Source organism: Marinomonas hwangdonensis, from assembly GCF_003721245.1.
In the GTDB taxonomy this organism is placed as follows: Bacteria; Pseudomonadota; Gammaproteobacteria; order Pseudomonadales; family Marinomonadaceae; genus Marinomonas; species Marinomonas hwangdonensis.
The window spans coordinates 461,374-519,044 of the sequence record NZ_RIZG01000003.1 but is presented as its reverse complement, the minus strand read 5'-3'; the positions used below and the strand labels follow the sequence as shown (position 1 = coordinate 519,044).

Annotated in this window: 51 protein-coding genes and 1 pseudogene (1 of these 52 running past the window's edge); 28 read left to right on the top strand and 24 right to left on the bottom strand. The window is 45.4% G+C overall.

Annotation, left to right across the window (positions count from 1 at the left end; translation table 11 throughout):
- Window positions 1-195 precede the first annotated feature (195 nt).
- From metK to EBI00_RS07870, 5 genes are all read left to right on the top strand, one after another.
- Window positions 196-1,359: a methionine adenosyltransferase gene (gene metK, locus EBI00_RS07890; RefSeq protein ID WP_123095366.1), complete on the top strand. Its 1,164-nt coding sequence runs from the start codon at window positions 196-198 to the stop codon at window positions 1,357-1,359.
- 111 nt (window positions 1,360-1,470) lie between these two features.
- The gene (locus EBI00_RS07885; protein ID WP_123095365.1) at window positions 1,471-2,217 is read left to right on the top strand and encodes a 16S rRNA (uracil(1498)-N(3))-methyltransferase; all 747 of its coding nucleotides are present in this window, start codon (window positions 1,471-1,473) and stop codon (window positions 2,215-2,217) included.
- Between the two features lie 131 nt (window positions 2,218-2,348).
- On the top strand, window positions 2,349-3,875 hold the full coding sequence (locus EBI00_RS07880; protein WP_123095364.1) for a TolC family outer membrane protein: 1,527 nt from the start codon (window positions 2,349-2,351) through the stop codon (window positions 3,873-3,875).
- A 150-nt stretch (window positions 3,876-4,025) separates the two neighbouring features.
- Window positions 4,026-4,973 (top strand): glutathione synthase, encoded by a 948-nt coding sequence (gene gshB, locus EBI00_RS07875; protein ID WP_123095363.1) that lies wholly within the window; start codon window positions 4,026-4,028, stop codon window positions 4,971-4,973.
- A gap of 6 nt (window positions 4,974-4,979) precedes the next feature.
- Window positions 4,980-5,840, top strand: coding sequence for an energy transducer TonB (locus EBI00_RS07870; protein ID WP_123095362.1), 861 nt, complete (start codon window positions 4,980-4,982; stop codon window positions 5,838-5,840).
- Between the two features lie 52 nt (window positions 5,841-5,892).
- Here EBI00_RS07870 and rpoH read toward each other — a convergent pair whose 3' ends face one another.
- The 4 genes from rpoH to ftsY form a co-directional block, all read right to left on the bottom strand.
- Window positions 5,893-6,759 carry an RNA polymerase sigma factor RpoH gene (gene rpoH / locus EBI00_RS07865; protein WP_123095361.1) on the bottom strand — a complete coding sequence of 289 codons (867 nt, stop codon included), beginning with the start codon at window positions 6,757-6,759 and terminating at the stop codon, window positions 5,893-5,895.
- A 129-nt stretch (window positions 6,760-6,888) separates the two neighbouring features.
- Window positions 6,889-7,896 carry a permease-like cell division protein FtsX gene (ftsX, locus tag EBI00_RS07860; RefSeq protein ID WP_123095360.1) on the bottom strand — a complete coding sequence of 336 codons (1,008 nt, stop codon included), beginning with the start codon at window positions 7,894-7,896 and terminating at the stop codon, window positions 6,889-6,891.
- On the bottom strand, window positions 7,897-8,568 hold the full coding sequence (gene ftsE, locus EBI00_RS07855) for a cell division ATP-binding protein FtsE (protein WP_123095359.1): 672 nt from the start codon (window positions 8,566-8,568) through the stop codon (window positions 7,897-7,899).
- Window positions 8,569-8,619: 51 nt separating this feature from the next.
- Window positions 8,620-9,837: a signal recognition particle-docking protein FtsY gene (gene ftsY / locus EBI00_RS07850; protein ID WP_123095358.1), complete on the bottom strand. Its 1,218-nt coding sequence runs from the start codon at window positions 9,835-9,837 to the stop codon at window positions 8,620-8,622.
- Window positions 9,838-10,048: 211 nt separating this feature from the next.
- Between ftsY and EBI00_RS07845 the strand changes: the two genes are divergently transcribed.
- The 11 genes from EBI00_RS07845 (at window position 10,049) to EBI00_RS07795 (ending at window position 23,398) form a co-directional block, all read left to right on the top strand.
- Complete coding sequence (locus EBI00_RS07845; protein ID WP_123095357.1) at window positions 10,049-11,362, top strand: insulinase family protein; 1,314 nt, start codon at window positions 10,049-10,051, stop codon at window positions 11,360-11,362.
- On the top strand, window positions 11,359-11,958 hold the full coding sequence (gene rsmD, locus EBI00_RS07840) for a 16S rRNA (guanine(966)-N(2))-methyltransferase RsmD (protein ID WP_123095356.1): 600 nt from the start codon (window positions 11,359-11,361) through the stop codon (window positions 11,956-11,958). Before EBI00_RS07845 ends, rsmD begins: the two co-directional genes overlap by 4 nt.
- Window positions 11,959-12,265: 307 nt before the next feature.
- A complete protein-coding gene (locus EBI00_RS07835; RefSeq protein WP_123095355.1) occupies window positions 12,266-14,152 on the top strand; it encodes a methyl-accepting chemotaxis protein in 1,887 nt (628 codons plus the stop codon).
- Between the two features lie 210 nt (window positions 14,153-14,362).
- Window positions 14,363-15,520: a homoserine O-succinyltransferase MetX gene (gene metX / locus EBI00_RS07830; protein ID WP_123095354.1), complete on the top strand. Its 1,158-nt coding sequence runs from the start codon at window positions 14,363-14,365 to the stop codon at window positions 15,518-15,520.
- Window positions 15,520-16,110, top strand: coding sequence for a methionine biosynthesis protein MetW (metW, locus tag EBI00_RS07825; protein ID WP_123095353.1), 591 nt, complete (start codon window positions 15,520-15,522; stop codon window positions 16,108-16,110). The genes metX and metW overlap by 1 nt, the downstream gene beginning before the upstream one ends.
- Before the next feature lie 81 nt (window positions 16,111-16,191).
- On the top strand, window positions 16,192-16,812 hold the full coding sequence (gene rdgB / locus EBI00_RS07820; protein WP_123095352.1) for an RdgB/HAM1 family non-canonical purine NTP pyrophosphatase: 621 nt from the start codon (window positions 16,192-16,194) through the stop codon (window positions 16,810-16,812).
- Window positions 16,809-17,978 carry a radical SAM family heme chaperone HemW gene (hemW, locus tag EBI00_RS07815; RefSeq protein WP_123095351.1) on the top strand — a complete coding sequence of 390 codons (1,170 nt, stop codon included), beginning with the start codon at window positions 16,809-16,811 and terminating at the stop codon, window positions 17,976-17,978. The genes rdgB and hemW overlap by 4 nt, the downstream gene beginning before the upstream one ends.
- A 368-nt stretch (window positions 17,979-18,346) precedes the next feature.
- Window positions 18,347-19,930, top strand: coding sequence for a BCCT family transporter (locus EBI00_RS07810; RefSeq protein ID WP_123095350.1), 1,584 nt, complete (start codon window positions 18,347-18,349; stop codon window positions 19,928-19,930).
- A 311-nt stretch (window positions 19,931-20,241) separates the two neighbouring features.
- Window positions 20,242-20,808: a TMEM165/GDT1 family protein gene (locus EBI00_RS07805; protein WP_123095349.1), complete on the top strand. Its 567-nt coding sequence runs from the start codon at window positions 20,242-20,244 to the stop codon at window positions 20,806-20,808.
- Between the two features lie 26 nt (window positions 20,809-20,834).
- Window positions 20,835-22,691, top strand: a complete 1,857-nt coding sequence (locus EBI00_RS07800) for a DUF294 nucleotidyltransferase-like domain-containing protein (protein ID WP_123095348.1) — start codon at window positions 20,835-20,837, stop codon at window positions 22,689-22,691.
- The gene (locus EBI00_RS07795) at window positions 22,691-23,398 is read left to right on the top strand and encodes a 3'-5' exonuclease (protein ID WP_123095347.1); all 708 of its coding nucleotides are present in this window, start codon (window positions 22,691-22,693) and stop codon (window positions 23,396-23,398) included. The genes EBI00_RS07800 and EBI00_RS07795 overlap by 1 nt, the downstream gene beginning before the upstream one ends.
- A gap of 35 nt (window positions 23,399-23,433) precedes the next feature.
- Here the strand turns inward: EBI00_RS07795 and EBI00_RS07790 are convergent, their stop codons facing one another.
- The 7 genes from EBI00_RS07790 to EBI00_RS07760 all read right to left on the bottom strand — a co-directional run bounded on the left by EBI00_RS07790 (window position 23,434) and on the right by EBI00_RS07760 (window position 32,501).
- A complete protein-coding gene (locus EBI00_RS07790) occupies window positions 23,434-24,504 on the bottom strand; it encodes a LacI family DNA-binding transcriptional regulator (RefSeq protein WP_123095346.1) in 1,071 nt (356 codons plus the stop codon).
- 118 nt (window positions 24,505-24,622) lie between these two features.
- Window positions 24,623-26,239, bottom strand: a complete 1,617-nt coding sequence (locus EBI00_RS07785; protein WP_123095345.1) for an alpha-glucosidase — start codon at window positions 26,237-26,239, stop codon at window positions 24,623-24,625.
- Between the two features lie 71 nt (window positions 26,240-26,310).
- Window positions 26,311-27,411, bottom strand: coding sequence for an ABC transporter ATP-binding protein (locus tag EBI00_RS07780; protein ID WP_123095344.1), 1,101 nt, complete (start codon window positions 27,409-27,411; stop codon window positions 26,311-26,313).
- A gap of 71 nt (window positions 27,412-27,482) precedes the next feature.
- Window positions 27,483-28,625 (bottom strand): carbohydrate ABC transporter permease, encoded by a 1,143-nt coding sequence (locus EBI00_RS07775; RefSeq protein ID WP_123095343.1) that lies wholly within the window; start codon window positions 28,623-28,625, stop codon window positions 27,483-27,485.
- 2 nt (window positions 28,626-28,627) lie between these two features.
- Window positions 28,628-29,635 carry a carbohydrate ABC transporter permease gene (locus EBI00_RS07770; RefSeq protein ID WP_123095412.1) on the bottom strand — a complete coding sequence of 336 codons (1,008 nt, stop codon included), beginning with the start codon at window positions 29,633-29,635 and terminating at the stop codon, window positions 28,628-28,630.
- Window positions 29,636-29,742: 107 nt separating this feature from the next.
- Window positions 29,743-31,095: an ABC transporter substrate-binding protein gene (locus EBI00_RS07765; RefSeq protein WP_123095342.1), complete on the bottom strand. Its 1,353-nt coding sequence runs from the start codon at window positions 31,093-31,095 to the stop codon at window positions 29,743-29,745.
- Between the two features lie 434 nt (window positions 31,096-31,529).
- Complete coding sequence (locus tag EBI00_RS07760; RefSeq protein ID WP_123095341.1) at window positions 31,530-32,501, bottom strand: carbohydrate kinase family protein; 972 nt, start codon at window positions 32,499-32,501, stop codon at window positions 31,530-31,532.
- Between the two features lie 212 nt (window positions 32,502-32,713).
- Here EBI00_RS07760 and EBI00_RS07755 point away from each other — a divergent pair, with 212 nt between their 5' ends.
- The 7 genes from EBI00_RS07755 (at window position 32,714) to ushA (ending at window position 41,373) form a co-directional block, all read left to right on the top strand.
- On the top strand, window positions 32,714-33,463 hold the full coding sequence (locus EBI00_RS07755) for a response regulator (protein ID WP_123095340.1): 750 nt from the start codon (window positions 32,714-32,716) through the stop codon (window positions 33,461-33,463).
- Window positions 33,453-34,922 (top strand): ATP-binding protein, encoded by a 1,470-nt coding sequence (locus EBI00_RS07750; RefSeq protein WP_123095339.1) that lies wholly within the window; start codon window positions 33,453-33,455, stop codon window positions 34,920-34,922. Before EBI00_RS07755 ends, EBI00_RS07750 begins: the two co-directional genes overlap by 11 nt.
- A 204-nt stretch (window positions 34,923-35,126) precedes the next feature.
- Window positions 35,127-36,374 (top strand): ABC transporter substrate-binding protein, encoded by a 1,248-nt coding sequence (locus EBI00_RS07745; protein ID WP_123095338.1) that lies wholly within the window; start codon window positions 35,127-35,129, stop codon window positions 36,372-36,374.
- Between the two features lie 90 nt (window positions 36,375-36,464).
- Window positions 36,465-37,394 (top strand): carbohydrate ABC transporter permease, encoded by a 930-nt coding sequence (locus tag EBI00_RS07740; protein WP_123095337.1) that lies wholly within the window; start codon window positions 36,465-36,467, stop codon window positions 37,392-37,394.
- Window positions 37,387-38,271 carry a carbohydrate ABC transporter permease gene (locus EBI00_RS07735; protein ID WP_123095336.1) on the top strand — a complete coding sequence of 295 codons (885 nt, stop codon included), beginning with the start codon at window positions 37,387-37,389 and terminating at the stop codon, window positions 38,269-38,271. Before EBI00_RS07740 ends, EBI00_RS07735 begins: the two co-directional genes overlap by 8 nt.
- 77 nt (window positions 38,272-38,348) lie before the next feature.
- Complete coding sequence (locus EBI00_RS07730; protein ID WP_123095335.1) at window positions 38,349-39,458, top strand: ABC transporter ATP-binding protein; 1,110 nt, start codon at window positions 38,349-38,351, stop codon at window positions 39,456-39,458.
- Window positions 39,459-39,765: 307 nt separating this feature from the next.
- Window positions 39,766-41,373 carry a bifunctional UDP-sugar hydrolase/5'-nucleotidase UshA gene (gene ushA, locus EBI00_RS07725; protein WP_123095334.1) on the top strand — a complete coding sequence of 536 codons (1,608 nt, stop codon included), beginning with the start codon at window positions 39,766-39,768 and terminating at the stop codon, window positions 41,371-41,373.
- A gap of 134 nt (window positions 41,374-41,507) precedes the next feature.
- Here the strand turns inward: ushA and EBI00_RS07720 are convergent, their stop codons facing one another.
- Window positions 41,508-42,011 (bottom strand): hypothetical protein, encoded by a 504-nt coding sequence (locus tag EBI00_RS07720; RefSeq protein WP_123095333.1) that lies wholly within the window; start codon window positions 42,009-42,011, stop codon window positions 41,508-41,510.
- Window positions 42,012-42,294: 283 nt separating this feature from the next.
- Window positions 42,295-43,014, bottom strand: coding sequence for a ribonuclease PH (gene rph, locus EBI00_RS07715; RefSeq protein WP_123095332.1), 720 nt, complete (start codon window positions 43,012-43,014; stop codon window positions 42,295-42,297).
- Between the two features lie 158 nt (window positions 43,015-43,172).
- Here rph and EBI00_RS07710 point away from each other — a divergent pair, with 158 nt between their 5' ends.
- Window positions 43,173-44,039 carry a YicC/YloC family endoribonuclease gene (locus EBI00_RS07710; protein WP_123095331.1) on the top strand — a complete coding sequence of 289 codons (867 nt, stop codon included), beginning with the start codon at window positions 43,173-43,175 and terminating at the stop codon, window positions 44,037-44,039.
- A gap of 300 nt (window positions 44,040-44,339) precedes the next feature.
- On the opposite strand, the gene EBI00_RS07700 is transcribed toward EBI00_RS07710, so the two are convergent.
- Window positions 44,340-45,173, bottom strand: a complete 834-nt coding sequence (locus EBI00_RS07700; protein WP_123095330.1) for an ion transporter — start codon at window positions 45,171-45,173, stop codon at window positions 44,340-44,342.
- A 313-nt stretch (window positions 45,174-45,486) separates the two neighbouring features.
- Between EBI00_RS07700 and EBI00_RS07695 the strand changes: the two genes are divergently transcribed.
- Complete coding sequence (locus tag EBI00_RS07695) at window positions 45,487-46,800, top strand: ATP-binding protein (protein ID WP_123095329.1); 1,314 nt, start codon at window positions 45,487-45,489, stop codon at window positions 46,798-46,800.
- 22 nt (window positions 46,801-46,822) lie between these two features.
- Here EBI00_RS07695 and EBI00_RS16155 read toward each other — a convergent pair.
- Window positions 46,823-47,263 (bottom strand): annotated as a pseudogene (locus EBI00_RS16155) (Fic family protein); the annotation flags it as partial.
- A gap of 21 nt (window positions 47,264-47,284) precedes the next feature.
- Window positions 47,285-47,509, bottom strand: coding sequence for a type II toxin-antitoxin system Phd/YefM family antitoxin (locus EBI00_RS07685; RefSeq protein WP_123095327.1), 225 nt, complete (start codon window positions 47,507-47,509; stop codon window positions 47,285-47,287).
- A 281-nt stretch (window positions 47,510-47,790) separates the two neighbouring features.
- Here EBI00_RS07685 and EBI00_RS07680 point away from each other — a divergent pair, with 281 nt between their 5' ends.
- Window positions 47,791-48,480: an NYN domain-containing protein gene (locus EBI00_RS07680; RefSeq protein WP_123095326.1), complete on the top strand. Its 690-nt coding sequence runs from the start codon at window positions 47,791-47,793 to the stop codon at window positions 48,478-48,480.
- A gap of 369 nt (window positions 48,481-48,849) precedes the next feature.
- Here EBI00_RS07680 and EBI00_RS07675 read toward each other — a convergent pair whose 3' ends face one another.
- The 8 genes from EBI00_RS07675 to EBI00_RS07640 form a co-directional block, all read right to left on the bottom strand.
- A complete protein-coding gene (locus tag EBI00_RS07675) occupies window positions 48,850-50,709 on the bottom strand; it encodes an ATP-binding protein (RefSeq protein ID WP_123095325.1) in 1,860 nt (619 codons plus the stop codon).
- 51 nt (window positions 50,710-50,760) lie between these two features.
- Complete coding sequence (locus tag EBI00_RS07670) at window positions 50,761-52,290, bottom strand: DNA cytosine methyltransferase (RefSeq protein ID WP_123095324.1); 1,530 nt, start codon at window positions 52,288-52,290, stop codon at window positions 50,761-50,763.
- 160 nt (window positions 52,291-52,450) lie between these two features.
- Window positions 52,451-52,750, bottom strand: coding sequence for a hypothetical protein (locus tag EBI00_RS07665; RefSeq protein WP_123095323.1), 300 nt, complete (start codon window positions 52,748-52,750; stop codon window positions 52,451-52,453).
- A 91-nt stretch (window positions 52,751-52,841) separates the two neighbouring features.
- Window positions 52,842-54,080: a type II toxin-antitoxin system HipA family toxin gene (locus tag EBI00_RS07660; protein WP_123095322.1), complete on the bottom strand. Its 1,239-nt coding sequence runs from the start codon at window positions 54,078-54,080 to the stop codon at window positions 52,842-52,844.
- Window positions 54,077-54,403 carry a helix-turn-helix domain-containing protein gene (locus EBI00_RS07655; RefSeq protein ID WP_123095321.1) on the bottom strand — a complete coding sequence of 109 codons (327 nt, stop codon included), beginning with the start codon at window positions 54,401-54,403 and terminating at the stop codon, window positions 54,077-54,079. Before EBI00_RS07655 ends, EBI00_RS07660 begins: the two co-directional genes overlap by 4 nt.
- 109 nt (window positions 54,404-54,512) lie before the next feature.
- The gene (locus tag EBI00_RS07650; protein ID WP_123095320.1) at window positions 54,513-55,802 is read right to left on the bottom strand and encodes a type II toxin-antitoxin system HipA family toxin; all 1,290 of its coding nucleotides are present in this window, start codon (window positions 55,800-55,802) and stop codon (window positions 54,513-54,515) included.
- On the bottom strand, window positions 55,792-56,088 hold the full coding sequence (locus EBI00_RS07645; protein ID WP_123095319.1) for a helix-turn-helix domain-containing protein: 297 nt from the start codon (window positions 56,086-56,088) through the stop codon (window positions 55,792-55,794). Before EBI00_RS07645 ends, EBI00_RS07650 begins: the two co-directional genes overlap by 11 nt.
- A 111-nt stretch (window positions 56,089-56,199) precedes the next feature.
- Window positions 56,200-57,087: a LysR family transcriptional regulator gene (locus tag EBI00_RS07640; RefSeq protein ID WP_123095318.1), complete on the bottom strand. Its 888-nt coding sequence runs from the start codon at window positions 57,085-57,087 to the stop codon at window positions 56,200-56,202.
- A gap of 96 nt (window positions 57,088-57,183) precedes the next feature.
- Here EBI00_RS07640 and EBI00_RS07635 point away from each other — a divergent pair, with 96 nt between their 5' ends.
- Both EBI00_RS07635 and EBI00_RS07630 read left to right on the top strand, forming a co-directional pair.
- Window positions 57,184-57,501, top strand: a complete 318-nt coding sequence (locus tag EBI00_RS07635; RefSeq protein WP_123095317.1) for a DMT family transporter — start codon at window positions 57,184-57,186, stop codon at window positions 57,499-57,501.
- An 80-nt stretch (window positions 57,502-57,581) separates the two neighbouring features.
- Window positions 57,582-57,671, top strand: partial view of a LysR family transcriptional regulator gene (locus EBI00_RS07630; protein ID WP_174714903.1) — the 5' end (the start) only. It continues 840 nt past the right edge of the window; only the first 90 of its 930 coding nucleotides appear in the window; its start codon is at window positions 57,582-57,584; the stop codon falls past the right edge of the window.

The window sequence follows — 57,671 nt, the reverse complement described above, 5'->3', positions numbered from 1 at the left end:
GATATTTAAACAGCTCTAGTTCATTATTCTCGCCACTAACAGCGTCGATTTGTTTCGGCTTGCGGACGCTATATAAATTCAGCTAAACAGAAGCAATATGACCTGTTTAGCTTTTTTTGAAATACAAACATTGCTAAGCGGGTTTTTTTATACCTATTTAGCGCTTATCCATCATTTTTGATAGAGGCACTAAACATGTCAGAATATTCTTTATTTACGTCAGAATCCGTTTCTGAAGGTCATCCAGATAAAATAGCGGACCAAGTTTCCGACGCCATCCTTGATGCCATCTTGGCAGAAGACCCAGAAGCACGTGTTGCCTGCGAAACCCTAGTAAAAACAGGTATGGTTTTAGTTGCTGGTGAAGTTCGTACTAACGCATGGGTCGACATTGAAGAAATCGCTCGTGGCGTTATTCGTGAAATCGGCTATAACAGCTCAGACATGGGTTTCGACTGGGAATCTTGCGCCGTAATGAACGCCATCGGTAAACAGTCTGCTGATATCGCTGTAGGTGTTGATGAAGCGGGCGAGCACGAACAAGGGGCTGGCGACCAAGGCTTGATGTTTGGTTTTGCGACTAACGAAACAGACGTATTAATGCCTGCGCCAATCACTTACGCACACCGTTTGGTTCAACGCCAAGCGGAAGTCCGTAAAAACGGCACGCTTGATTTTCTTCGTCCAGACGCAAAAAGCCAAGTTACCTTCCGCTACGACGACAACGGCAAGCCCTGTGCTATCGATGCCGTGGTTCTTTCAACACAACATAGCGCGTCGGTAAAACAAGCGGACCTTCGTGAAGCCGTTATGGAAGAGATTATCAAGCCAGTTCTTCCTGCTGAATGGTTATCGAAAGACACTAAATACTTCATCAACCCAACAGGCCAGTTCATCATTGGCGGCCCGGTTGGCGATTGTGGTCTAACTGGCCGTAAAATAATCGTTGATACTTACGGTGGCATGGCACGTCACGGCGGTGGTGCTTTCTCTGGTAAAGATCCATCCAAAGTTGACCGTTCTGCCGCTTACGCGGGTCGTTATGTCGCGAAAAACATCGTTGCCGCAGGCCTTGCTGATAAATGTGAGATTCAAATCTCTTACGCCATCGGTGTGGCTGAGCCAACCTCTATCAGTATCAATACCTTCGGTACCGGTAAAGTAAGCGACGCGGTGATTTCACAACTCGTTCGTGAACACTTTGAATTGCGTCCAGCCGGCTTAATCAAAATGCTCGATCTGAAGCGCCCAATTTATCTACCAACCGCGGCATACGGCCACTTCGGCCGTGAAGGGGAAAACTTCACTTGGGAAAAAACCGACAAAGCCGACGCATTACGCAAAGCCGCTGGTTTATAATTTTCTGATTTTCCGTTATAAAAGCCTTCTTATGTATTACTTTTCTAAAGAGACATACAAAGAAGGCTTTTTTTATGTCTCTTTTTAAACATTAGGAACCAAAAGACACGCATGCGTATTCCACGAATTTTTATCGACACAGAACTCAATGAGAATACCACTCTTACCTTGCCAGACTCAGCATTCCAGCATTTATGCAAGGTGCTGCGTCTAAAGTCAGAGCATCCTATTCGTGTGTTTAATGGCCGAGCGCTTAACGGTCAAGTCGGTCAATTTAACGCCACTCTGTGTGATGTCGAAAAACGTTCTGCTACCGTCCAGATTACCGACTTTGAAGCGTTAGATAATGAATCCCCGATTCAAGTCACCATAGGCCAAACCTTGTCCCGCGGCGAGCGCATGGACTATGCGATTCAAAAATCCGTCGAAACGGGGGTTTATGCCATACAGCCGCTTTTCAGTGAGCGCTGCGAGGTCAAATTACACGACAGCCGTGCAGAAAAACGTCAACAGCATTGGCAACAAGTAGCTATCAGCGCCGCAGAACAATGTGGACGTGCCGTAGTTCCAATCGTCTATCCTCCTCTGGAGTTAAAAGATTGGGTGGTGAATTGTAACGAAATGTTAAAATTCACCTTACACCACCACAGTGCAAAGCCCATTGGTCAGTTTGAACAACCAACCCATAACCGTATTGCCTTGTTAATCGGGCCAGAAGGCGGACTCGCAGAAAAAGAAGTGCAACTTGCTGAAAAATCAGGATTTAATGCGATTACATTAGGGCCTAGAGTACTGCGTACGGAAACCGCTCCGGTGGTCGCACTGAGCGTGATTAACGCATTATGGGGTGACATATAGCCATGCTAAGCTGGTAATCTGTCACCTTTAGAATTTGCCGATAAAAGGCTGATTTCTCACAGAAAGACAACATATCCAGTGATCTATTCGCTGTAATATTTAGACGTCGCATTTAAAGGAAAGTGGAACGCATGTTTTATCGAAAAAGTATGGTTTTCCTGCTTTGTACAGGAATATCTCTTCTCTCAACAGCGGTGCAAGCCATCACGCTGGAAGAAGCCACTTACATCGCCATCGAAAATAGTCCCACCGTTCGGCAGGCGATTGGACAATATCGAGAAAACAAAGAGAACACAGAGCTGGCGCGCCGCACTGGTTATTATCCTAGCGTCGACCTGTCTGCAGGACTTGGCCAAGAAACCACATACGGAGACAGTTCAGCCGACACCACCCTTGCTCGCCGTGAATTAACACTCTCTCTGACACAGCCTATTTTTAGAGGCTTTGCCAATGAAAGCGAAGTGGAACGTTTATACAGCGAGACAGAAGCAAGTCGCTGGAATGCACTTATCTCCGTTGAAAATACCGCTCTTGACGTGGCCCAAGTATTCGCTAACGTCTTAAGATACCGTGAGCTGGTGGGTTTAGCCGAACGCAATTTAGATACTCACGAGCGTATTTACGGGCAAATTAAATTAAAAACAGACTCGGGGCTTGGGGCGCAATCTGATCTTAGTCAAATATCGGCTCGGCTTGCAAAGGCAAACGCCAATCATTTGGCGGCGGTAAACAACTTAAGAGACGCAGAAAGTAACTTTCTTAATATCGTGGGCGAACTACCACCTAAGAACATGATTTATCCGGTTCCCGATAGAGCCCTTTTGCCTCAAAACCTAGAAATGGCCATTCGTGAATCATTAGAAAAAAACCCTGCCATCGAGGGCGCGTACTGGGATGTGTCTGCCACTAAAAGTCTTGAAAAAATCGCTGACTCAGGCAAATACCCAACCGTTAACTTCACTCTTGAACGTACTTGGAACAACAATTTAGACGGCACAGAAGGTCCGAGTGAAGATCTTTTGGCCATGGTTCGCCTCAACTACAATCTATACAGCGGTGGCTCTCAGCAGCGTCAAAAAGCTGTCGCAGTCCAACAAAGCGTTCAAGCTTCAGAAATACGTCGTAAGACCATTCGAGATACTGAGCTCACTGTTCGTCTAGCTTGGGCAGCTTTTGAAGCCACAACAGGTCAAAAGAACTACATTCGACAACATGTTATCGCTACAAAAGAGTCTCAAGTCGCTTACGAAAAACAGTTTCGACTTGGCCGCCGTACCCTACTCGACGTCTTGGACAGTGAGAATGAACTCTTCCAAGCTCGCCAAGACTACGTCAATGCAGACTATGACGGTTTGTTCTCAGAGTTTCGCTTGTTCAACGCGAAGGGTGAGTTAATGCGAGCTTTTCGTATTTATCGACCACAACTGCTGGGGTTCAATGATGAGTTCGAAACTCCAGTCACCGCACCTGAAACGAGCCCAAGTGCGACGCAAGAACTAGAAAACGCGGAGCGCGCTCTGGAAAATACCTTGCAACCTCCCCAAGGCAATACGTTAGACTCGTCTACATCGGCTCCTACCACTCCGGCAAACGGTCGCTCTACTATACAGGAAGACGAACTCTTCCTAGAAGCGGATGAAAGTACGGGGAGTTGGTAATTACTGGCACCTTGTGGGTATGTCGTCGTACTTTTTTGTACGATGACATACCAAGCACCACTGTTTTTTCTTCTCAGCGCCCCCATATTTCTATAGCATCAACAAGAATAATTGACGACTAACGCGCTTACTTTCGCTTCAGGATTACCTATGACCATCAAACTCGGCATTGTTATGGACCCCATCGCCTCCATAAATTACAAAAAAGACACGTCTTTAGCTATGTTGTGGGCTGCGGCCGATAAAGGCTGGCAACTTATCTACATGGAACAAAAAGATTTATTTTTAGACAATGGTAAAGCCTATGCCATGGTTCGACCGCTAACCGTCTATAAAGACCCTAGTCATTTTTATGATTTAGGCGAAGAATTCAAAATGGCATTGGGTGAATTAGATGTGATTCTAATGCGTAAAGACCCACCATTTGACAGTGAGTTCGTATACAGCACCATGATCCTTGAACAAGCGCAAAAAGAAGGCGCTCTCGTGGTGAATGATCCAAAAAGTCTGCGTGACTGCAACGAAAAACTGTTTGCGACTCAGTTTCCACAATGTTGCCCGCCTGTTTTAGTTACCCGACGTGCCGATTTATTGAAACGCTTCCACAAAGAACATGGTGATGTGATCTTTAAACCTCTGGACGGCATGGGCGGAAGCTCGATTTTCCGCATCAAACCGGATGACTCCAACATCAGTGTGATTATTGAAACGCTTACCAACATGGGGGTGGAACAAATAATGGCACAAAAATACATCCCTGAAATCAAAGATGGTGACAAACGCATACTGGTGGTCAATGGTGAACCCATCCCCTTCGCATTAGCGCGTATCCCCTCATCAGGGGAAACACGAGGTAACTTGGCGGCAGGTGGACGCGGAGAAGGTAGACCATTAACAGAGCGTGATTATTGGATTTGTGAGCAAGTCATTCCCTCCCTCAAAGAAAAAGGCCTCATGTTTGTCGGCTTGGATGTCATCGGTGATTATCTCACTGAAATCAATGTTACCAGCCCTACGTGTGTGCGTGAGCTGGACACTCAATTTGATCTTAATATCGCCATGACACTGATTGAAGCCATCGAAAAGCGTCTTCAGTAACATCACATGCGAGTAATCGATAAATTTTCCGTCGCGCTTTTCATCGCCATTAGCTTTCATGTGCTAATGGTGATGGTGATCGGCTTTGATTTTGAATTAGCCTCCCCCAAGCCCAACACGCTTGAAGTGACCTTAGTTCAGCATACCTCACAAGCTCCTGACGAAGCCGATTTTATTGCGCAGGCAAACCAAGAAGCCAGTGGCACAGAGCTGCGTAAGCAAAAGCTCACCACGACGGAAAATGCTCGCTTCCTGTCAGACACCATTCAAGACATTTCTCCACCGGTTCAGCCTCAACTCGCGTCCGCTGAACCGATTGACGAACCCAGTTTATTGGCTACCAAAAATCAACAAGCCGTATTTGAAATCCTCGACGAATCGGAACAAGAGCCAAAAACGTTGGAAGAGCAGTTTAGGGGGGAAACGCAAATTCCCAGTCATCTTTCGAATGATATAGCGACTCTAGAAGCGCTGTTGGACCAGCAGCGTCAAGCCTATGCGAAGCGCCCAAGAATTCGTCGCCTTACCTCAGTGTCAGCAAAAGCCGCCATTGATGCACAATACCTAGACGATTGGCGACGCAGAGTAGAGCGTATCGGTAATGTACATTATCCAGAAGAAGCAAAACGAAACCAACTCTACGGACAACTGCGCTTAGCCGTCAGTATCCTACCCAATGGCCAAGTCGACGATATTGAAGTGTTGCAGTCTTCTGGAGTTAGAGTTTTAGATGATGCGGCAATGCGAATCGTGCGCTTAGCAGAGCCTTTTCAGGCTTTCCCCGTAGAGCTCAAGAAGGAAGTGGACAAATTGGAAATCATTCGGACTTGGAGATTCGTGCCGGGCAATCAGCTACAAAGCCAATAAAAAGCCCTCACTAAGGAGGGCTGGTTATGTGTTCAGTGATTCAATACTCTGGTCAGTCAAATTGACCATCGCCCATCGCCAAACGTATTTTTTTCATCGCGTTCTTTTCAAGCTGTCGAATACGCTCTGCAGAAACGCCGTATTCGTCTGCCAATTCGTGTAAGGTCGACTTGGCATCAGACAACCAACGTTGAACCAGAATGTTTCGGCTACGTTCATCCAAATCAGACATGGCCATCTCAAGACGCTGATTGGAGTCTTCTTCCCAATTACCATTCTCAAGCAAGGTAGCAGGGTCTGAACGATGATCTTCTAAATACTGTGAAGGGGCTTGGAAGGCACTGTCATCATCGTCATCTGCAGACGCATCAAATGCCATATCAGAAGAACTCAAACGACCTTCCATCTGACGAACCACATCGGGCGTTACCCCTAAATCACTCGCTACTGACTCAACTTCAGAGTGACTGAACCAAGACAGAGATTTCTTAGCACTGCGTAAATTAAAGAACATTTTACGCTGCGCTTTTGTTGTCGCGATTTTCACAATGCGCCAGTTTTTCAATATAAATTCGTGAATCTCGGCTTTGATCCAATGCACAGCAAATGACACCAGACGAACGCCAACTTCCGGATTGAAGCGTTTAACCGCCTTCATCAGGCCCACGTTACCTTCTTGAATCAAGTCGCCTTGTGCTAATCCGTAGCCGGAATAACTTTTTGCAATATGCACAACAAATCTTAGGTGCGACATAACCAAGGTTCGCGCTGCCTCAAGATCTTCTTGATAATAAAGACGCTCAGCCAAGGCTTTTTCTTCGTCGGCTGTTAAAATTGGAATTCTGCTAACGGTTTGTATGTATGTTTCTAGGTTTTGACCTGGAATCATCATGTCCGTCGGCTGGAGAGCTTTACCCATCTCTATTTCCACCTTTTTAGTTGTTCATACCCTGTATGACAAAATATTACCAAGTAAATTCTGCATGTGTGTGACAAGATTGTGAATAAATCATGGCATCATCTTAGTATTGATGTTTGCCTTTCTTTGTCACTGCAGTTCAATGTTTGCAATATGTCGGTTAACCGCAATCCACGCGCCAACAACACCAACAAATGCGCTAATAGTTAAACATAAAACAATCTCATCTGCATTAAAAGTCTGCAGCTGAAAACCGCTTTGATAAAGCTCAATCAAGCGTTCAGCGGGAGCACTTACCCACCAGCTCAACAGCAAAATACACAGGCTAGCAAAAAGCCCTCCTAAAACGCCAAACCAAAAGCCCATGTATAAAAACGGCCGACGTATGTAGGCATCCGTTGCTCCCACCAACTTCATTACTAACACTTCATTACGACGACTCTCAACGGCCATGCGTATGGTATTACCGACAATCAGAAAAACCGCAATCACCAACAAGACCGATAAGGCATACACAAAGCGTTGACCAAAGCTCAGTATATTGGCCAGTCGTTGCAACCACTGTGCATCAAGTTCAGCGTATTCCACTTCTTCTTGGGTCGCCAGTTGATCACGCAATGTTTGCAAACTTGGCAGTGTTGCCACGTCAACAGACTGCGTGGGTATCACACGCAACACAATAGGCAAGGGGTTTTCCAATAAAGATGACATGATTTGTTCGTAACCGCTAGAACGCTCAAAATACCTCAGCCCTTCTTCTTTAGAGATATACTCAACTGAGGCCACGTCGGCCAGCGCAGATAAACGATGGGACAATGCCAACGCTTGCGTATCTTCTAATTGAGGAAAAAGGTACAGGGTAATGACCGACTGCTGTTCCCATTGATCTGTTACCGACTGCACATTTTTCAGTAGTACATACAAACCACCGGGTAAAGACAAGGCAATCGCGATCACCATAATCGTCATCATACTGGCCAATGGGTAGCCCAATAGCCGCAAAAAGCTTTCGGTCAAGGTCGCTTGGTGCTGTCGAAAATACTGGCTTAAATTAAAAGACGAGCGCGACGACCAAGCGTTTTGCGTCGCTTTAATCGATTCTCTTGTCGCACCACGACGGTTTGGCTTCTGTGCCATTTAGCCAAACCCTCCATCGTTCACCATGCGCCCTTGGCTTAATGTCAATACACGATGACGCATGCGGGCCACCAGCCCCAAATCATGGCTCGCTACTAATACGGTGACACCAACTCGATTAAACTCTTGGAAAAGGTTCATGATTTCTGCGGATAGTTTCGGGTCTAAATTGCCCGTTGGCTCATCGGCTAACAGCAGTTGCGGCTTATTTACTACCGCTCTTGCAATGCCCACACGCTGCTGCTCACCACCTGACAATGCCATGGGGTAGTATTTTTCTTTGTCTAGCAAACCGACTTTATCCAAGGCAGCACGCACTCGTTTAGCGATCTGCAAAGGGTCCGCTCCGCTTACTTGCAGCGGTAAAGCCACGTTATGAAAGACGCTGCGGTCTAATAATAGTTGGTGGTTTTGAAATACCACGCCCACTCGACGCCGGTGAAAAGGAATAGCGCGACGCCCCATGGTACGAAGATCCACACCATCAATCAAAATTTGTCCCGAGGTCTGACGCTCAATCATCATCATCAGCTTCATCAGGGTACTTTTTCCTGCACCTGAGTGCCCAGTTAAAAAAGCCATCTCGCCTCTGCGCAAGTGAAAGCTCACCTGCGATAAAGCGTCTTGACCGCTTTCATACTTTTTCCCCACGCGCTGAAATTCGATATCCACGTTAAGCTACTATCCTTAAATTAAAAAGAAGACCTCGTCATCTTATTCTTGTTATTCTTGATCAAACAGTGCATCCACAAATTCTTTTGCAATGAAAGGACGCAAGTCTTCCGCTTGCTCCCCCACACCAATGTAGCGGATGGGCAACCCAAACTGTTTCGCAATCGCAAAAATAATACCGCCTTTTGCCGTACCATCAAGCTTAGTTAACGTAATGCCACTCACACCCACCGCTTCTGAAAACAGTTTCGCTTGGCTGATGGCATTTTGTCCCGTGCCTGCATCCAGCACCAACATAACCTCATGAGGCGCATTCTCGTCGAGTTTTTTCATCACTCGAACCACTTTGGCCAATTCATTCATCAGGTTTGCTTTATTTTGTAGGCGCCCTGCCGTATCTGCGATGACAATATCGATGCCTTTCGCCTTTGCCGACTCTATCGCATCGTAAATAACCGAGGCGGAATCGGCTCCCGTATGCTGGGCCACCACAGGAACATTGTTTCGTTCACCCCATACTTGCAACTGCTCAACCGCCGCGGCACGGAAGGTATCGCCTGCTGCCAACATAACACTTTTCCCTTCGGCCTGATATTTTTTCGCTAACTTGCCAATGGTCGTTGTTTTGCCCACGCCATTGACACCAACCATTAAGATAACAAAAGGACCATCCTGACTGACGGGTTCCAACACACGCTGCGACTGTTCTAGAATCGCTTCCATGTCTGCTTTTAAATGCGTAAGTAATGCCGTTGAGTCTTTTAATTCTTTGCGATTAAGCCTCTCAGTCAACCCGTTAATTAAGGTCTGAGTTGCGTCAATACCTACGTCAGCCATTAGAAGCTGCGTTTCTAATTCTTCTAATAAGTCACCGTCAACCTTTTTCTGCCCACCAATAACTGCGGACAAACCACCACCTAAGCCACTTCGTGTGCGAGATAAACCGGATTTAATACGCTGCGTCCAAGACAAGGCCGCTGGTTTCGATTCCAACACACTGTCTTTCTCTTTTGTTTCGGCCGCTGGTGCAAGATCAAGCTGCGACCTTGACTGAAGAGGTGCATCATCGCTGGTATCGAGTGTTTCTCGGTTCGCTTCTGTGTCTCGTTGTTTGGCCGCAGCGATGTCCGCGTTCATTTTATTAACAAAGCGACGACGTATCACAAACGCGATGACAGCCAACAGTGTACCTATAATAACGGGCACGTAACGAGCAAACTCACCAAGATACGGTGTAAAAAAAACAACTATTTGGTTCACAACTTCCATTAAATCGGTCTCTTTATTTTGACAGCTGAAAATAGCAGCAGTAAACAACCCTTCGCAACAGTAAAATACTGTTCGCAACCAGTGAAATACCACGCCGAAACACAACGCCCCGTAGATGGACACTTGTACCAGATTATTTTACCATCATTCTCGTTGACAAACAGGCTTACATTTCTCTAAACATCTCACCTAACACAGCCCAAGGTTCATTATGCCGGATGCCAGTAAACCCCTTTTTAGTCGACCGGCTTTAGCCGCTGTGATGTTGTTGTCAACGTTGGCTATTTGGTTGTTGAATTTAACCGCGCCCAGCACTAAATTGCCCACGCCAATCATCAAGACCTGGTCTACCGAATCCGGTATCCCAGTGACTTGGCTCTCTCAATCGCAATGGGAAAACAGCAACAAACTGGAAATACGTCTTGTATTTAATGCAGAGTATTCAAACCCTGCGATCATTCGAGCCACATTGGATATGTTATTGGGTGACTCTTTGCCGCTGAGCACAGCCTCAATTAATCAAAGATTTTCTCCCCTAGCCGCCCGTGCGCTCAGTCATTACGATACGGATAATCAGATTATCGGCGTTACTATGAACAGCGAACCCGATTACCTCATACCCAGTTTGTCCCTCATGACTCGCTGGCTGCAGACGCCCGACTTTAAACCTCGCTCGTTTGATCAATGGCAGCGACAACAGCAAACCGCCCTCTCGGCCCCACAGTCATCGTGGCAGCCTTTTTCTGCCAAACCGGTGGCCGATTTTTCTGACCTGTCACTTGATCAAATGAAAGACTATTACCAAAGTTTAAAAAACGCGGCTGCGAGCATCATTATTATTGGCCATATGACATCCGAATCAGAAGAGAGAATAACCCGCGCGCTCAATACCATTAGCCAGGATTATCGTCGGTCGCCACCAAATCCCCCTATCATGCAAAGCGAGACGATGAACCCAAACAATCAGATCGTCAGACCAGCCTCTACCATGGGCGCGCCTTGGCAAAGTCAAAGCGCTGTTGAGCTTAAGCCCATCTCTTCCGTCGAGGAATGGTTAAGCCTACAGATTTGGGGAACCGACTTAGTCGCCACGCTAAATCAACAAGCTCATATTGACTTTGTGCAACTGGCGCTGAACCTTTCTGTGCAACCGCCTTGGGTCTGGTGGCAAACGCAATATCGCAATACGCTCACTTTAGAGCCAAACACCATTCAAGAAGCGAACTCAGAAGCAAGCATGAAGTCACTTGCGTTACTGGAACCACTGCCTTCAACACGAGATCCAGAGCATTTTCAAGCGCTCATGGATGCGTTTAAAGCGCAGTTAGAACAACAAACACTTTCACCCACTTGGTGGAGCGACATAGCCACTCAAGTGACCCATGAAGGCGGCGCACTCACACTGGAAAACTTCGCGGCCGACTATCAAGACGCCATCACTCGCTTTACTATCGAGGACTATCAGAGCGCCCTAGAAACGCTACTAAAGCCCTCTTCCTATCAAGAGATTCAGGTCTACCAATGAAGAAAAATGCCCAACATACCCCTTTGAAAAACAGCAAGCCAAAAGCGTCTAAAGTACGCATCATTGCGGGAGAGTGGCGCTCCCGTCAATTGCCTATTCCCAATGTAGAGGGCCTGCGCCCGACCCCAGACAGAGTCAGAGAAACGCTGTTCAACTGGATTAATCATCATATTCCAGGTGCTCGATGTGGCGATTTCTTTTGCGGTTCTGGCGCGCTCGGCTTAGAAGCACTCTCTCGAGGAGCGGAACACGTTACCTTTGTTGATAATTCCCGAGTCGTGTCGCAACAAATGACAGCAAACCTTGCCACCCTAGGCTCAACCAACGCGGACGTGATCGCCCAAAACACAGCAACTTATCTTGACGAAACGCCCCCTCGGCCCATGGATATTATTTTTCTTGATCCACCGTTTCGTAAGGGGTGGTTAAATCAAATAGTGCCATTACTCGAGAAAGGCTGGCTAGCCGAGCGTGCACTTGTTTATATCGAAATGGAAAAAGAAGCCGCCTTACCTGCGCTGCCGCCACACTGGACGCTCGCTAAAGAAAAAGTTGCAGGACAACTCGTCTATCGTTTGTTTGAGATAGCCCCTTAAACATGAGCAAAGCAACAACAGCGCCACCGTCAATGTGCACGGTGGCGCTCCAAAATGAAGCAGAGTCATTTTCCTCGTCACACCGCCGCACCAGAAAGTGACTTTGTTTAGGTTATGACTAGCCTAAGCAGGCTGATATACAAGCTTAGAAGATATTTTCCATCTCACCTATAGCGCAATGACAGAACACATACTAGGATTAGCTTATGTCGCTTTGTGTTTTGAGCACGATATTTGCAGTTACCCCCTATCTCAACCGCAATTCGCTCAACAGACAGGCGCCCCCTTCACCTACATGGGATAATTTATGCTTACCAATATACCTTTTAAATTGAAATTAATGCTGCTGCTCATCACTGCAGTGCTAGGGTTTATTATAGTCACTTTCGTGGCAATGGAAGGGTTGTCGTCACAAAAAAATGCCAGTAACGACTTGCGTACCTTGTCTAAAATCCAAGCATCAAACGATGCTTTAGTTATTAACATGCTCGAAATGGCTGATAATAGTCGCTCTCTTAACGTACAAGACTACGAACAATATTTAGATTCCTCTAAAGAAAAGATCAAAGAAAACAATGACATTATAAAACTCAACATTACAAGGGCAGTCAGCCAAGACCTAAAGCAAACCTTACAGAACAGTTTGATTGAAATAAACGAATACAGCCAAGCACTCCTGTCATTGGTCGAGCAGCGCTACATTATTGGTTTTGATTCTTCTTCTGGATTGCGTGGCAGCGTAGATCAAATGGGCAGTGAAATAAGCGCCGATATAAATAAACTCACTCTTTTAAAACGCGAATTCACCAACGTACGAAAAGCCGAAGCAGGTTATTTATCCGACCCCACAGAGAGCAACTTAGCAGAGTTTACAACTAGCTTCGAAAGTTTTGATAAACGCGTTGTAAATTTTGGTTTTCAAGACACTCATGGAGTAAAGGCCTATGCGTATCGCGATGCCATAGTGCAATACGGCTCAGCGTTCATCTCGTTAGATCAAGCAGAAAAAACTTTTATCGCTCAAAAAAATCAGTTCAATGACAGCCAATACCAGGCACACCAACTCATTGAAACGCAACTCGCAGAAGCTGAAAAAGCCGCTGAGAACAGTTCCAATCGAGCCAGTGCCACTTTGCTCGCTGTCAGTATCTCTATCATTGTTTTTGCCTCCCTATTAATGTTTGCCATCGGCCGCAATGTCAATCTGACACTTCAAGGAATCATTACTGACTTAAACAAGGTCAAACAGGGAGACATGTCTTCAAAAGCTCCTGTCAATACAAGGCGCCATGACGAATTTGATCAGCTAAGCGAGTCATTGAATCAGATGACAACAGGCTTAGGCGACGTACTAAAAGACGTGGTCTCCACCACCGACCATGTCAGCGCAATGTCAACAGATTTGAACAATACAATTGGCAGCATCGCCAGTAGCAATCACTTAGTCAATCAACGCACTCACTCTTTGGCGACCGCCACAGACGAGATTTCTAGTCGTCTTACCGAACTGTCAAACACCACCAACACACTTAGGTCACAATCAAGCGATACTTATCAATCCGCCAAATCAGGGGCCGACACTATTAAAAACGTGCTCAGTAGCATCAGTGACACTGTTACTATTGTGAAGACAACCAGTCATCAACTCAACGAGCTTGGCCGCCTGTCCAAAAATATCGACAACGTCATAGCCATGATCAATGACCTTGCCAGTCAAACCAATTTACTGGCTTTAAACGCCGCTATTGAGGCAGCGCGCGCCGGTGAAGCCGGACGTGGCTTTTCCGTTGTCGCTGACGAAGTCCGCGCATTAGCAGAAAAAACTGTCGACGCTACCTCTAAAATCACAGACATAGTCAACACCATTCAGCAGTCGACTCAAACAGCCATTAGCACCATGGAAAGCGGTCAGGATAATCTCAAAATAATTGGCGATAATGGCAGCAAAGCAGAAGAAGCCATGCGGGATATAGAACACAATGCCATGACAGGTTCCCATTCTACCGATTCGATGGCCGTTGCCATTCAAGACGTCGCGAGTACCGCTTTGCAAATGAGCAAGGAGATGGAACAAATTGCCCAACAATTAAACCAAGACACTGGCTCTATTGACGTTTTGGCCGATAAAACGAAACAAATCCAGCGGCTTTCCACACAACTTGCGGGCAAAACCAAAGTATTTACCCTGCCATAACACATAGGAAAAAAACGATAGAGTGAGATATACACTCATGCCCTCAGGCGCAACCATTCGCCGGAGGGCGTTTTCTCTTGTCAGCTCTTGATGACACTAGACGCAAACGCTAGACTGTATGACATCATTTAGCCATGAATCTTCCCAAACCACTTCACGGGAACTCAAGCACTTTCTTTTAGGGCTTTACTTTAGGATAAAAACGAATCTATGCCGGACGTCATCCCAGCCGACTCTGTGGGCATTGTTACGCCACAGATTGCGCAATTCGACACACCGTTGGCACTGTCCTGCGGACAAACCTTGTCATCCTATCAACTGATTTATGAGACCTACGGCACCCTTAATAAAGAGGCCTCAAATGCTATCCTAATTTGTCATGCACTCAGCGGCGACCATCACGCGGCAGGTTACCACGCCATGACAGACACCAAACCGGGTTGGTGGGATACTGCGATTGGACCTGGTAAAGCCATCGATACTAATCAGTTTTATGTTGTCGCGCTCAATAACCTAGGTGGTTGCTGTGGTTCAACCGGCCCCACCAGCATCAACCCCGCTACAGGACAGCGTTGGGAAGCTAGCTTTCCCATTGTGACCGTAGAAGACTGGGTAGAAAGTCAGGCACGTTTAGCCGATTTACTCGGCATTCAAACCTTTGCCGCGATCGTAGGTGGCAGCCTTGGTGGCATGCAGGTACTAGAATGGAGTGTTCGTTTTCCAAGCCGCTTAAAATCCGCGGTGATCGTCGCTTCTGCACCCAAACTGTCGACACAGAACATCGCCTTTAACGAAGTCGCACGTCAATCCATTCGTCGTGATCCTGACTTTTTTGACGGAAATTATATAGAAAATAATTCCGTTCCAACCAACGGCCTTGGTTTGGCGCGCATGTTAGGTCACATTACCTATTTATCAGACGATGCCATGGGCGCCAAATTTGGTCGTCAAATGCGTCACGATAGCTATCAGTACAATTACGGTATTGAGTTTGAAGTAGAAAGCTACCTGCGCTATCAAGGCGAAGCCTTCACCAAACGCTTTGATGCCAACACTTACATGTTGATGACCAAAGCGTTGGATTATTTTGATCCAGCCTCACAAACCGGTGGCGACCTTTCTGCTGTGTTGAGTCGCGCGCAATGCGAATTCCTTCTGGTTTCCTTCACCACCGACTGGCGGTTCTCCCCTGAGCGCAGTGAGGAAATCGTCAATGCTCTGGTCAAAGCAGGCAAGCAGGTCTCGTATGCAAAAATCGAAGCCGCCGAAGGTCACGATGCCTTTTTGTTCCCGATTCCACGCTATATGTCTGTGTTAAACACGTTTTTAACCCGGGTTGCCAATCGCTTAACCACGGAGGTCAAATAATGCGCTCTGATTTAGAAATCATCGATGAATGGGTTCAGCCCAATATTCGAGTGCTGGACTTGGCTTGTGGTCCCGGCGAATTGCTCCACCATCTGATTAAAAATAAACAGGTAAACGGCTATGGTTTGGAAATAGGCCATGACGACTTAAACACCTGTATCGAAAAAGGCATTCCAGTCTTAGAGCAAAACATCGACGAAGGCTTACAGAACTTTGATGACCAAAGCTTTGACTTAGTCTTGATGACTCATGCCTTACAACAATTCCGTCGCCCCGACTTATTGATCGACGAAATGCTGCGCATCGGCAAAGAATGCATTATCACTTTTCCGAACTTCGGACACTGGCGCAGCCGTTTGCATTTGGCGTTAAAAGGTAGAATGCCAGTATCTGATTTCTTACCATACAATTGGTACGATACACCCAACATTCACTTTTTCACCTTTCAAGACTTTGAACGTTTATGTCGTGAAAAAAACATCAAAATCCTGCGTTGGGCTGCCGTAGACGGCCAATTAAAAGATCATTGGTGGATTCGCTCTATGCCGAACTTGTTCAGTGAAACGGCTATTTTCCACATCAGCCGTTGAGTCTCGGTCAGTTGCATAAATAGAATGACCAACAAGGCGGCGCATCAGCCGCCTTTGTTTTAGAACATGAAGGAAAAACCAATGAGCAAGACCATCGTACTCGCCAGCAACAATGCTGGAAAAATCAAAGAATTCAATGCGTTACTCGGTGACATGGGCATTGATGTCAAACCGCAAAGCGAGTTTAACGTCGAAGAAGCGGAAGAAACGGGCTTGAGCTTTATTGAAAACGCCATTTTAAAAGCACGTAACGCTTGTGCTCACACTGGCTTGCCTGCATTGGCCGATGATTCTGGTATTGAAGTGGATTATCTTGACGGTGCACCAGGTATTTACTCTGCTCGTTTTGCCGGAGATCACGGTAATAATGAAGCGAATAACAAGCTATTATTGGAAAAACTAGACGGCGTACATGAACTAGAACGTACTGCTCGCTTCCATTGTGTATTAGCCTATATGCGCCATAAAGACGATCCAACACCACAAGTGTTTCATGGCGTATGGGAAGGCCGTATTTTGACCTCCACAGAAGGCCAAGAAGGTTTTGGTTATGATCCAATATTTTATGTACCGGAATGCGCGTGCAGTGCGGCTAGCCTACCAAAAGAAATAAAGAATCAAATCAGCCACAGAGGGAAAGCCTTAAAACAGCTGCTTGCTGCGTTCCAACAATCCCCTTCTCAGCCAGGTAACCCATTTTGAGTCGTCAATTACCGCCACTAAGTTTGTACATTCACTTACCTTGGTGTGTGCGTAAATGTCCTTATTGCGACTTCAATTCCCATCAAGCAGACCGTTTTGAAGCCAATGGCAAACTGCCAGAAGATGCGTATTTGGCGCAGCTTTTGGCGGATTTAGACGCCGATTTACCTTATGTTGCTGGACGAGAAATCCAAACCGCTTTTATTGGCGGCGGTACGCCAAGCTTGATGAGTGAAGACTTCTATTATCGTTTAATGGATGCGTTGCGAGAAAAGTTGGTTTGGGCAGACAACGCCGAAATCACCATGGAAGCCAATCCAGGAACGTTTGAACAAGAAAAGTTTCGCCACTTTCGTCAGGCTGGCATTAATCGTTTGTCTATCGGCATCCAAAGTTTCCAGCCAAACCTGTTGAAAACCCTAGGAAGAATCCACAACCGCGAAGAAGCGATACACGCTGTGGATAAGTCTAGAGCCGCTGGCTTCGAGAATATCAACCTCGATTTGATGCATGGCTTACCAGATCAAAGCCTAGACATGGCGTTAGAAGACTTGTCCCTTGCCATCGAACTGAACCCTGAACACTTGTCTTGGTACCAACTCACTATCGAGCCAAACACTGAGTTTTATCGTCGTCCACCAACGCTACCTGAAGACAACACCTTATGGGGAATTCAAGACGCAGGACAAGAGCTGTTAACCAAACAGGGTTATGCTCAGTACGAAGTTTCGGCTAATTCAAAAGAGAACTGTCGCGCGGCACACAACCTTAATTATTGGCGTTTCGGCGATTACATAGGAATCGGTGCTGGTGCCCATGGCAAGATCACATTAGTTAATGGTGAAATATTTCGTACACGAAAGACTAGACACCCAAATCACTACCTCAACACACTGCCAGAGGCCTTAATCATCAAAGACGCCATACTGCAAGAAGACCTGCCACTGGAGTTTATGATGAACCGCCTGCGCTTATTTGAAACCTTTGATTTAAAGGATTATGAAGGATTTACCTATCAAAGAGTCCCAAATTCCTTGATAAAAGCCTGCGAAAAGGCGTTACGGCAAGATCTATTGGATAAGACCGAATGGCAAAATCAACGCGTTAAAACCACCGAAAAGGGCAAACTGTTTCTCAATGAATTGCTCGAACTCTTTCTTCCCTAAATGTCTATTTTTACTGGCGTTTTATTGACGATAATTTGACATCTAATCAAATTGATGTACCATTATTGGGTGTTTGAACTAAAAAAGGCCGTCCTTCGATGGCCTTTTTTAGTTTTATCATGATTGAAAATCGCTGACGATGAAGATTTGACGATAAACATGTGCTGCGAACCATTAAGCAGATACAGCAAAAAAGAACATAAGATGTCGTGTTAGGAACAATACGAAAATCTCCGTTCTTTTAAGGTACGGTGGTGAGATTGTGCAAAAAAACTCACTACAGCCTTCATCGACTAAAGATCTACCGTGAATACAGATAAAAAACACTTGGAATATGAAAAGAATATTACTAATTCGGGAGAATGTTTATGAGTAATAAGGTCCCAGACAAAGGTCGGGCAGAGTACAACACCTCGTACAAAGTAGGACAAGACAACATACAGTTTCTTGGTCTAGATGTGCTAAACCCGGTATTCAGTACCAGCGCGGTGTTAATCTTTGCTTTTATTATTGGCAGTATATTATTTCCTGCTGATGCAAGCTCTGTACTATCCGGTGCAAAAAATTGGTCGATTAACAATTTCGATTGGTTTTTCATGGTAGCAGGCAACATTTTTGTGCTTTTCTGTTTGGTTTTGATTGCTTTACCATTAGGTAAAATCCGACTGGGTGGTACAGAAGCAAAAGCAGAGCATTCGACCATATCTTGGTTTTCCATGCTGTTTGCAGCTGGTATGGGTATCGGTCTAATGTTCTGGAGTGTGGCAGAGCCTGTTGCTTATTACACAGGTTGGTACGGAACGCCCCTCGATGCGGTGAAAAATACGCCCGAAGCAAAAGATCTTGCCATGGGCGCAACCATGTTCCATTGGGGCCTTCACCCTTGGGCAATCTACGCGGTAGTCGGTCTGTCTTTAGCTTTCTTTGCGTATAACAAAGGATTACCGCTGACCATACGTTCTGCTTTTTACCCACTATTTGGTGAGAAAGTATGGGGAGTGATTGGTCATGTTATTGATGTTATTGCCGTCATTGCGACTATTTTTGGTCTCGCTACCTCACTCGGGTTTGGTGCGTTGCAAGCCGCTGGGGGGTTACATTTTCTATTCGACATTCCGAATACGCTCACCACGCAAATTCTGGTCATTGTCGGCGTAACCGCTGTAGCGATTATTTCTGTTGCTCGTGGCTTAGAGGGTGGGGTTAAGCTGCTTTCTAGTATCAACATGATTATTGCCGCCGGTTTGGCGATTTTTATCGTTATCGTCGGTCACACTGGCGCTATTTTTATGGCAGTGGGTTCTTACTTTCTCAGCTACGTTGAGAACATTATTCCATTAAGTAACTGGATCGGGCGTGAGGACGAAACCTTTTACCATGGCTGGACTGTGTTTTATTGGGCTTGGTGGATTTCTTGGTCACCTTTTGTCGGTATGTTTATCGCACGTGTCTCTCGTGGTCGTACGGTACGTGAGTTCATCATTGCGGTCTTGTTAGTACCTACCGCTGTGTCCCTTGTGTGGATGGCTATTTTTGGTGGTTCCGCGCTTGAGCAAGTAGAAATGGGCGTTGGCGAACTGGCAAATGGCATTTCTGATTCGTCTTTGGCTATGTTCCAGATGTTTGCTCAGCTACCGTTAACCGGAATCACTTCATTTGTCGGTATTGTATTGGTGTTGATCTTTTTCGTTACCTCATCTGACTCGGGTTCTTTGGTTATTGACGGTATCACAGCAGGCGGTAAAACAGATGCACCTATGATTCAGCGAGTATTCTGGGCAATTCTGGAAGGCATCATTGCCATTGCACTGCTAATTGGCGGTGGCTCTGAAGCATTAGGAGCTATTCAAGCCGCAGCGATCACTATTGGTCTGCCTTTCACTCTACTAATGCTCATTATGTGTGTGAGCCTGTGGAAAGGTTTACACAGTGACATGCATTTGTATAAGTAAGCGTCAATAAAGCACTGTTGTTCTGTCTGTAATGCCGATGATCTAGGTCATCGGCATTGCTTTTTTAGGGTTAATCTTTTAACATCGCGGTCCTCTTAGGGGAGTAATCTTCTTTGCGTTAAACACTTTGGCACTCTATGCCTTGAGAAACGTGAAGATTCTTAGTCAACATAATCGGGCCTCACGCTCGTGGCAAAGAAGTCCTAATCTGACGTAAGTCAGCAGGATTGATGAGACTTAAGACAATAACTTGGCTCAGGTGGGCACAGGTTTATTGTCTTTTGTTTAACTGCCCACCTAGGACTTTTCATATGGAAGCGTTATTCACTTCTACTCTAACCGTTGCTCTAGCTGAAATGGGTGACAAAACTCAACTTCTTGCGTTGTTTCTTGCTACTCGCTTTAACTCTAAAACAGCTATTGTATTTGGTATTCTTATTGCCACTTTACTCAATCATGCACTCTCAGCGTGGCTGGGAGTCGAAGTGGCCAACTGGCTTCCAGATGGCGCACTAAGTTGGGTTGTAGGCATCAGCTTTATTGCCGTCGGATTGTGGTTGCTCATTCCAGATAAGGACGATAGCGAAGACAATAAAATGCTCAAATATGGTGCCTTTGGTGCGACTTTCGTCCTCTTCTTTTTGGCTGAAATTGGCGATAAAACGCAAGTGGCCACCATATTGCTCGGCGCTCATTATGGTAGTGTATGGATGGTATTAATTGGCTCAACCGTAGGCATGATGTTGGCTAATGTGCCTGTCGTATTTGCGGGCAACTGGCTAATGGGCAAAATTAACGCAGACTTAACGCGAAAATTAGCCTGTTTACTTTTTCTTATCATCGGAATTATTACTCTCTTCACGCCGCTACTCCAATAACCGAGACGACAAACAGGACAAATACAATGGATGTCGAATTAACCGAAATACTTGAAGCACTTTGCCAGCACTCGCCCTTTTATGAAATTGCAGACGATCCGCAGCTGAACGATATGGTCCGAGATATTGAAGTGCGATACGCTCGATCCGAAGAGTGGGTTATTGCACCCAGTGCACTTAATAACACCCTTTTCTTTATCCGTAGCGGCGCCGTTGAAGTGCTGAGCAAAGAAGGAAAGTTAATTCGACGCATGAATGAAGGAGAACTGTTTGGCTACTTTTCTCTGTTACGTGGTGGCAAGTCATCACAATCCATGCGCACTATAGAAGACAGTCTTTTATATTGCATCCCCGCTCGCTGGTTTCTAAAACTGTACGAAGAGAATGATAACTTCTCGGACTTTTTCGAGCTTACGCGGGAAGTGCGCCTGCGCACAGCGATGGATGCGCAAAGTTCCGATGTGTCTCTCATGACCTGTCCGGTTATCAGTTTATTAAGGCGACCACCCATCAGTGCAGACATCAGCGCCAGCATTCGTAACGCCGCACAAGTCATGTCTGAGCACAAAGTGTCTAGTTTGTTAATTACGGATCAGGAAGAACTGATTGGCATAGTAACAGACCGAGACTTACGTACCCGCGCCGTTGCTGAAGGTCTTGATTACGATACACCTGTCTCAGACATCATGACACGAAATCCAGTAATAATGGACAGCGGTGACTATGCCTCTGAAGCCGTATTGAAAATGATGGAGCGTAATGTTCACCATATTCCCATTGTGAAAAATGGACGGCCCATTGGCGTCGTAAGCTCGGGTGATCTGATACAAAAGGAAAGCCACGGCAGTATTTATCTCATCAGTGATATTTACAAACAAAGCGACATCGAAGGGTTGCAGGCGATCAGTCGTAAAATGACACATACTTTTACGCAGCTAGTTGTCGCCGATGCCAATACGCAAATGATTGGCAACGCCATGTCCCATATTGGCACCGCTTTTGTGAAGCGACTCTTGCAACTGGCTGAAGAGAAGTTCGGCCCACCGCCAGTGCCTTATTGTTTTATCGCTTTAGGTTCCCAAGCCAGAGAAGAGCAAACCATTAAGACAGACCAAGACAATGCCATTATCTTGAGCAATAAATACAATGAAGAACAGCACGGAGAGTATTTCAAACTGTTGAGCAATTGGGTCTGTAAGAACCTTGATCTGTGTGGCTACGAGCTGTGTCCTGGGGACATAATGGCGTCAAACACCCAGTGGCGTCAGCCGCTACGAGTTTGGAAAGAAAACTTCAGCGGGTGGATTCAGAAGCCCAAAGCCGACGCTTTGCTGCGCTTGTCTATTTTCTTTGATCTACGCGGCGTCTATGGCGACAAAACCCTGGCCGCGCAGCTGAATCAACATATTCGCCGTGAAGCCAAGCAACACTCTGGCTTCTTAACCTTTATGGCGCGCAACGCCAACCAGCGGAAACCGCCACTGGGCTTTTTCCGCCAGTTTGTTCTAGATGGTGAAGGCAAACAATCGCGCACTTTTAATTTAAAAGAAAGAGGCATAGCCCCTATTATTGACATTGTTCGTGTCCACGCACTCGCCTGCGGCAGTAACAGTCTAAATACCTTGGAGCGGATTGAAGACATCGAAGCGGCGGGATTATTGCCCGACGGGCGAGCAAAAGATCTTGCCCTAGCGCTTGAAATGATTGGCATGGTGCGAATTAAAAACCAAAAAGAACAAATCGAAGCCGGCAAAGAGCCGAACAACCACGTAAATCCTGAGAATTTGTCTTCTTTTGAAAAGCGCCATCTGAGAGATGCTTTTGATATAGTATCACGTCAGCAGGAGTTTATTAAATTTCGCTACGCAGGGAAACGCAGCTGATGCCATTGTCCAAAAACAAACAAAACGAAGTGCAAGATTGGCAGGCGATGTTTGCACAGTGGGCATTAGACGCTCCTGAAGGGCCGTTGAAGCGCTATTACGAAGCGGGCATCATCAGTCCTGACACCCCGTTGAAAGACACCCCACTGCTCTCTCTTGACTTAGAGACCACAGGTCTCGATCCGAGCAAAGATGAAATCATCAGCCTGGGGTTAATCCCTTTGAACCACAAAACCATTCGCTGCAATGGCGCCAAATATTGGATCGCTAAACCTGTCTGCTCACTCAACGCAGAATCGGTCACTATCCATGAAATCACACACACAGAATTGGCTCAGGCACCGCGCTTACATGCCATATTAGATGACATATTAGGCGCATTAGCGGGACAGGTTGTCGTCGTGCATTGCGTTTCTATAGAGCGCCAGTTTCTCTTAGAAGCCGCATTAAAAATTTATGGCTTTCCGCTGTATTTCCCTGTGCTGGATACCATGGATATTGAACGTCAAGTGACCTTTAAACCCTGGTGGAAGCGCTTTGGAAGACCGCTTTCGCTACGTTTAGACGCGTGTCGTCAACGATATGGACTGCCCCGTTATAAGGCGCACCACGCACTGACTGACGCGTTGTCTTCAGCCGAGCTACTGCAAGCGCAAATTGCTTATCATATGGACCCAGACGCGAATATTTCTGCATACTGGGTATAGTGGCTCAATCAAAGGCGTTCTAAATAAACCGCTGTCTAATTGATTTCTACGATAGAAGGACAGCTTTCACGGATAATAAGGTCCGTGTCTAAAATGACATCTTTGGCTTCCCGAAGTCCTAAAAAGACTTCTGCGGCAATACGCCCTTTCTCCACGGTTTGCTGATGAATCGTGGTAATGGAAGGGTGGAAATTCGCACTCTCTGCAATACCATCAAACCCCACCACATGCAGATCTTCTGGCACTCTCAGCCCCATATGTAAGGCCGCTTGCACTGCGGCAATCGCAATACAATCACTCATGCACAACAAGAGCGTCGGTCGATTTGACATGCTCAGTGCTTCACGGGCCGCTTGATAAGCTTGCTTATGGTTGTTTTCAGGAATATTCCAAATGTATTCAGACGTAATGGCGACATTGTGCTCTTCAAGTGCTTGAAAATAACCATACAAGCGTTGAATAGAAATCGACGCAGCACGGTCAAATAGTTCATCTTCGCGTATCCGGCACACTCGATCGGTCGCCAATAAACTTAAGCCTAAAATAGCAACAGCCTCCGGCTTATGTTGCAAAGCATGACAAGCCACTCGATAGGCGCCACTGTGATTTTCTACGTTAACTGAGGTGGTTCCCGGTATAAAACTGTCTACCGTAATGATGTTTTTATTTGGCATCAGCCAAGGAGCGTTAATGCATTGTTGTGGCTTATGACCATAAACAATAAAACCGTCGACCATAGAAGACTGCATGCGACTCTGGGCATCTTGTTCAACTTGATCAGAGGACAGCAACAACATGTTGTATTCGTTCACTTCAAATACTTCCGCCATGCCTTTTAAAAACTGATTGGCAACGGGGTCTGTTAGGCTGTAGCTCAAATCATCGGATAATACGATACCTACGATGCCCGTTCGACCCGTACGTAAGCTACGAGCGGCGGCGTTAGGGCCAAAATAGCCCATCTTTTCACATTCACTGAGAATGTTTTCACGCAAACTGGCCGATAACTGATCGGGGCGGTTAAACGCATTAGAAATGGTGGCAGTGGAAACACCTAAGCGCTCTGCGACGTCTTTTAAAGTCAGTTTTTTTATGTTTTTTGTCATACCAACCTACTTATTACTCAAATAAAGCAGAGAAAAACAAGCCGATTTACGCAGAACGCAAACCGGCTTATCTAAGGCTCAATTCGTACTTTACGCCACGACCTAATACGCTCGCGCGTTAAGACAAGGTCGCGTAGAACGCTTGATACGCAGGTAACGTCAGTGTCTTACCTTCTAGGGTTGAGGTAAATCCATGACCATCAAGCACAGATACCGTACCGTTCAGCGTGGCGGATTGTGACGTGTTCGTCATATTGATCACCACCAATACACGCTCACCTTGGTATTCACGCACCAAGCCAATTAGTTGCCCATTGCCCAGATCGCATTGTGATAGCTCGCCATTTACTAGAGCAGGCTGCTTTTGACGCCAATGAATCAACTGACGCACTTTATGCAATAACGCGTCTGGGTTAGCTTCTTGAACCGCAACACTCAACGGCAAATGTTTCGCATCAACCGGTAACCAAGGCTCCACTGTTGAGAAACCACCTAAGGCAGAATCATCCCACACCATGGGCGTACGGCAACCATCACGGCCCTTGAAGACAGGCCATAAAGGAATGCCATAGGGGTCTTGAATGCGCTCAAACGGCACTTCAGCTTCAGGCAAACCTAGCTCTTCACCTTGATATAGGCAAACACTGCCACGCAGCGATAAAATCAAGGCTAAAGCAATCAATGGGTAGGCTTCGGCGTCTTCTTCAGCGCCCCAACGTGTACGTGAACGAACCACATCATGATTTGACAGCGCCCAACATGGCCAACCATCACCCACAATTTCTTGCATATTTTTTAGCACATCACGGATGTAATCTGGTGAGTGAGGCGTGTTTAGAAAATCAAACGTATACGCCATGTGCAACTTATCGCCACCTGAGGTGTATTCCGCCATACGTTTTAATGGGAAGTCATCGCCAATTTCACCCACCGCCGTTGTGCCTGGATATTCATCCATCATGGCACGCATGTCTTTTAAAAAATCTAAGTTCTCAGGACGACTCAAATCATAAACATGACGTTGGTAAGTATAAGGGTTATCGTGGGGCGCTCCCATGGTCTTAGGTTCACCAGCAGGTACAGGCGGATTGTCTTCTAAGCCTTCACTGTGGAAGTAGAAGTTCACTGTATCCAAACGGAAACCATCGACACCCAAATCCAGCCAGAAGCGCATGTTGTCTAAATGTGCCTGGCGAACTTCTGGGTTATGGAAATTGAAATCCGGCTGAGACTCTAGGAAGTTGTGCAGATAATACTGCAAACGACGACTGTCCCATTTCCATGCGCTACCACCAAAAATGGACAACCAATTATTCGGCGGAGAACCATCTGGCTTAGGATCAGCCCATACATACCAATCCGCTTTGGGATTGGTCTTATCTTGGCGGCTTTCTTCAAACCAAGGATGCACATCCGCAGAATGACTGATGACCTGGTCAATCATCACTTTCAAGCCCAACTCATGAGACCGAGCCACCAATGCTTTAAAATCCTCTAAAGAACCAAACATAGGATCAATGTCACGGTAATCAGACACGTCATAACCAAAGTCTTTCATGGGTGACATAAAAATAGGCGAAAGCCAAATACCATCCACACCCAACGAGGCTACATAGTCGAGCTTGCTGGTAATACCGGCTAAGTCACCGACACCATCACCACTCGCATCCATAAAACTGCGTGGGTAAATTTGATAAATAATCCCACCTTTCCACCAATTCAGATTGGTTGTCATCAAGACTCTCCAAAACAAATAAAACACAAGGCAACACCAAGGTGTTGCCTTATCTTAGTAATCGATCAATATTACGCTTTACGCGTATAAGATTGCTCATTTTCATCAAATAAATGCATTTTCTCTGGCGTTGCAGACAAATGAACAGTATCCCCACGTTTTGTATTTAGGGTACCAATCTGTTTAGCAATCACCATGTCGTCGCAACCAGGCACTTGAACATACAACAAGGTCGCCTCACCTAACGCTTCCACAAAAGCGACTTCACCGGATAAAAAGGCTTTATCCTGAGAATCTACAACGATCATATCTTCAGGTCGAATACCAAAGAACGCGGATTTTGACTGCTGACTCTCCTCGGTACGAATAGGCGTTTCCACTGTCACTGTTGAAGACAAAGCGACTCGAGTATTATCACCCGCTTGATCAATCTGACACGGTACAATATTCATCGCAGGCGAACCGATAAATTTCGCCACAAACACGTTATCTGGATGCTCGTACAAGTCCAGTGGTGAGCCAACTTGCTCAATATGACCCGCAGATAAAAGAACAATACGGTCCGCAAGAGTCATTGCTTCAACCTGATCGTGGGTAACGTAAATCATGGTTGAATCGGGCATGCTGTCTTTAAGGTTAGCAATCTCCATCCGTGTCGCCACACGCAACGCCGCATCCAAGTTAGACAAAGGCTCATCAAACAGAAACACTTTAGGGCGTCGAACGATCGCACGACCAATCGCAACACGCTGACGCTGGCCACCTGACAAGGCTTTTGGCAAACGATCTAAATACGGTGTTAATTGCAGCATGTCCGCCGCTTTACGCACTTGCTTGTCGATGTCTTCTTTACTTTCTTTGGCAATCTGTAAACTGAATGCCATGTTGTCATAAACCGTCATGTGTGGGTACAAAGCGTAGCTTTGAAACACCATAGCGATACCACGCAATGCAGGTGGAATATCGTTCACAACATGCCCATCAATTTCCAAGGTGCCTGCTGAAATATCTTCCAAGCCAGATATCATGCGCAATAAAGTCGATTTGCCACAACCAGACGGCCCAACAAAGACAATAAACTCGCCTTTTTTAATATCTAGGTTTATGTCTTTTAATACTTCTACTTTGTTCGAGTAGATTTTCTTAACATGGGTTAACTTAACATCTGCCATGATTTAATTGCCTCAATCTAAAAAGTTACCTTGAGTGAGGAGCCAAGCTCAACCCACTCGCTTAGGTGATGTTATTTTACAGAGCCTGCCAACAAACCGCGCACAAGAAAACGCTGCAGGCTAAAGAAGACACACAAAGGTACAATAATGGTAATAAAAGCTGACGCGGTCAGAATTTCCCAGTTACCACCACGAGAACCCAGTAGTTCACGTAGCTGACCTGTCAACACCAACTGATCAGCGTTATTTCCAAGAAATACCATGGCAATCAACAAATCGTTCCATACCCAAAGAAATTGGAAAATAGCGAACGATGCAAGCGCTGGAAACGACAGTGGCAAAACAATTTTGCGGAAAATATCAAAGTCGGACGCACCATCGACCCGAGCTGATTCAATAATTTCTCTTGGCAAACCGGCAATGTAGTTACGCAGCAGATAGATGGCCAGCGGCAAACCAAAGCCAGTATGAGCCAACCAGATACCTACGTATGTTTTAGAACCTACACCAAAAAAATCACCAATTAAATTGTAACTTTTCAATAACGGAATCAATGACATTTGTAGCGGTACTACCAGCAAACCTACCACCGCTGCCACCAGCAAAGCACGACCAGGGAAGCGCATCCAAGCCAAGGCATAAGCGGCAAAAGCGGCCACCAAGATAGGGATGATGGTGGCAGGAATCGTTACCGTCAAAGAGTTCAAAAACGACTTGCCCAAACCTTCCGTACCCAAAACTTCACGATAGTTGTCTAAGGTAAAACGAGGCGGAACCTCTGCTGAATAAAAAATACGCTGACCACGTGACCCTTTCCACTCTGTCGGAGAAGAAAACTCGTAATCGCCATTTTCCATGACTTGCAGAGTCTGATCATTTCTTAGTGCCGCTACCGACCCTGCGGTAAAGGCCGCGGGCTCTAACGAACTAAAGCCGAAAAAAGTAACCGCACCAGGAGCGCCTTCAAAAAGATTTCCCTGAATAACGAATTTATCGCCCACTTGTATCTGCTTACTAGGGTCATTGGCTCGAGTCACGAGTTGCTGTTCAGAAGTGGATAACGCTGTCCACCAGCCAGACACAGACAATTGATCCTTATCACGGATAGACGAAATAAATAGACCTGCCGTCGGTATCGTCCAGATAACCACTAAAAACAACACAGTCGCATGAACTAGATAGGTTAACAGTGACCGTTTAGAAGATGTAATCATGATTAACGGCCCTCCATTTCTGCGTTTGCACGCTTAATATTCCAAATCATAATTGGGATAACCAATACCATGATAACAATCGCCACTACAGCACCACGACCAAAGTCACCGCCACCACGGAACATCCAGTCAAACATCTGGTTCGCCAATACCTGAGTGTTCCATTGGCCGTTGGTCATGGCCAATACAATGTCAAATACTTTTAATACTAGGATGGTAATGGTCGTCCATACGACGGCGATCGTTCCCCAAATCTGAGGTACCATAATTTTAAAGAAAATTTGCAAACCGTTCGCGCCATCCAATACCGCTGCCTCAATGGTCTCATCTGGTATACCGCGTAACGCAGCAGACAGAATCACCATGGCAAACCCAGTTTGAATCCACACTAAAATGATCATCAAAAAGAAATTATTCCAAAAAGGAATCGTAATCCAGTTCTGTGGCTCTCCACCAAAAAACACCACGACCGCGTTTAAAAGGCCAATTTGCGTGTCACCACTGCGGAAGTCATAGATGAACTTCCATATAACCGATGCACCAATGAAAGAAATGGCCATTGGCATGAAAATCAAACTTTTTGCAATATTGCCCCACCAAATTCGATCGGTCATGGTCGCAATAACCAGTCCTAAAAAGGTCGCAGCCGTTGGTACGAAAACAAGCCACAGCATATTGTTGCGGAACGATTCAAAAAATTCATCACTACCAAAAAGCCATACATAGTTAGACAAACCAACGAACTCTTCACCGCTACGGTCAAAGAAAGACAGTCGAATAGAGTCGAGTACGGGGTAAAAAAGGTAAAACGTCAACAACAAAACAGCGGGGCCCAAGAACAACCAAGGACGGATACGATTAGCAATCCGTAAATTGCTAGCCACTTGTTGTGCAGGACGGTTTTTCGTCGGGAATATTTTATCCAATAGCATGTTTGAACCGTAAAAATACACGGCACACCCTAATACCCCTAAGAACATGGTCACTAACGCAGAAGCGAGCTGGCCCATAGAATCTCCAAAAAATACATCTAGCGCATAAATGACTGTGAAAGCCATTTGCATAGGTAACTCAAAAAAAGGGTGCCTAGGTAAAACGCCCTAGACACCCAAACACATTACTTCAAAGCATCCCAAGTTTTCTGGATATCAGCAGCGACTTCTTTAGCGTCTTTACCGCCTGTGAAGTCGACCATACCTGTCCAGAATGAACCTGCCCCAATTTTGCCTGGCATCAAATCAGATCCGTCAAAACGGAACGTGGTAGCGTAGCGCAAAATCTCACCTTGTTTTTTCGCAGCATCACTTGAATAAAGCTCAGGGTTAGCTCCTAGATGCGCTGATAAAAAGCCGGTTTGAGCCATCCACAATTCGTGAGCAATAGGAGAACGAATGAAGTCGATAAAAGCACGAGCACCTTTAGAATCATTAGTAATACTCATTAGGGTACCGGCCCCTAATACTGGATTACCTAACTCTTTTGACTCATAAGAAGGGAAGTAGAAGAAGTCTGCATCCAACCCTAGCTGAGTGCCTTCAGGGAAGAACGCAGGAATGAAAGATGCTTGACGGTGCAAATAACATTTAGGAGGTGACTGGAACATGCCTTTTGGGCTATCGCGGAAATCAGTAGAAGACACCGCACCCGCACCACCATCTACATAAGCGTCGTTGCGTGCAAACCAACCAAACTCTTCAATAGCACCGACAATTCGCGGGTCATCGAATTTGATCTCGTTGGTCACCCAGCCATCATAAACAGACGCAGGTTGAGTACGAAGTAACAAATCTTCTACCCAATCTGTCGCTGGCCAGCCAGTTGCGGCACCGGAACCTAAACCGATACACCAAGGTGTTCCACCATCCGCGACAATTTGCTTGGTCAGAGCTTTCAATTCCTCCATAGACTCTGGAACATCGTAGCCAGCATCAGCAAAGTTATCAGGAGAGTACCAAACGAGAGATTTCAAGTCGGCACGGTAAAAAACACCGTAGAAGTCGTCTTTGCCTTCACGGTTTTTAAACGTTGCCAAATCGACCCAAGACTGGCCCGCTGCGTAATCTTCCGCCACCGCTTTTTTAACCGTATCGCTCAATGGAGTGATAAAGCCTTTTGCCGCTAAATCTGCGGCTAAGCCCGGCTGAGGAAAAACAGACACGTTTGGTGCACTACCGGCTTGCGCATCAATAACGACTTGCTGTTCAAAAGAATCTGAGCCTGCGTAATTTACTTTTGCCCCTGTGGCTTCTTCAAAGTATGCAATAACACGCTCAAAGTTGGTTTTTTCGTCGCCCATCCAAGGACCGAAAACAGACACGGTTTCACCGGACAATTTAACGGATTTTAGAGCTTCATAGCTGCTCCAATTAAAACGAGAATCTTCTCCGGGGGTAAACATGAGGTCTGCCGAGTGGGCAGCGTTGGCAGACAGCGTTAAGGCAACCGCTATAGACAATAGAGATTTTTTCATCATTGCTCCTTACAGGCCCACTTGGAAATCCCAGCGTGCCATTGTTTTTATTATCGTAGGTCGAAACAAGGTTATCTTGTCTTCTATAAGCATTAAGAAGAAAATTGATTATTCATAAAGAAAACCTGTGCTTCAAGGGGTCCCAGCCCTTAATATTGACTTAATTGCTTCTCTAAATTTAGTAGATAGCTGCGTAAATGCGACCTTTTTTTCCCTTTAATATGTGATCAAAATATCACCAAAATAAAATTGAATAACCATTTCAACAAGTTACCTTCTCATTTTGGGTGTTTTTTTGACCATGCTTTGTCATCTTTTTTTGCACATTTAACACAAAAAAAACGTGCCGAAGCACGCTTTTAAAAGTAACCAATTTAACGCTGTTTTACCGAACCGACTCGGTCGACTTACTCAATTTACGTGATTTAAGTCGCTTAGAAGCGGTTTAGTTGCGCTTCTGCTTCAGTAAGCGTTGGCAAGGAAGGGTAAGCCCCTAATTTAGTAACAGAATCGGCACCACACGCCGCAGCAAAACGCACAATATCCACTAATTGTTGTTCTGATAATGCTGCTAAAGAGGCGCGATCTCCGCCCTGCTCCGCTAATTTGTACAATAACCCTCCAACAAACGCATCCCCGGCAGCGGTGGTGTCCTTCACCGTGACTTTTGGCGTGATTACCTCACCTTCACCATGAGCAGATGTGTAAAAACGAATAGGGTTCGCGCCATCCGTTAACACAAACAAGGTCACTCCCGCCGCTAACGACGCTTTAATCAAAGCAAAAGGATCCACCGCCAATACGGCCAACTCTTCCAAACTGGCTTTCACTACATCGCCGCTTTGCATCCAGTCGATCACTCGCTGGGCATCGACTTCCCCGTTGGGCCACAGGTTAATGCGCAAATTCACATCGATACTGACAATCCACTGGGCAGCGCGAGCCATGCTGACACCCGCCAAAGTGGCTTTCGTAATCTCTGGATCGGTTAAGGTATTAGAGCAAGTATGAAAAACGCCTTTACCCTGTGCGAACCAAGCCGCATCAAAATCGGACGCTTTAAACAAGATGTCTGCAGAAGGACTGCGGTAAAATTCAAAGCTACGCTCGCCAGTATGGTCTAGGCTAACGAAAGCTAACGCAGTCTTAGCTTCTTTTGTCATCAACATATTGCCTGTGTTCACACCATAGCTGTCCAATGATGTCTTTAAAAAGTGGCCAAAGGCATCGTCTCCCACTTGACCTACAAAGTGACTGTTTCCTCCTAGTCGAGCCACCGCTACCGCCACGTTAGCCGGTGCGCCACCTGGAAACTTAGTAAAGGATTCAAGCTCTCCCGCTTGAGTTGCCCCATTAGAGAGAAAATCGATCAAGGCTTCGCCGAACGCCATTACTTGTGCTGTCATTACTGTGTACCTTTTCTTTTAAATCACGGATGAGAATAAACCTGTCTAAAAAGTATGCGGGTAGGAATAAATTAAATCAATTTAATTTATTTAAAACGTCCTGAGCGACAATTGCATTGGATAATTGGTTCAATGGCACTTTCTTGCTAGACTCAAAGACAAGTAAACGCCGTTGAATCCTAACAAAACACCCACTTTTACTGAGCAAAAGAATGACAAAAGCAAAATGCCTCTATGTGGTTGACGATGATGATGACATTCGCACACTGCTTAAAACTTACCTTGAAAAACACCAATTTAGGGTATTAACCGCCGAATCAGGCGAAGCTTTTCTCGCCAATTTTCGAGCTGATCAAGATGTCGATCTAGTTATCCTAGATATCATGCTGCCGGGCCAAGATGGCTTTTCCGTATGCCGTGCTTTGCGTGCTCAATCTCAGGTGCCGGTCATCATGTTGACGGCCAACTCCGACGAAATGGATCGTATTATCGGCCTTGAGATTGGAGCGGATGATTATCTAGCAAAACCCTTTAATCCTCGCGAACTTTTGGCGCGGATTAAAGCCATTTTACGTCGTATGGAACACAGTGAAATCGTTGAAATCGCCCCCGTTTCGCATCGCTTTTATCGTTTTGCCCAGTTCACCTTGGACACCTTATCTCGAGAATTGCAGTTCAACGGGGAAAAAGAGCCCTTATCCGGCGCCGATTACAACTTGCTCATGCTGTTTTTAACCCACCCAGGTGCCGTGTTAACACGTGAACTCATCGCAGAAAACACGCGTGGCCGAGACAGCGCCCCTCTTGATCGCTTTATCGATGTGCACGTAAGCCGCCTACGTCAGCGCCTGAGAGAGGACGCTCGCCATCCACAACTCATCAAGACCGTGCGCGGACAAGGGTATATTCTTACGGCGAGCGTAGAAGTCGCCAACGTGGAACCCATTAGCAATGCCCAGTAGCAACATAGCGCAAAGTAAGAGTTCACGCTTCAAGCGGTGGTCGCAGTCACTGACAGGGCAAATTCTCATCATCATGGCATTGGGTGTGGCCAGCGCCCAGTTTATTAGCTCCACCATTTGGCTACGTCAGCTGGAATCAGACACGGAAGAAAACGTGCGTGAAGTATCAAAACACATGGCCTTTCGAATCGCCGCGACCGTAAGCTACTTTAAGTCTTTGCCGACTAATTATCGTCATATTGTGATTGACCAACTGCAAGACATGGGGGGAACGCGATTTTTCGTCACGCTTAACAAAGAAGAAATTCGCATCAATGCCATCCCGGATTCACCGCTTAAAGACATAGTCAAAAACGAAGTACAAGCCACTTTAATGAGACAGTTAGGCATATCAAACGCCAAAATTGCGTTCTCAAGCCCAAGTGATCTGCACGTCATTAATAATCAAACTCGACTGGTCGATTTACCTGAACGCTGGGGTCATCACAGTTTATTGGTGAAGCCACTTACCCCACCCATCATAGTGATTCAAATTCCCATCAACGATAAAGACTGGCTATATCTTGCGAGCCTGATGCCAGATCCTTACTTTTTAGACGGTGCCTCGGCACTCAGCGCCGATCGACTATTTTCTATGGCCATGTCGGTCATTACCGTATTATTGCTGAGCATTATTATCCTGCGGCGCGTGACTCGCCCTCTCGCTACGTTAGCCAGAGCGGCTGAACGGTTTGGTCAGGGTGACTGGAAGCCTATGGAAGAAGTAGGCAGCGTGGAGGTACGCAACACAGCGAAAGCCTTCAACGATATGCAACGCCGAATTCAACGCTACCTGAACGACAGAGAACGACTGTTTGCGTCCATCTCTCACGATTTAAAAACCCCTATCACCCGGTTGCGATTGCGCGCCGAAATGCTGGATGAAGACGATGTTCGTGACGCCATGGTGCGCGATCTAGAAGATCTAGATATGTTGGTAAAAGGGGCACTACAGAGCGTAAAAGAAACCGATATTCATGAAAATCGCATCGATGTGAACATTTCAAGAATGCTCAAAGATATGCAATCAGCGGCCAATCTTCACGACACAAAACTCACTGTTGTCGGAGAATTAACGCACCCTTTTATTGGTAAACCTCTAGCGATAAAGCGCTGTTTAGGCAACCTCATTGACAATGCTTTGTATTATGGAAAAACGGCCACTGTGTTCATCGAAGATGATGAAGACGAAGTGTGCATCCGTATTTGTGACCAAGGTCCTGGCATTCCTACAGACAAAATGGACAAGGTTTTTCAACCCTACACTCGCCTCACTCCCGACCATTCTGGCCACCCTGGTGGAATGGGGTTAGGCTTAAGCATTGCCCGCAATATTGCGCGCGCCCATGGTGGTGAAGTCACCTTAAGCAACCATGTAGATCAAGGTTTAGAAGCCAAGCTTTGGCTCCCAAGACACTGAATCACAACCTCAAACCTACCCCATGCAAGACTTTGTTACATTAGGTTGCTCTACTTTACCCCTAATAGACGCAACCTTTGCTAGATTTACTAACTCGGATGTTTGCTTAAGCTAATTTTTAGTGAGCAACGCGAGACAAAAACGCAAAATCAAAACATTTTATGAGTTTGATTAGACGATATAACAATAACAAAGGTTACTATCATGAAAAAAATTGCTTTCGGTTTAACCACAGTGGCTCTTTCTCTAGCGGCTGCAACCGCGCAGGCTGGCGAAGTTGAAGTTTTGCATTGGTGGACATCAGGTGGCGAAGCCGCTGCGATCAATGTGCTTAAAGAAGAAATGGTCGGCGCTGGCCATACTTGGAAAGACTTTGCTGTTGCAGGTGGTGGCGGTGAATCCGCAATGACCGTTCTGAAATCTCGTGCTATTTCTGGTAATCCTCCTTCTGCTGCTCAAATCAAAGGCCCCACCATTCAAGAATGGGGCGATCTAGGCTTTCTAACGAACTTAAATGATGTGGCTGTGGCTGGTGAGTGGGATGTCATCCTTCCTCAAGTTGTTAGCGATGTTATGAAATACGACGGCAATTATGTTGCAGCGCCTGTTAACGTTCACCGTGTAAACTGGATGTGGGCAAACCCTGAAGTATTCCGTAAGTCTGGCGCATCGATTCCAACAACTTGGGATCAATTCATCGTTGAAGCGAAAAAAATCAAAGCGGCAGGATTTACCCCGCTTGCTCACGGTGGTCAAGCTTGGCAAGACGCCACACTATTTGAAGCCATTGCTCTATCTAAAGGCTCTCAGTTTTATAGCAGCGCCTTCATTGGTATGTCCGATAAAGCGCTACGCAGCCAAGACATGGTTGACGTGTTTGACACTTTTAAACAAATGCGCGAATTCGTAGACCCAGGTTTCTCTGGCCGCGACTGGAACATTGCTACCTCTATGGTCATCAATGGCGATGCCGCTATGCAAATCATGGGCGATTGGGCTAAAGGTGAGTTCACTGCAGCGGGCAAAAAAGCCGGTGTAGATTACGTTTGTTATCCAGCTCCTGGTACCAGTGGTGCCTTTACTTTTAACATTGACTCTCTAGCCATGTTTAAAGTGAGTGGCGCGGAAAAACAAGCGGCGCAAAAAGATTTAGCACGCTTGATTCTTGAGCCTAAGTTCCAAGAAACCTTCAACTTGAACAAAGGGTCTATTCCAACACGTTTGAATATGCCTCGAGATCAGTTTGATTCTTGTGCACACGCGTCAATGGATGCTTTCCTAGCAAGCTCAACAACCGGTAGCTTGGTGCCAAGTATGGCGCACGGTATGGCGGTCAACTCTATGGTTCAAGGTGCCATCTTTGACGTCGTGACTAACTTCTTCAATGATGAGTCCATGACATCTCAAGAAGCCGTAGACAAACTGGCTCGTGCTGTAAAAGCAAGTATGTAAGATCCTTTGCGGACCTTCGGGTCCGCAATAAGCATACGAGGCTGACCCTCAGTCAGCCTCTTCGTTTTCCCCTGTAGTGAAGTATCAATTATGAATACTAAAGCCGCCAATTCTGGGTCAGGACAGACTCAGTCAGGACGTCCTGCGCGCCGAAGCTTGGCCGACTGGATGCCAAAAATTGTTATGGCCCCAACGATGATCATCACCTTGGTGTGCATCTACGGCTATATGATCTGGACAGCGGTGCTGTCTTTCACTGGCTCTCGTATGTTGCCCTCGTATAACTTTGTCGGTTTCGAGCAATACGAGCGTCTATTCAATAACGATCGCTGGATAGTGGCACTGACCAATTTGGGTGTGTTTGGCGGTTTGTTTATCGCTATTTGTTTGTTCCTTGGCGTGACATTAGCCGTTTTTCTGGATCAAAAAATTCGCGCCGAAGGGGCGATTCGTACCATTTATCTTTATCCTATGGCGATCTCTTTCATCGTCACAGGTACGGCCTGGAAGTGGCTGTTAAACCCGACCAACGGCCTTGAAAAAATGATGGTCGACTTTGGTTTCGTCAATTTCAAATTTGACTGGCTGATTAACCCTGACATGGTCGTCTATTGTTTGGTTATCGCCGCTGTGTGGCAAGCGTCCGGCTTTGTCATGGCACTTTTCCTTGCGGGTCTACGTGGCGTCGACGGTGACCTTATCAAAGCCGCTCATCTTGATGGTGCGAGCACTTTCACAACCTATCGTCGTATTATTTTGCCATCGCTTAAACCCGTATTTTTTAGTGCTCTGGTCATTCTATCGCACATTGCCATTAAGAGTTTTGACTTGGTTGCCGCGCTTACCAATGGTGGGCCTGGGTATTCTTCTGACTTGCCTGCGAACTTCATGTACACCTACACCTTTACCCGTAGCCAAATTGGCTTAGGTTCCGCTTCTGCAATGGTGATGTTGGGATGTGTGTTGGCGATATTGGTTCCTTATTTGTATTCCGAATTGCGAGGTGAACGCCATGCATAATCAAGCAATAGGTCGTAAAACGTCTGCGATGGACAAAGTATGGCGCGTCGCCTTGTATGCTGTACTGCTCATCGCGGCAGCCTTCTACTTAATGCCCTTTTTGGTCATGTTGATCACCTCGTTAAAAGATGTGGAGGAGATTCGTACAGGTAATTTATTATCTTTACCTGCTTCATTGAATTTCGATTCTTGGTCAAAAGCTTGGTCGAGTGCCTGTACAGGAAGTAGCTGTGAAGGTATATCGCCTTTCTTTATGAACTCTTTCTTGATCGTTATCCCTGCGGTACTGATCTCCACCTTGCTGGGCGCCATCAATGGCTACGTTATTTCTTTATGGAAGTTTCGTGGTAGCGATTTGTTTTTTGCCGCTCTGCTTGTGGGTTGCTTTATTCCTTTCCAAGTTATCCTATTGCCTATGGCGCAAACCTTAGGCTGGCTTGGTATTGCGAACACCACATCTGGACTCGTTTTCGTCCACGTTGTTTATGGCGTAGCGTTTACGACCTTGTTCTTCCGTAACTTCTACCAATCTATTCCAGGAGAACTCGTGAAAGCGGCGCGTCTTGACGGTGCTGGCTTCTTTACGATTTTTTATCGGATTATCTTACCCGTATCCACTCCGATTATTGTGGTCACCATCATTTGGCAATTCACCCAAATTTGGAACGACTTCTTGTTCGGCGTCGCCTTCTCTGGTTTTGATACTCAACCCGTGACTGTGGCACTTAACAACTTAGTTAACACCAGCTTTGGCGGTAAAGAATATAACGTCGACATGGCAGCAGCCATCATCGCCGCCTTACCCACACTGGCAGTATATGTGTTCGCTGGTAAATACTTCGTCCGCGGCTTAACCGCTGGTGCAGTCAAAGGCTAATGGCGTTTTAAAGAATCTACTCACTCATGCTTTTACACTACACCTCATGAGTGATCTAAAAAATTTGGAGTAATAACATGGCAAATCTCGTTATTGATAATGTAAAAAAGCGCTACGGCACAACAGAAATACTCAAAGGCATCAACATCTCAATCAAAGCCGGTGAGTTTTTGATCTTGGTCGGGCCGTCTGGTTGCGGTAAATCTACTTTAATGAACTCTATCGCCGGATTAGAGGATGTATCTGAAGGTCGTATTCTAATTGCAGACAAAGACGTCACCTACACCAGTCCAAAAGACCGTGACATCGCGATGGTGTTCCAGTCTTATGCGCTTTACCCAAATATGACCGTTGAGAAGAACATCTCTTTTGGTTTAGAAATGCGTAAAGTGCCAAAAGAAGAAAGAGAGGTCGAGGTTCAACGTGTGGCGGAGTTGTTACAAATCAGCCATTTGCTAGACCGTAAGCCCGCGCAGTTATCCGGTGGTCAACGTCAACGTGTGGCCATGGGGCGCGCCCTTGCTCGTCGCCCTCAGCTTTACTTGTTTGATGAGCCGCTGTCTAACTTAGACGCCAAGCTACGAGTAGAAATGCGCACCGAGATCAAGAAACTGCACAAAAAACTGGGCACCACGATTGTTTATGTGACTCACGATCAGATCGAAGCCATGACCCTAGCGGATCGTATCGCCGTAATGAAAGACGGTGAAGTCCAGCAGTTAGGAACGCCACAAGAGATCTACGACAACCCAGCCAACTTATTTGTGGCCGGTTTTATGGGATCCCCTGCGATGAACTTCATTCCGACAAAAGTCATTGAGCAAAACGGTATCCCCATGTTGGAACTGGCCACCAGCACCACAGTGGCTTTGCCGTTCCCACGTCCTGACGCCCTAAAAGACCATATTGGCAAAACGATCCTACTTGGCTTACGCCCAGAAATGATCACAGAGCCACAGCCCCATAAAGAAGGACAGCCTTTCGTGACCACAACGGACGTCGAAGTGGAAGTGACAGAACCCATGGGCGCTGACACCATGATTCTGACTCGTGTTAACGACGCCGAAATCAACTGTCGATCTAACCCCATGTACGATGCGGAACCTGGCGCCATCATTAAGATGATGTTTGATACCGCCAAAGCCGTTGCCTTTGATAAAGAATCCGGTCGACGCCTCGATCTTTAATGATTTAGCTTTATCGCAATTTCGCTCTTGAAAGCACGCCTGTTATAGAAGATAACCTCCTATGACAGGCTTTTTTTTGTCGTTTAAAAAAAAGAAGAATCGCTTTCTCTTTCTAGAGATGGCCGACATGTCACCTAAATGCGTTACCAATACTGCACAAATGGTCAATAAAACGACATTCGTTCTCGAACTTGTCACAAATATGAGATACATTTTCATAACCGTTGGCAAAATACGCATAACACTCAGCGGCTTGATCATTAGGAATTCATCGAACGCCGACTCATATCATGTAAGGAACGAACCCATGAAATCGACAAAACGCTTTTTTTCTCACCTTGCCATTGTAGGGGTGGCGTTAACCATCACCGCCTGCTCTGTCATGGGACCCGAAAAAGCCACTTGGCAAGAAGACAAAGAATACCGTGTCACCATTTTGCACACCAATGACCATCACGGTCGTTTTTGGCAAAACAACAATGGCGAATACGGCATGGCTGCCCGTAAAACCCTCATCGATAACTTACGAGAAGAGGTTATATTGAATAACGGCCATTCTTTATTGTTGTCTGGTGGCGACATCAACACAGGCGTACCAGAATCGGACTTGCAAGACGCTGAGCCCGACTTTCGTGGTATGAATATGCTGAAATACGATGCCATGGCGGTCGGTAATCACGAATTTGATAACCCGCTTTCGGTCTTAAGAAAACAGCAAGAATGGGCAGGATTTCCTTTCCTTTCAGCAAATATATTCGACGCTAATACGGGCGAACGCTTATTTGATGCCTACAAGATCTTCCAAATTGACGACGTAAAAGTGGCTGTGGTTGGCTTCACCACCGATGACACCATTAAACAAGGCAACCCTGAAATCATCAAAGACATCTCGATAAAATCACCCATCGAAGTAGCTAAGACACTCATCCCTGAACTGCGCAAAAAAGCTGACCTCGTCATTGCTGTTACTCACATGGGGCACTATGAAGACGGCAACTACGGCGGTAATGCGCCTGGTGATGTCACCTTGGCGAGAACGGTACCTGGCATAGACGTCATTGTTGGCGGCCATTCGCAAAACCCGCTCATGCAGCCCGATGAGCAAAACGGCACCCTGATTCTTCAGGCGCACGAATGGGGTAAATACGTCGGTCGATTAGACTTTGTCTATAAAAATGGCGCCATCGTATCCTCTGAATACCAGCTGATTCCGGTTAACTTGAAAAAGAAAATCACCAATGCCGAAGGCAAGTCAGAGCGCGTCTTTATTGAACAAGAAATCCCGCAAGACCCAGCCATGCTTGCTTTGCTCACCCCTTTCCAAGAAAAAGGACAGCAAGGCCTAAACATTGAAATTGGCTACTCTAATGTGGATTTTATCGGTGAGCGTAACCAAGTGCGTAGCGAAGAAACCAATCTAGGGAACCTCATTGCAGCCGCTATGAGAAGCAAGGTCAATGCCGATATTGGTATAATGAATTCAGGAGGCATACGTGACAGCCTAGAAAAAGGCATTGTGACTTACAAAAGTGCTTTAAAAGTACAGCCCTTTGGTAATATGGTGTCTTTTGTGGATTTCACCGCAGATGAACTGTCGGATTATCTATCCGTCATCGCTGCGAAGCAAGCTGGAACAGGAGCCTTTGCGCAATTCAGTGGCGTTGCGTTAACGCTGCAAGACGGCAAAGCCACTAACATCTTGGTCAATGGTCAGGCTCTACAGGCCAACCAAACCTACCGAATTGCGGTAAACAATTACACCGCATCGGGTGGCGATGGTTATCCTAAAATCACTAATCATCCAAACTACGTCAATTCTGGGTACGTGGATGCAGATGTTCTCGTAGAATACATTCAACGTAACTCTCCCCTCGAAGAAGCTAAATTTGCACCAACAGGCGCTGTGAAACGTTAATTTGCGTTAATGACATCGCATTGAGTGAATCGCATGTAGTGAAAAGCCCCAATAGACAATCGTCTATTGGGGCTTTCTTGTAACCTGCACAAAAATGCAAAAAAATAGGTATGTCAGAAGGCTGGGCGCATTATTTAGCGCGTGTAAGTTAATGTCCAAGTCAGTGGTTTAGGGATCTTGTCCGATTCAAGCGTCGTCGTATAGCGCATTTCATTTTCACTAACGATCTGCCACACATTGGTTCTTGTGCCTCGATCAGACGCCAAGATCGTTGAAATACGATTCTCTGTTTTCTCCAAACTGCCCATGATCAAGCGCCCATCATCACTCATCATTTCGGTCTTGTTCGCGTTTAACGCCAGCTCACCAGGAGGATTATCATCGCATTGCCACAAAAACTGGGTGGCATCCGTTGCTAATAACCAGGTGTTGCAAATTTGCGTCTCTTTTTCTAATACAGGCCGTGCTAAGGCGCGAATAAAAAAGTTAATTTCTTTCACTACGTCTTCCACAGCGGCATCTAATTTGGCCTGGGTGTTGTCTGCGTCCTGTAACGTCCAAGCCCCCTCTAGGCTCAACGCCTGTACACCAGAACTCAACAAAACGCTTAACACCCCAACCCCGATCAATTTTTTCACCTTGCTTCTCCTTATTGTTATTGTTTGAAGCCTTTTCACGATATCCAACGCGACGTGGTCGTGCCAAGGTGGTTTGATGATCGCAAAGAATGTACAGCTTGTGAGGCGCAAAAACGCGCACAATAACTGACATTTAGCGCCAATGCCGTCACGATAACGACCTCACACCCAGTAAACAGAAGGCAAGACACAGAGAAAAAAATAGGCAAAAAAAATCCAGCTAACGCTGGATTTTCGAATTCAATGGTAAAAGCCGAATGTTACCCGCTCTTATGTATTAGCTCTATTTATCAAACAACGCCGCGCGCTGTGCTTCCATGATTTCAGCGATACCTTTACGTGCCACCGCTAACATGCCCATCATGTGCTCATCGCTAAAGGCTTCGCCTTCCGCTGTGCCTTGGATCTCAATGAAGCCACCTTTGTCGTTCATGATGACGTTCATGTCCGTTTCAGCGTTCGAATCTTCTGGGTAGTCCAAATCCAACACAGGAACACCTTTGTAAACGCCTACAGAAATCGCTGCAATTTGCGATACAATTGGATTTGCTTTGATTTTTTTGTTCTCAACCAAGACGCGCATTGCATCCGCCAACGCAACAAAACCACCCGTGATAGACGCAGTACGAGTACCGCCATCGGCTTGAATCACATCACAATCAATCGTGATGGTATTCTCACCCAATTTTTTAAGATCCACTGCCGCGCGCAAAGAACGACCAATCAAACGCTGAATCTCCACCGTACGGCCACCTTGCTTACCTCGTGCTGCTTCACGATCCATACGGCTATGGGTAGAGCGTGGCAACATGCCATATTCTGCTGTTATCCAACCTTGGCCCTTACCTTTCAAGAAACGCGGCACGCCACTGACCACTGTCGCGGTACAAATAACCTTAGTATCACCGCATTCAATCAATACTGAACCTTCAGCATGCTTGGTAAAATGGCGAGTGATTTTAAGGGGACGTAATTGATCTGCTTCTCTTCCGCTTGGACGCATACTTGCTCTCTCTGTCTATTAACCATCATAAAGCCGCAATTATAATGATCTTAGATAAAATTGCGCCCCCTCCCTGCGAAACTCTCAGCGATAGGTTACACTGACGCCTTTGTTTTTTTACATCCTCTTTCCATATATTTTAGACATTAGGTAACAACATGACCGCAAGCATGACCGCCTTCTCACGCCAAGAAGCCGTATTCGACTGGGGCAGCATCAGCTGGGAAATACGCTCCGTCAATCAACGCTACTTAGAACCCAGCTTTCGTTTGCCCGACAACTTCCGTGAGCTTGAGTTTACGTTTCGCGACACACTGCGCAAAAAGATAAACCGTGGCAAATTGGAGTGCCAACTGCGCTTCCAAGGTGTAGACAAAGCCGCCACCAGCCTCACCATTAACCCAAGCAACGCCCAAGCCTTGGCAAACGCCATCAACACACTCGGCACTTGGTTCAAAGATTTAGACCCAGCGAACCCACTCGATATCTTAAAATGGCCAGGCATTCTCAGTGACGAAGGCAATGATTTTGAGATGATGAAAAAAGCCGTCGTCGAACTCTTTAATCAATCTGTCGACGAACTTATACAAGTACGCCTACGCGAAGGGGCACAGCTGAAAGACATCATCGAACAGCGCCTAGACGCTATCGATGCCATCGTCGCAGAAGTTCAAGTCAAGCTGCCAGAAATAATCGCCGCGCAGAAACAAAACCTACTCGACAAACTGGAAGCTGCGAAGGTTGATCTAGACCCAATGCGTGTCGAAGCGGAAATCGTCCTACTGGCACAAAAAGCCGACGTGGCTGAGGAGCTAGATCGCCTAGCGACTCACACCAAAGAAGTCCGCCGTCAGCTGCAACAAAACGGCCCCATCGGCCGCCGTTTAGACTTCTTAATGCAAGAACTCAACCGCGAAGCCAACACCCTATCGTCGAAATCCATCGTCGTCGAAACCACCCAGAGCGCTGTGGAATTGAAAGTTCTGATTGAACAAATGAGAGAACAGATACAAAACATCGAATAAGCTCTTGGGTAAAAAGTTACCTGTCCAAGAATGTCTTAACCAAATATGACCGACGCCTCTGCATTTCTGTACGCGTCGGTTCTCATTATATGGCTTTGGGGTACACCCAAACGCGCGCTCAGCTCCCTCTGGCTAAACCCCTCACGCACCCGAGCTTCTCGAAAGCTTTGTGATATCTGCTCTGTTACATAGCTCATATTGATACACCTGAATGCATCATTGAAGAAAAATTATATATAAAAACATATCACCCCACTCCACAGAGCAAAATATTCCATTGCTCACCACCAGACTTCGTCATTATTCCCTTGGTTTTTTCATGTCTTGGCGCAGTGCTTGTAATTCCTGTTGAAGCTGCTGCATTTGCTCTAGTAACTGTTGCTGGGTAGCCTTTTCTGCGTCTATCTCGTCTTTGAATTCATCGTCGTGTATGGTCTGCACGGCGTTGACGATGACGGCAATGAAGAGGTTCAGCATAGTGAAGGTGGCGATCAGGATAAAAGGCACAAAGAACGCCCAAGCATAGGGGAACTCTTCCATCACTGGCCGCGCGATGCCCATGGACCAGCTTTCTAAAGTCATCACTTGGAACAAGGTATACAAAGACGCACCTAGGCTACCAAACCAATCAGGAAAGGCCTCACCAAACAGCTTGGTAACCATCACCGCCGCCACATAAAACACCAGCCCCAACACCATAGCGATGGACAACATGCCATTTAGAGATTTGATTAACGCCCCGACAATTTTTCGCATCGACGGAACAAACGTTAATACGCGCAACACACGCAAGACTCGAAGTGCACGCAATACCGCAAACGGCCCACTGGCAGGGACTAAGGCGATCCCCACAACGATGAAGTCGAACACATTCCAACCATCTTTAAAGAATGCGAAACGATGCACGAACAATCGAATGCTAAGCTCAATCACAAACACCGCCAAGATCGCCTTATCCAAGGCCATTAACAGCGGGCCCACCTGTGTCATAACCTTAGGGGAAGTTTCAAGCCCAAGAATAACCGCATTGATTAAAATCAACGCCAGCAAACTATGCTGTACTGTCGTATTTTCAATAAAAGATTTTAAGCGCTGACGAAGGGAAGTTGTTGGAACTACCGATGTACTGGGCATGTGTCACCTCAATGCTAAATTATCCCAAGAGTGGGTTAAATTGACGACATTCTATGCCAGAGCTAGGATAGGTCAATCTCTTTTGATGTAAACAAATTGACCGATTCGAGAATGGTAAAAACACACTGCTTCCTGAGTCGTTTTAGTAAAAAACGCATCAAAAAAAACAGACGATTAGGCCTCCCCCAACGTCTTTATCAACATCTCTCCTCTCTTTTTTATGCGCATAAAAATGATGATTTTCACACTTTTTTGCGCATAAAAGTGTGTATTGGTATATTATTCGCCCAATAAGACGCTTAGGAGAAGCCTGATGAAACGTGTATTACTTGAAAAACTGATCGCCTGGAAAGAGCAAAAGGCTCGGAAACCCTTGCTGATTGATGGCGCTAGGCAAACGGGCAAAACCTTTCTTCTACAAGAATTGTTTGGTCAAACCTTCCAAAACAGGTTACGTCTCGACTTCTTAGAAAACCCAACGCTTAAAGAAGCATTTGATGGTTCATTGAGCCCTGACGATATTCTGATGAATATTGAGCTCCTCACCGGACAAACCTTTAACCCTAAAACCGACCTGCTTATTTTGGATGAGATTGGCGAATGCGAACGGGCTGTCACGTCGCTTAAATACTTTGCCGAACAAACACCAACCTATTATGTCGCCGCCAGCGGTTCGAATATTGGCTTACTAAACTCGTTTCCTGTTGGCAAAGTGGAACAACATTACTTACGCCCTCTCACCTTTCTTGAATTTCTGCATGCATCACAGGAACAAGCACTTATAAAAGCCTTTGAAAACCAAGTAAACACGGCGGCAGCCCACAGCAAACTCTTTGATAAGCTAACCGACTACTATTTTACTGGCGGTATGCCAGAGGCCGTGGCAAGCTGGTTTGACAATAAAGACATCAGCATTCTTGAACGTGTTGGAAAAATCACACAAATCCACGCCAACTTAGTGGAAGGTTATCGACGCGATTTTGGAAAATACGCTGGCAAGGTAGACGCCCAATTAATCGAATCCGTGTTTAACAGCATTCCGTCTCAGCTATCGGCCTTGATGGATGAATCGGTAAAGCGCTTTAAATTCAAAAACGTCTTCGAACGCAAATCTCGCTATGCCGACTTTGAAAGCGCCATTCATTGGCTAAGCCGCTGTCGTCTTGCTCTCGCCAACTACCCAATTGAGGGTCAGGCTAAATCCCCTCTGGCGGCCTATAAAAAAGACAACCTAGTTAAGCTCTTCTTATTTGATGTTGGCCTACTCAATCACATGCTCAGCACCAACTACAAAGAGATAAAACAACAAGGCTATGAATACAAAGGCTACATCGCTGAAAACTTTGTTCAACAAGAACTCACTGCCATCGGCATAGATCCAAGCTACTCATGGAACGATGCTCGCGCCGAAATAGAATTCCTATTAACCAATGAAGAAGGGAACGTCATCCCTGTGGAAGTGAAAAGCGGCAAACGCACCCGAGCCAAATCGCTCCAGTCTTACATAACTAAATGCGCGCCAGAAAAAACCTTCAAACTCACAGGCACACAAGGCTCATCGGAGCTGGAACAAACCCACATCGTCATGCCACTTTATTACGTGCAGTTTTTACCGGAGAAGTGGTGAATAAGAAAAAAAATAGTATTCTCTATTTGGTATTCTTCATGGAAAGTACCTGCTTACCTAGCTCGGTTAAGCGATATTTTTGCAAACGGCTTTTGGGTTTGTCTGGGACAGTCATTTCAATTAAGCCCTGTTGAATTGCCGCTTGTTGGTAATATTCCCTAAAGTGTTTTTCTTCTTTTAAACCCAACACGACCATCAATTCAGACCGACCCATTTCACCATGTAGCATCGTTAACAGACGTCTGACTTCGGGGGTGACTTGCGGGGTCGTTTTTTCAGCTTCAACAAATCCCTCATGAATAGATAAACGAATTAAGAAATAGCGGCGATCTTCATCGGTTTCAAAAACGGGTGTCGGTGAGGCATTGGCATTCATCACACGCAATATTTTAGGCACACCAGTAGAGCGTCCCTCGGTTAAATCCAGCTCTTTTAAAAACTCACCAATGCGACGATTACAGGCGTAGCGACAACTTGAAAAGACTTAGACATCAAATGCCTCACCTAAAGACAGTTCACCCTTTTGATTCAAACTACGCTCAGAAAGGTTGATCAGCTTAAGCAAAGCAATGGTTTCTTGCTGCTCATAGTAAGCCTGCGAGGCCTGCACAACATACACCTCTTTGCCGTTCTGAGTGACGTGCAAAGGATCATCTAAAGAGAGATTATTCGCGTTTGCTTTCAGGTATGACACAGTTTGAATATTCATAAAAAGCTCTATAGGCCTAAATATAGATCAATCATAGACCGATAATTTGCTTTAGCCTACCTCATGCTCTCTATAACTCTGGCAGCAATAGATTAACTCGATATATAGCCTATAATTATAAGATTAATGAAATTAATAGGTTATATTAAATTCAAAGTTACCACAATGATCACTACTATAAGACTTACAACTCAGCCTTGTACGCAGCGATTAAGTTACGCTGGCTGTTAAGGCGAAAAAACCGGCTTTGGCCGGTTTTTTCACATCTAAGGATAGGTAAAATGAGAACAGCTTTTTTTATTGATGGATATAACCTCTTTTACGGCTTACTTGCTAACACCCCTTATAAATGGCTCGACCTACCAGCACTACTTACTCACATCACAACAATCGAAAATCCTAAATCAAAAACTGCAAAAATTTACTACTTTAGTTCACCAGTGAAACCAGAATTGGCAAGTCGGGGAACTCAGTCAAAAGAAGCACAGGACTCTTATATCCGAGCGCTAAAAGCTTGTGGCGTTTCTATAACAATGGGAAGGCATACTCTCGAGCCAGCACAAGCCCCAAGGTTTGTTGATAAATCGACTCGACCTTCGCGACAAGATAAGGTTGATATCTGGAAATTAGAAGAAAAGGAAACAGATGTTAATTTAGCAGTTAGCCTGTATCGCCTCTTGTCTAAGCAACAAGCTCTAAACACAGAAGATCAAATCCAACAGGTTGTATTAGTTTCTGCCGATACGGATATTGGCCCAGCTCTTCGAGCAATCAAAGAAGACTTCCCTCATATAGCGATTGGTGTCATTCTCCCCCATAGAGAAGGTATTAAGCGTGGAGCACCTGGCACACTTCGCAACCAAGCGAATTGGATGCGAACAATTGTTAAGAATGAAGAACTCGCTGCACATCAGCTACCTGATAAAGTTCCGACCAAGAAGAAACCGGTATTTAAACCTGATTATTGGTAGCCAAATATAGTGCGGTCCTTTACTCCCTCTGCAAAAGCAGATAGAAAATTTATGAATGTCCTTCTGATTTTAAATACGCAAGACCCATCTTATTCAATCAGCAGCACGCCTGCGAAGCGAGCATTTATGCTGCCAATACTCAACAATCAACACCAAAACAGGCATCACTCAGAGTAACCGCGACAACTTTATACTACTTAAAAAGCAAATCTAATCTCTACTTCAGTGACCCTAAACCTTCAGAGTATTGTCGGCCTCCGCAATGTTACAGTACATAATTACCAAATGCTTATTGGTTGAGCCTCCCTTAGGAGGCTTTGAAGAGTTTTCTGAAGCAGTTAAATTAACCCTTATCTATGAACTTTAAAGTCAGCCATTATGCTGGTCATATGCTTCTATAAATTCCTTATGATACTCTTTTGATTGCTCAAGAAGTTCACGGTATGTTTTAACAAAAACTTCACCTGACCCTGCATATGTTTTCTCTTTATCTCTAAATCGTCTCTCATCTGATTTGCTACCGCCAACTACATAACAAACTACTTTTGAGAATCCTGTATGAGATGCATATCGATCTTTTAAGAAAGAGGCATAGTCATATGCTTGCTCTAAAGCTTTTTCATCTACCCGATAATTACTGCGTTTAATTTCGATAACATAAAGAATTTCACCTAAAGCATTACTACATAAAAAATCAATACGGCGATCCTTCTCTTCTAGGTTAGATTCTGGATATGATTCTTCGAGCAATTTTGAATACGTTACTTCATCACGAAACTCTAAAATTCGAGGGTCTAAAAGCCATGAAAATTTCTTCAGAAAGTTATGTAGAGTGGGAACCTCTTTAGTATTTGTATTTACATAATTTTCAAACTGCTTAATTACTTCAACACGTGATATAGCTAAATCACGGTACTGTTTTGACTCTATAGATTTCCACTCATCCATTAAGCGAAGGAGCTTTGGAATATCCTCCGCTGATTCAGATAAATCAGCTATAGAAGACGCATACTCTTTATAAGCTTGATTATCAAACTTATCCATCACACTTCCAATTAACTCTGCAGATTCACCCACATCAATGTTCGAGTTTTCTAGAATAGGATTTATGATTCTCTCGCCCAAGTTTCTTTCAAAAGTTGGCAACTCCGATTTCCATTTCTCAAGCCCAACTTTATGTTCTTTTTCTACAGCCTCTAACTTCACCTTAGCTCGTCGTTCTCTCCACTCTTTACCGATGACTTTAATAATTTTCTGTAGGTAAGTTTGTAGAGCACGTGTTTCCTCATGCTCCCAGTTCAATGAATGTCGATCCGTGGAAATCACGTCATCTTCAAAATCATCAATAAAATCAACTTCTAAATAACCTGTCACATAGTTATGGAATTGATCATTATCACGCGCGCCATAGAAGCTTGCGACATTAACAATTTTACCGCGAGATGTAAGGTATATCCCCCTCATCTCTGTATCTTTAACAGGAGTTTTTAAGGAAATAACGGAGCCTTTCATTTGATTCCAGTGAGAATACTCTGGGTCAAACTTTTCATCGGGAAACTCCCAACTAAACTCTTTATTTAAAGTCTGATACTTTAAATCATTGGTTACATGAATTTCTGAGTCAATATCCCCATTTTTAATAATTTTTGTATTCATTTCACTGAAGATAATGAACTTTTTAGAAAGGCTAAGAGCAATCTCATCTAAATTAAAACCACTCTTCCGGCGAATTTTTTTTAATATAATCTTGGTTCCTGATTTGGCCGATGTTGGCTCATCAAAAGCAAGGAGTTCGGGAGAATACTCGTTCCCACGACTTTCCTTAATCTCTTGAAGGTTCATAGTGAAATGGTTTCTCTTTCCTTCTTTGATAGAAATCACTTCAATCTCATCGCAGATACCAAAAACAGATAGTTTGCCAAGGCCTTTTTTTCCAATGACCGGGCGGCCAAGAGCGCTATACTGACGCTGTGTATCACTACGACGATTTCGGCCTATGACTAGATATTTATTATTAAGCTCTTCAAACGTCATCCCCTCGCCATCATCTTCATAAACAATCTCTTTCTCATCTTCTAGCTCAGCAAAAGAAATAGTTACAATATTTGCATCCGCATCCCATGAATTACTGAGCAGCTCAGAAAGCACGCTAGGGAGTTTTGAGTAAAGCGAAACACCTAGGTGCTCAATTGTATTTGGATCAAATTTTAGAATAAGTGAATCAGACATATTTTACATCCATATATTATAACTGCGACTACAGTCTATTTATGCGAAAGATTAAGCTTCAAGCAGCCTCATTACAACCTTACCAATCTGCCGTGCCAAAAACGGTGGCACAGCATTTCCTACCTGCACATATTGCTGAGTTCTGTTGCCTTCAAAAAGGTAATTATCGGGAAATGTCTGCAAACGTGCGGCTTCTCTAACCGTTAAGCTACGACACTGTTTTGGATCATAGTGGATAAAGTAGTGACCATCTTTTGATATATGGCTAGTTACTGTCGTGGCACATTTATTAGCTGCTTGGGTTCTAAAGCGATCTGCGTGGCTCCCTGATTTCCAGTTTTCGTGTTTTGGTGCTAACTCGTCTGGAAAATCGCGAGATTTTGGCGATATACCACCACTAAGTTGTGTGAAGGCTGCACTGTATGCGTATCGGAGTAAATCGCTATCCATATGACCACGTGTTTCATGGTTAAGCATTTGGCATGGTTCGTTTTTACGATACCAATCAGCAAGACACTTAGGAACCAAATTGAGTGAAGTAATAAAATATGAGGCAGAACGAGACAAGTTCTTGAATGGTTGCAAGTCTAGGCTTTCTACTCCATCGAATTGCTTTTTTAATAAAGCTTTTATGCATGCTGAGTTTTGTGAAACAGCCTTCTCCCATGCTTGAGGTTCATCTTTACGCTTGGAGAAGCCACTTCTAAGTTTCGGCAAATCATCAATTGCCTGTTTAACGGATACTTGCCTGTCTGAGCGAGTCAACGTTTTAGGCGCTTTTTCTATATCGCTACGTACACCTAGTAAAATGACTCGGTGACGCGCTTGGGGAATTCCATAGTTTTCAGCTCTTATAAGATAATCACTTGAATTTTTATAAACTGGATTATCTTTATCTGAGGCTTCAACAACTAAGGAGTAAATTTTGTATCTAGGACTCGCTATACCAGTTGCTTGCTCTGGATTACGTAGATCATTGAGGATACTTGGAAACATGATTTTCCCAGCAATTTTGGCCGAAAGTATGCCTCTTACGTTTTCCATCACAAATACATCAGGCTGAGCGATAGAGAGTACTTTCAGATATTCTCTATATAAAAAATTGCGATGGTCGTCTTCTGCTTTATAGTCTTTAATTCCTGCATTACGAGAACGACCAGCCAGTGAATAAGCTTGGCATGGTGGACCACCAATGACAACTTTGGGGCTATCGCCATGCGCTTTAACTAAATCAGCAATACGCTTATGGATGATTTCATTATCATCACCCAGTGCTTTAGGACCATAAAGAGTCTCCGTTTCTGCCTCTTCCGCTTGTTTCGGATATCGATCAAACAATTGCTGCCGAGTAATACCACCGGATAGATATTCGTTGTAGCTATCTAACCCACCACTTAGGTCCTTAATTTTGCGATAGAAGGCACGTGTTGTAAGCGTTTTATGCGCTGACTCTTCTTTCTCAACTGAAATACCTATCTTAAAGACAGCATTACCTGCTTTATCTTTCACTGACGAGAAGCCTTCTCCCAACCCACCAGGTCCAGCAAATAGATCAATTACTAGTACTTCTTTATTCTTCATTCGGCAAACAGCTTAAACTTAAAATCGCCCCATCATACTCGCAAAAATAAACGAGACAAGATTACATACTAGCGTGACCTGATATAAGTAGTTTCTTTGTATGCGTATCTAATTTACATAAAGTAAAAGACCGAAAAACTACCATCACTTCCAAAGTAAATTAGGCAGAAAAATATCCAATCAACTCACTGGCATACTCTGTTCGAAAAAGATCTGCTTTTGATGAGTCGCTGTAAATCTCTGGCGATTCATCATCCCCTTCGTTAATCGCTTTGCACACCGTGTAACGAGGGCTATCAGGGTCTTCTCGTTGGACTTTGTCTTTGTGTTCCACCCACAGTGTGTAGTATTGATCCTTCACTCGAAAATAGAATGAGGCGCAGGTGTCATTCTCATAGCTGCAATCTTTTAACGTCACGGGTAGTTCGCTTGACTTAAAACCCAACTCAAATCGGCTCATCATTCATCCTTAAATTACATTTGATTTTCATCATTTTTCAAAAAAAAAGAAACTATATGTTTATTTTTTTATAAAAAATGAAATCATAGCTTCAATTAAAGACTCGTTCTAAAATTTGTTGCTCTTGTCGATTTATGCCTATTTCATTAGCGTAATCCTGCCAATGGCTAACCACGCTTTGTAGCTTGGAGAGGATTTGCTTTGCTTCTGTCGCTGACAACTGAAAATACGGTGCAACTTCTAGCGCTAAGTCTAGGTTTAGCTCGTTAGAATATTCATCAATATTAAGGTGAAGCCCTGTAGCGCCGATGGAAATGTTGATGTCATAAGCGGGGGAGAGTCGCCAACCAGAACCCTCTTCTGCCAATATAAAACCATGATTTCTTAGATGATCATCGCTGTTGCGAACCATAATATTGAAAGCCAAACGCCGCCAAAGCTGGGCTAGGTCTGCTCGCGTATTTGCCCCTTGTTCCATTAAGAACTGCGCCAGTTCTAGATAGCTCGCTCCGGCATCACCATCGTAGTAACCAAGTTGGGTCATGGCAGAGGAAAAATGATGTCTCGTTTCTCCCTCTCGATCAAAGCGTTTCGTCAAAAAAGTATGATGTGGGCTATTAAATTGTAAGATTTTACAAGGCGCCATGTTGACCCCCGCATCGACGGCCATGCGATACACCAAGTACTCCCAAGCGCCTATATCATGATTATCATAACGACTGGGAAATTTCGCTAACCAGAGTTCTTCACCATCCATAACACAAGCTTTTGGGCGCGCTCCGCCGAGTGACGATCCAGGGGAAATCAACATAAATAGCCACTTAAGATAGTCAGGATTATCGACATCTGGATCTTGCTCAATCTGACTAACGGCATGTTCTAATTCTCGCAAGCTCGACATGGGAGGCGTAGCAAGCTGTTGGTCGTTGTCTAAAAAAGGCCCGTCTTTGGATAACTTGAAACGTAATGCCCCCATTCTGTAGGCATCATGAACACCAAGCAGATAATCCGAGTCATTCAATCTTCGAATCTGTCGTTGCTCTCGCCTTGCTAAAACGGCTTCTCGCCGTTGCATTAGTAAGCGCCCCCAACGGTCTGGGCAGGAGTCTAGAAAGGCCCTGAAATTTCGCGCATCATTATTAAATTGATCGCCTCTGAATAGCTGTAACTGAGGGTCTATCTGCATGGCAAAAGGCGACGTTAGCCAATTCTCGTCATAAGAAAATCGATACACTTCAACACCTCGAACGAGGTCTGTTTCTAGCATTCCCACAAGTTCAGGTTGTGGCATGGTGTGCCAGTGAGCATAGACATAAATAGATCTACTCATGACGCTTGGCTCGTCGGTTTCTTTTTATGTTTGGAGGTCAGTAGTTCAATATCTTGTAGCCTTCTACCAAACTCATCGTCCAAAGCGACTTTTCCGAGGTCTTCCGCTAATCCAAGAACCGATAGCACCACAAGGTAATGACCAATCGACACACTCGGCTCACCTCGGGTGATATTGCGTAACGTCGGCATAGAAAGGCCTGTACGTTCAGATAATCTTGTCTGAGTGATTTTTCGACGCTTCATCGCCAACGAGATATTTTCACCCAGTATTTTCAGTATCCGTAAATCTTTTGGGAATACCACAGCAGATCGAGAAGACATAAACTAAACCTTCATAAAATAATAATTTTTAAAATTATAGTTTCATTTTGTTGATATGTCACTTGCGATGGCGGTTGTTGTTTTATAAACCTAATTTCAAAATAAACCGTCACCCCAACAAGCCTTTATTGTCTTGCCAACAAGCATCCAGTTGCTTCTCTATCAAACGCACGGTATCTGGTTTCACACCTAAGAATAAAGCGACGTCACGAAAGCCAGAAAGGGAGTCGACGATTTCTTCTATCGCTTGTTGGGCTTGGTGCCAGTTGGCAAAGCTGGCGGTCGTAGCGAGTTTTTGAATGGCTTTTAAGGGTGGTTTTTTACCGTAACCCGAAAATGACGTGGCTTGTTCGCCAAATGGATGCGGGCTAAAGGTGACATCGTAAAAGGGTGCTGGCTGCCAAGGGCCTTTGTCGTCTTGTAAGAAGGCCCAGTTTTTACTGTGGTCGTCTTGGTTACAGGCAAATAAGTTAAACATGGCACGACGAAATTGCATTTGACCCATTGCGGGAGATTTACAAAGGTGTCGGCTCAGTTTGATTAAATCTTGGTAATCTAAACTCGGTTCTCGAAAATCGGCATCTAATAGACCACAAGCGCTGTGCATATGTAGACGCCCCAAAGCGCCTTGTTTGTTTAGCACTCTGTCGAAGCGCTTTAAAGCCAACCAATGGCTCGCGCCGGACTTCTCTGGAGCTTCTATCAGTTTCCACTCTTGCGGTTGTAGCCCTGCTTTTGCGGCTAACGAAAGATAAGCGGCTTCACATAAGCCCTCTTCATGGCCTAACGCTAAATTTTTGGAAGTGAACTTAACGAGCCAAGCTTCGTCATTTTTCTGAGCTTGAGTCCGCCAATGTGTTGGTTGGTCTGGATCAAGATACACTTGAGCTTTTGGTCTTGCACCACCTGAACTACCTGCAGCAACTAAAGCAGCCAATACCTCTTCTGTTTGCCCATCGAACAAGCTTTGCGCTTCTAGGCCAAGCATATGAATATCGATATTGGAATCATCGTATTGTTTGAAGTCTGACTCAGGGCTGAATGAGAGCGCGCCCATGGCCGAACCCCCTACAAACGCAAGCCTGTCCATGGCTGTAATTTGTGCAGGTAAAATATCATGCTGACGAAACACTCTGTCTTGTAATAACAACCCCCAACCATCGGGTAAGCTATCGCCAAACACGCCATGAATGCCGTGATGAGGTGCTTTTGGCGCCCGCTGTAAGTCTGTATTAGGCTTAAGAGTAATCGGCGATAAGTTTCCAAATTGCTGAAGATAGTCAGCCTTGTACTGAAAAAAAACGCCTTGTTGATTTTGCGCTAACACTCCAACATCTATCCTTTCTCCAGTGGAGAGTGTGCGCTGAACAAGCAGTTTTTGAATGGGTTTAAAAGCCATTTTTCAGCACCTCTTCAATGGACGTTGGCATGCTGGATTGATTATTTTCTGTATTTTGGGTCAACGCAAAGAGCCGTGACAGTTCATCTAGGCTTTGCCAAAGCAACAATAGCTGACGAAAGGAAATCTGTCCTGTCAGTTCGAATTTTTTAATAGTAGGCGCAGGGACGCCACTGCGAGCGGCCAATGCATCACGAGAGAGTTTTTCTTGCTCTCGCCGCTTGCGAAGATGCACCGCAAAAGCGTGCTGTACGTCGCTGTCATCCAGTAATAGGAAATGACTCATAGAAACAACCATCCATAAAAAAATAGATACAGTAGTGTCTATTTTAGTCTAATTTTAGATTTTTTGGACATTATTATGTCTATTTTATAATTTCTTATTCTTTTGCTTTGTCTAACGCTCAGCAGAAAAGGCATTTTTTAAGGCGTCAAACAACCATTGATGGGCGGGGCCACGTAAGGCGCCTTTTTTGCAGACTAGGTCAACGGGGACAGACCAGGGTTTGTGGTCGAAGGTGACGTCTATTTTTTGCAATAAGCCGGTGTGCACAAAGGGTTGCACCAAGGACAAAGGCAGGTAAGCCCAGCCGATTTGTTGTTTCACTAAGGCCAAGACACTGTAGTTGCTTGAGCACCACCAAGCGTTTGGTGTCATGCTAATGAGCACTTGTGACTCTCGCTTCTGCTGGCCTCTGACGGCAATTTGCCGATAAGGCATGAGGTCTGATTCGGATAGTCGTCGCAGGGCCGCTAAGGGAAAATCCGCATGGCACACGGCGACAAAGTCCACACTGCCCACGTAGCAAAAATCCACTTGTTTGTTGGCTTCTACTTCTGAAAACATCACACCGATGTCAACGTTGCCATCCGCCACCGTTGCGATAATGTCAGGAGAGGCCAATGAAATCAGGTCAATTTCGACATGGGGAAAGGCTTGTGCAAATAAGGCCAAGATGGTGCTCAAATACGGTGTTAACAGAGCATCGTCAACGGCGATCGTTAAGGCGCCTTCTTCATGGCGGGTAATGGATTCGGCAATCTTTTCGAATTCATGGGACTGAGCTAACAAGGCTTTCGCGCTGCGCAGTAAGCGCTCCCCTTCTGGCGTGAGTTTCGGGCTGCGGGAGGTTCGATCAAACAATTCAACGCCCAAGTCTATTTCTAAATTGTTAATCCCATGACTGACCGCTGACTGCACTTTGCCGAGTTTTCTCGCGCAGGCGGAAAAGGAACCCAGCTCGGCAGACAACACCAACATATTAATTTGTTCTAGACTCAACATATGAATTTTTTCGATGGTTATTAACTTTTAAATATCATAATTATTGATAGTCTAGCCTGCAAATAACGTTGTCTTCAATGTATTAAGGAGTAAGGCATGAGTTGGATGTATTTGTTGTTGGCTGGATTAACGGAAATCGGCTGGCCCGTCGGGCTAAAAATGGCGCAGTCTGGTGGCTCAAAAGTATTGGGCATCGCCATGGCGATTGGTTTTATGGCGGTGAGTGGTACTTTGCTTTGGTTGGCGCAAAAAGACATCCCCATGGGGACCGCCTATGCCGTGTGGACAGGAATCGGCGCATCAGGCACTTTTTTGGTGGGCATTTGGTTTTATGGCGATGCCACGTCTTTACTGCGTTACATGGGAGTATTGTTGATTATTCTCGGTGTGGTCGTGTTGAAGTTTGCCCATTAAGCGGGACGATGCGCCTTGCGTTATGATGGGGAAAGCCGAAAAATACGCCAAACACTTTGTCAGCCTGTGAGCATAACGACATGATTCATCGTATTAACCTAAATTTGTTGCGTTCGTTAAAGGTGCTACTGGAAGAGCGCCACGTTAGCCACGCGGCCGATAAACTGAAT

What these genes read in the sequence shown, in the direction of transcription:
- EBI00_RS07675 (WP_123095325.1), bottom strand. Translation starts at nt 50,709, where the DNA reads ATGTCTGATTCACTTATTCTAAAATTTGATCCAAATACAATTGAGCAC.
- EBI00_RS07795 (WP_123095347.1), top strand. Translation starts at nt 22,691, where the DNA reads ATGCCATTGTCCAAAAACAAACAAAACGAAGTGCAAGATTGGCAGGCG.
- EBI00_RS07770 (WP_123095412.1), bottom strand. Translation starts at nt 29,635, where the DNA reads ATGGGCCAGCTCGCTTCTGCGTTAGTGACCATGTTCTTAGGGGTATTA.
- EBI00_RS07885 (WP_123095365.1), top strand. Translation starts at nt 1,471, where the DNA reads ATGCGTATTCCACGAATTTTTATCGACACAGAACTCAATGAGAATACC.
- EBI00_RS07730 (WP_123095335.1), top strand. Translation starts at nt 38,349, where the DNA reads ATGGCAAATCTCGTTATTGATAATGTAAAAAAGCGCTACGGCACAACA.
- EBI00_RS07670 (WP_123095324.1), bottom strand. Translation starts at nt 52,290, where the DNA reads ATGAAGAATAAAGAAGTACTAGTAATTGATCTATTTGCTGGACCTGGT.
- EBI00_RS07735 (WP_123095336.1), top strand. Translation starts at nt 37,387, where the DNA reads ATGCATAATCAAGCAATAGGTCGTAAAACGTCTGCGATGGACAAAGTA.
- EBI00_RS07880 (WP_123095364.1), top strand. Translation starts at nt 2,349, where the DNA reads ATGTTTTATCGAAAAAGTATGGTTTTCCTGCTTTGTACAGGAATATCT.
- rdgB (WP_123095352.1), top strand. Translation starts at nt 16,192, where the DNA reads ATGAGCAAGACCATCGTACTCGCCAGCAACAATGCTGGAAAAATCAAA.
- gshB (WP_123095363.1), top strand. Translation starts at nt 4,026, where the DNA reads ATGACCATCAAACTCGGCATTGTTATGGACCCCATCGCCTCCATAAAT.
- rsmD (WP_123095356.1), top strand. Translation starts at nt 11,359, where the DNA reads ATGAAGAAAAATGCCCAACATACCCCTTTGAAAAACAGCAAGCCAAAA.
- EBI00_RS07760 (WP_123095341.1), bottom strand. Translation starts at nt 32,501, where the DNA reads ATGACAGCACAAGTAATGGCGTTCGGCGAAGCCTTGATCGATTTTCTC.
- EBI00_RS07645 (WP_123095319.1), bottom strand. Translation starts at nt 56,088, where the DNA reads ATGAGTCATTTCCTATTACTGGATGACAGCGACGTACAGCACGCTTTT.
- ftsX (WP_123095360.1), bottom strand. Translation starts at nt 7,896, where the DNA reads ATGGCACAGAAGCCAAACCGTCGTGGTGCGACAAGAGAATCGATTAAA.
- EBI00_RS07685 (WP_123095327.1), bottom strand. Translation starts at nt 47,509, where the DNA reads ATGAATATTCAAACTGTGTCATACCTGAAAGCAAACGCGAATAATCTC.
- EBI00_RS07785 (WP_123095345.1), bottom strand. Translation starts at nt 26,239, where the DNA reads ATGACAACCAATCTGAATTGGTGGAAAGGTGGGATTATTTATCAAATT.
- rph (WP_123095332.1), bottom strand. Translation starts at nt 43,014, where the DNA reads ATGCGTCCAAGCGGAAGAGAAGCAGATCAATTACGTCCCCTTAAAATC.
- EBI00_RS07745 (WP_123095338.1), top strand. Translation starts at nt 35,127, where the DNA reads ATGAAAAAAATTGCTTTCGGTTTAACCACAGTGGCTCTTTCTCTAGCG.
- metW (WP_123095353.1), top strand. Translation starts at nt 15,520, where the DNA reads ATGCGCTCTGATTTAGAAATCATCGATGAATGGGTTCAGCCCAATATT.
- ftsY (WP_123095358.1), bottom strand. Translation starts at nt 9,837, where the DNA reads ATGGAAGTTGTGAACCAAATAGTTGTTTTTTTTACACCGTATCTTGGT.
- EBI00_RS07700 (WP_123095330.1), bottom strand. Translation starts at nt 45,173, where the DNA reads ATGCCCAGTACATCGGTAGTTCCAACAACTTCCCTTCGTCAGCGCTTA.
- EBI00_RS07870 (WP_123095362.1), top strand. Translation starts at nt 4,980, where the DNA reads ATGCGAGTAATCGATAAATTTTCCGTCGCGCTTTTCATCGCCATTAGC.
- EBI00_RS07780 (WP_123095344.1), bottom strand. Translation starts at nt 27,411, where the DNA reads ATGGCAGATGTTAAGTTAACCCATGTTAAGAAAATCTACTCGAACAAA.
- EBI00_RS07765 (WP_123095342.1), bottom strand. Translation starts at nt 31,095, where the DNA reads ATGAAAAAATCTCTATTGTCTATAGCGGTTGCCTTAACGCTGTCTGCC.
- EBI00_RS07710 (WP_123095331.1), top strand. Translation starts at nt 43,173, where the DNA reads ATGACCGCAAGCATGACCGCCTTCTCACGCCAAGAAGCCGTATTCGAC.
- EBI00_RS07790 (WP_123095346.1), bottom strand. Translation starts at nt 24,504, where the DNA reads ATGACAAAAAACATAAAAAAACTGACTTTAAAAGACGTCGCAGAGCGC.
- EBI00_RS07750 (WP_123095339.1), top strand. Translation starts at nt 33,453, where the DNA reads ATGCCCAGTAGCAACATAGCGCAAAGTAAGAGTTCACGCTTCAAGCGG.
- EBI00_RS07775 (WP_123095343.1), bottom strand. Translation starts at nt 28,625, where the DNA reads ATGATTACATCTTCTAAACGGTCACTGTTAACCTATCTAGTTCATGCG.
- EBI00_RS07650 (WP_123095320.1), bottom strand. Translation starts at nt 55,802, where the DNA reads ATGGCTTTTAAACCCATTCAAAAACTGCTTGTTCAGCGCACACTCTCC.
- EBI00_RS07800 (WP_123095348.1), top strand. Translation starts at nt 20,835, where the DNA reads ATGGATGTCGAATTAACCGAAATACTTGAAGCACTTTGCCAGCACTCG.
- metX (WP_123095354.1), top strand. Translation starts at nt 14,363, where the DNA reads ATGCCGGACGTCATCCCAGCCGACTCTGTGGGCATTGTTACGCCACAG.
- EBI00_RS07695 (WP_123095329.1), top strand. Translation starts at nt 45,487, where the DNA reads ATGAAACGTGTATTACTTGAAAAACTGATCGCCTGGAAAGAGCAAAAG.
- rpoH (WP_123095361.1), bottom strand. Translation starts at nt 6,759, where the DNA reads ATGGGTAAAGCTCTCCAGCCGACGGACATGATGATTCCAGGTCAAAAC.
- EBI00_RS07640 (WP_123095318.1), bottom strand. Translation starts at nt 57,087, where the DNA reads ATGTTGAGTCTAGAACAAATTAATATGTTGGTGTTGTCTGCCGAGCTG.
- metK (WP_123095366.1), top strand. Translation starts at nt 196, where the DNA reads ATGTCAGAATATTCTTTATTTACGTCAGAATCCGTTTCTGAAGGTCAT.
- EBI00_RS07655 (WP_123095321.1), bottom strand. Translation starts at nt 54,403, where the DNA reads ATGTCTTCTCGATCTGCTGTGGTATTCCCAAAAGATTTACGGATACTG.
- EBI00_RS07660 (WP_123095322.1), bottom strand. Translation starts at nt 54,080, where the DNA reads ATGAGTAGATCTATTTATGTCTATGCTCACTGGCACACCATGCCACAA.
- EBI00_RS07665 (WP_123095323.1), bottom strand. Translation starts at nt 52,750, where the DNA reads ATGAGCCGATTTGAGTTGGGTTTTAAGTCAAGCGAACTACCCGTGACG.
- EBI00_RS07835 (WP_123095355.1), top strand. Translation starts at nt 12,266, where the DNA reads ATGCTTACCAATATACCTTTTAAATTGAAATTAATGCTGCTGCTCATC.
- EBI00_RS07845 (WP_123095357.1), top strand. Translation starts at nt 10,049, where the DNA reads ATGCCGGATGCCAGTAAACCCCTTTTTAGTCGACCGGCTTTAGCCGCT.
- EBI00_RS07805 (WP_123095349.1), top strand. Translation starts at nt 20,242, where the DNA reads ATGGAAGCGTTATTCACTTCTACTCTAACCGTTGCTCTAGCTGAAATG.
- ushA (WP_123095334.1), top strand. Translation starts at nt 39,766, where the DNA reads ATGAAATCGACAAAACGCTTTTTTTCTCACCTTGCCATTGTAGGGGTG.
- EBI00_RS07755 (WP_123095340.1), top strand. Translation starts at nt 32,714, where the DNA reads ATGACAAAAGCAAAATGCCTCTATGTGGTTGACGATGATGATGACATT.
- EBI00_RS07810 (WP_123095350.1), top strand. Translation starts at nt 18,347, where the DNA reads ATGAGTAATAAGGTCCCAGACAAAGGTCGGGCAGAGTACAACACCTCG.
- EBI00_RS07635 (WP_123095317.1), top strand. Translation starts at nt 57,184, where the DNA reads ATGAGTTGGATGTATTTGTTGTTGGCTGGATTAACGGAAATCGGCTGG.
- EBI00_RS07740 (WP_123095337.1), top strand. Translation starts at nt 36,465, where the DNA reads ATGAATACTAAAGCCGCCAATTCTGGGTCAGGACAGACTCAGTCAGGA.
- EBI00_RS07680 (WP_123095326.1), top strand. Translation starts at nt 47,791, where the DNA reads ATGAGAACAGCTTTTTTTATTGATGGATATAACCTCTTTTACGGCTTA.